General features: G+C 64.8%; 49 protein-coding genes and 2 pseudogenes (2 of these 51 running past the window's edge). 17 read left to right on the plus strand and 34 right to left on the minus strand.

The features are described from left to right. From ptsP to F3H96_RS01935, 12 genes and pseudogenes are all read right to left on the minus strand, one after another. Positions 1-497, minus strand: partial view of a phosphoenolpyruvate--protein phosphotransferase gene (gene ptsP, locus F3H96_RS01880; protein WP_149790227.1) — the 5' portion only. It extends 1,078 nt beyond the left edge of the window; only the first 497 of its 1,575 coding nucleotides appear in the window; its start codon is at positions 495-497; its stop codon lies off the left edge, out of view. Positions 498-640: 143 nt separating this feature from the next. Continuing rightward, a complete protein-coding gene (locus F3H96_RS01885) occupies positions 641-943 on the minus strand; it encodes an HPr family phosphocarrier protein (RefSeq protein WP_149790228.1) in 303 nt (100 codons plus the stop codon). Positions 944-962: 19 nt separating this feature from the next. After that, positions 963-1,352, minus strand: coding sequence for a dihydroxyacetone kinase phosphoryl donor subunit DhaM (dhaM, locus tag F3H96_RS01890; RefSeq protein WP_149790229.1), 390 nt, complete (start codon positions 1,350-1,352; stop codon positions 963-965). Continuing rightward, entirely contained in the window at positions 1,352-1,951 is a 600-nt protein-coding gene (dhaL, locus tag F3H96_RS01895; protein ID WP_149790230.1) for a dihydroxyacetone kinase subunit DhaL, read from the minus strand. Before dhaL ends, dhaM begins: the two co-directional genes overlap by 1 nt. A 10-nt stretch (positions 1,952-1,961) precedes the next feature. After that, positions 1,962-3,599, minus strand: coding sequence for a dihydroxyacetone kinase subunit DhaK (locus tag F3H96_RS01900; protein ID WP_149790231.1), 1,638 nt, complete (start codon positions 3,597-3,599; stop codon positions 1,962-1,964). Positions 3,600-3,677: 78 nt separating this feature from the next. Beyond that, on the minus strand, positions 3,678-4,691 hold the full coding sequence (locus F3H96_RS01905) for an ABC transporter ATP-binding protein (protein ID WP_149790232.1): 1,014 nt from the start codon (positions 4,689-4,691) through the stop codon (positions 3,678-3,680). Next, positions 4,684-5,790: an ABC transporter ATP-binding protein gene (locus F3H96_RS01910; protein WP_149790233.1), complete on the minus strand. Its 1,107-nt coding sequence runs from the start codon at positions 5,788-5,790 to the stop codon at positions 4,684-4,686. The genes F3H96_RS01905 and F3H96_RS01910 overlap by 8 nt, the downstream gene beginning before the upstream one ends. Positions 5,791-5,792: 2 nt before the next feature. Next, positions 5,793-5,999: a hypothetical protein gene (locus F3H96_RS01915; protein WP_149790234.1), complete on the minus strand. Its 207-nt coding sequence runs from the start codon at positions 5,997-5,999 to the stop codon at positions 5,793-5,795. Continuing rightward, positions 5,996-6,946: a carbohydrate ABC transporter permease gene (locus F3H96_RS01920; RefSeq protein ID WP_149790235.1), complete on the minus strand. Its 951-nt coding sequence runs from the start codon at positions 6,944-6,946 to the stop codon at positions 5,996-5,998. The genes F3H96_RS01915 and F3H96_RS01920 overlap by 4 nt, the downstream gene beginning before the upstream one ends. Beyond that, positions 6,943-7,890 carry a sugar ABC transporter permease gene (locus F3H96_RS01925; protein ID WP_149790650.1) on the minus strand — a complete coding sequence of 316 codons (948 nt, stop codon included), beginning with the start codon at positions 7,888-7,890 and terminating at the stop codon, positions 6,943-6,945. Before F3H96_RS01925 ends, F3H96_RS01920 begins: the two co-directional genes overlap by 4 nt. Positions 7,891-8,107: 217 nt before the next feature. Next, a complete protein-coding gene (locus F3H96_RS01930; protein WP_149790236.1) occupies positions 8,108-9,439 on the minus strand; it encodes an ABC transporter substrate-binding protein in 1,332 nt (443 codons plus the stop codon). A gap of 289 nt (positions 9,440-9,728) precedes the next feature. Then, positions 9,729-9,836: pseudogene (locus F3H96_RS01935) on the minus strand (PIG-L family deacetylase); the annotation flags it as partial. A gap of 24 nt (positions 9,837-9,860) precedes the next feature. On the opposite strand from F3H96_RS01935, the gene F3H96_RS01940 reads away from it, so the two are divergent. The 5 genes from F3H96_RS01940 (at position 9,861) to nhaA (ending at position 17,424) form a co-directional block, all read left to right on the plus strand. Beyond that, entirely contained in the window at positions 9,861-10,751 is an 891-nt protein-coding gene (locus F3H96_RS01940) for a DMT family transporter (RefSeq protein ID WP_149790237.1), read from the plus strand. A gap of 56 nt (positions 10,752-10,807) precedes the next feature. Further along, positions 10,808-13,270, plus strand: a complete 2,463-nt coding sequence (gene hrpB, locus F3H96_RS01945) for an ATP-dependent helicase HrpB (protein ID WP_149790238.1) — start codon at positions 10,808-10,810, stop codon at positions 13,268-13,270. 375 nt (positions 13,271-13,645) lie between these two features. After that, positions 13,646-14,968, plus strand: a complete 1,323-nt coding sequence (locus F3H96_RS01950) for an ActS/PrrB/RegB family redox-sensitive histidine kinase (RefSeq protein ID WP_149790239.1) — start codon at positions 13,646-13,648, stop codon at positions 14,966-14,968. Positions 14,969-15,282: 314 nt separating this feature from the next. Beyond that, positions 15,283-15,846 carry an ActR/PrrA/RegA family redox response regulator transcription factor gene (locus F3H96_RS01955; protein ID WP_149790240.1) on the plus strand — a complete coding sequence of 188 codons (564 nt, stop codon included), beginning with the start codon at positions 15,283-15,285 and terminating at the stop codon, positions 15,844-15,846. A 387-nt stretch (positions 15,847-16,233) separates the two neighbouring features. Continuing rightward, the gene (gene nhaA / locus F3H96_RS01965) at positions 16,234-17,424 is read left to right on the plus strand and encodes a Na+/H+ antiporter NhaA (RefSeq protein WP_149790242.1); all 1,191 of its coding nucleotides are present in this window, start codon (positions 16,234-16,236) and stop codon (positions 17,422-17,424) included. Positions 17,425-17,530: 106 nt separating this feature from the next. On the opposite strand, the gene F3H96_RS01970 is transcribed toward nhaA, so the two are convergent. From F3H96_RS01970 to F3H96_RS01980, 3 genes are all read right to left on the minus strand, one after another. Further along, complete coding sequence (locus F3H96_RS01970) at positions 17,531-18,580, minus strand: RNA polymerase subunit sigma-70 (RefSeq protein WP_149790243.1); 1,050 nt, start codon at positions 18,578-18,580, stop codon at positions 17,531-17,533. A 42-nt stretch (positions 18,581-18,622) separates the two neighbouring features. Continuing rightward, positions 18,623-19,369 carry an SDR family oxidoreductase gene (locus F3H96_RS01975; RefSeq protein WP_149790244.1) on the minus strand — a complete coding sequence of 249 codons (747 nt, stop codon included), beginning with the start codon at positions 19,367-19,369 and terminating at the stop codon, positions 18,623-18,625. A gap of 178 nt (positions 19,370-19,547) precedes the next feature. Next, complete coding sequence (locus F3H96_RS01980; protein ID WP_188131256.1) at positions 19,548-20,048, minus strand: MmcB family DNA repair protein; 501 nt, start codon at positions 20,046-20,048, stop codon at positions 19,548-19,550. A 720-nt stretch (positions 20,049-20,768) separates the two neighbouring features. Between F3H96_RS01980 and F3H96_RS01985 the strand changes: the two genes are divergently transcribed. Further along, a complete protein-coding gene (locus F3H96_RS01985; protein WP_149790246.1) occupies positions 20,769-21,239 on the plus strand; it encodes a nucleoside deaminase in 471 nt (156 codons plus the stop codon). A 63-nt stretch (positions 21,240-21,302) separates the two neighbouring features. Here the strand turns inward: F3H96_RS01985 and cueR are convergent, their stop codons facing one another. Further along, positions 21,303-21,713, minus strand: a complete 411-nt coding sequence (gene cueR / locus F3H96_RS01990; RefSeq protein ID WP_149790247.1) for a Cu(I)-responsive transcriptional regulator — start codon at positions 21,711-21,713, stop codon at positions 21,303-21,305. Positions 21,714-21,939: 226 nt separating this feature from the next. Between cueR and F3H96_RS01995 the strand changes: the two genes are divergently transcribed. Continuing rightward, a complete protein-coding gene (locus tag F3H96_RS01995) occupies positions 21,940-22,557 on the plus strand; it encodes a L,D-transpeptidase (RefSeq protein ID WP_149790248.1) in 618 nt (205 codons plus the stop codon). Between the two features lie 147 nt (positions 22,558-22,704). Here the strand turns inward: F3H96_RS01995 and F3H96_RS02000 are convergent, their stop codons facing one another. The 6 genes from F3H96_RS02000 to F3H96_RS02025 form a co-directional block, all read right to left on the minus strand. Then, positions 22,705-23,274 carry a NifU family protein gene (locus F3H96_RS02000; protein WP_149790249.1) on the minus strand — a complete coding sequence of 190 codons (570 nt, stop codon included), beginning with the start codon at positions 23,272-23,274 and terminating at the stop codon, positions 22,705-22,707. 145 nt (positions 23,275-23,419) lie between these two features. Continuing rightward, positions 23,420-25,738 (minus strand): glycogen debranching N-terminal domain-containing protein, encoded by a 2,319-nt coding sequence (locus tag F3H96_RS02005; protein WP_188131257.1) that lies wholly within the window; start codon positions 25,736-25,738, stop codon positions 23,420-23,422. A gap of 181 nt (positions 25,739-25,919) precedes the next feature. Next, complete coding sequence (locus tag F3H96_RS02010) at positions 25,920-26,411, minus strand: universal stress protein (protein WP_149790251.1); 492 nt, start codon at positions 26,409-26,411, stop codon at positions 25,920-25,922. A gap of 105 nt (positions 26,412-26,516) precedes the next feature. Next, a complete protein-coding gene (gene trpS, locus F3H96_RS02015) occupies positions 26,517-27,584 on the minus strand; it encodes a tryptophan--tRNA ligase (protein WP_149790252.1) in 1,068 nt (355 codons plus the stop codon). Between the two features lie 117 nt (positions 27,585-27,701). After that, positions 27,702-29,309, minus strand: coding sequence for a murein biosynthesis integral membrane protein MurJ (gene murJ / locus F3H96_RS02020; protein ID WP_149790253.1), 1,608 nt, complete (start codon positions 29,307-29,309; stop codon positions 27,702-27,704). A gap of 40 nt (positions 29,310-29,349) precedes the next feature. Next, positions 29,350-32,151 carry a [protein-PII] uridylyltransferase gene (locus tag F3H96_RS02025; protein WP_149790254.1) on the minus strand — a complete coding sequence of 934 codons (2,802 nt, stop codon included), beginning with the start codon at positions 32,149-32,151 and terminating at the stop codon, positions 29,350-29,352. 185 nt (positions 32,152-32,336) lie between these two features. On the opposite strand from F3H96_RS02025, the gene F3H96_RS02030 reads away from it, so the two are divergent. The 4 genes from F3H96_RS02030 to F3H96_RS02045 all read left to right on the plus strand — a co-directional run bounded on the left by F3H96_RS02030 (position 32,337) and on the right by F3H96_RS02045 (position 37,137). Further along, positions 32,337-34,841, plus strand: coding sequence for a heavy metal translocating P-type ATPase (locus F3H96_RS02030; protein ID WP_149790255.1), 2,505 nt, complete (start codon positions 32,337-32,339; stop codon positions 34,839-34,841). 44 nt (positions 34,842-34,885) lie between these two features. Continuing rightward, positions 34,886-35,275, plus strand: coding sequence for a DUF305 domain-containing protein (locus F3H96_RS02035; RefSeq protein WP_149790256.1), 390 nt, complete (start codon positions 34,886-34,888; stop codon positions 35,273-35,275). Positions 35,276-35,381: 106 nt separating this feature from the next. Continuing rightward, positions 35,382-36,227 carry an aldo/keto reductase gene (locus tag F3H96_RS02040; protein ID WP_149790257.1) on the plus strand — a complete coding sequence of 282 codons (846 nt, stop codon included), beginning with the start codon at positions 35,382-35,384 and terminating at the stop codon, positions 36,225-36,227. A gap of 100 nt (positions 36,228-36,327) precedes the next feature. Further along, positions 36,328-37,137 (plus strand): MBL fold metallo-hydrolase, encoded by an 810-nt coding sequence (locus F3H96_RS02045; RefSeq protein WP_149790258.1) that lies wholly within the window; start codon positions 36,328-36,330, stop codon positions 37,135-37,137. Here the strand turns inward: F3H96_RS02045 and F3H96_RS02050 are convergent, their stop codons facing one another. From F3H96_RS02050 to mutS, 3 genes are all read right to left on the minus strand, one after another. Further along, positions 37,138-37,707 (minus strand): TetR/AcrR family transcriptional regulator, encoded by a 570-nt coding sequence (locus F3H96_RS02050; RefSeq protein WP_149790259.1) that lies wholly within the window; start codon positions 37,705-37,707, stop codon positions 37,138-37,140. A gap of 4 nt (positions 37,708-37,711) precedes the next feature. After that, entirely contained in the window at positions 37,712-38,176 is a 465-nt protein-coding gene (locus F3H96_RS02055; protein WP_149790260.1) for a nuclear transport factor 2 family protein, read from the minus strand. A gap of 73 nt (positions 38,177-38,249) precedes the next feature. Continuing rightward, positions 38,250-40,988: a DNA mismatch repair protein MutS gene (mutS, locus tag F3H96_RS02060; RefSeq protein ID WP_149790261.1), complete on the minus strand. Its 2,739-nt coding sequence runs from the start codon at positions 40,986-40,988 to the stop codon at positions 38,250-38,252. Between the two features lie 432 nt (positions 40,989-41,420). Here mutS and F3H96_RS02065 point away from each other — a divergent pair, with 432 nt between their 5' ends. Then, the gene (locus F3H96_RS02065) at positions 41,421-43,700 is read left to right on the plus strand and encodes an NADP-dependent malic enzyme (RefSeq protein WP_149790262.1); all 2,280 of its coding nucleotides are present in this window, start codon (positions 41,421-41,423) and stop codon (positions 43,698-43,700) included. A 96-nt stretch (positions 43,701-43,796) separates the two neighbouring features. Here F3H96_RS02065 and F3H96_RS02070 read toward each other — a convergent pair whose 3' ends face one another. From F3H96_RS02070 to F3H96_RS02080, 3 genes are all read right to left on the minus strand, one after another. Further along, positions 43,797-44,960, minus strand: coding sequence for a porin (locus F3H96_RS02070; protein WP_149790263.1), 1,164 nt, complete (start codon positions 44,958-44,960; stop codon positions 43,797-43,799). A gap of 379 nt (positions 44,961-45,339) precedes the next feature. Beyond that, on the minus strand, positions 45,340-45,993 hold the full coding sequence (locus F3H96_RS02075; RefSeq protein WP_348530044.1) for a hypothetical protein: 654 nt from the start codon (positions 45,991-45,993) through the stop codon (positions 45,340-45,342). A 305-nt stretch (positions 45,994-46,298) separates the two neighbouring features. Further along, positions 46,299-47,291: an adenosine kinase gene (locus F3H96_RS02080; RefSeq protein ID WP_149790265.1), complete on the minus strand. Its 993-nt coding sequence runs from the start codon at positions 47,289-47,291 to the stop codon at positions 46,299-46,301. A 271-nt stretch (positions 47,292-47,562) separates the two neighbouring features. Here F3H96_RS02080 and F3H96_RS02085 point away from each other — a divergent pair, with 271 nt between their 5' ends. Together F3H96_RS02085 and F3H96_RS02090 are read left to right on the plus strand one after the other, a co-directional pair. Continuing rightward, positions 47,563-48,465, plus strand: coding sequence for an EamA family transporter (locus F3H96_RS02085; RefSeq protein ID WP_149790266.1), 903 nt, complete (start codon positions 47,563-47,565; stop codon positions 48,463-48,465). A gap of 64 nt (positions 48,466-48,529) precedes the next feature. Then, positions 48,530-49,225 (plus strand): sulfate transporter family protein, encoded by a 696-nt coding sequence (locus F3H96_RS02090; protein ID WP_149790267.1) that lies wholly within the window; start codon positions 48,530-48,532, stop codon positions 49,223-49,225. 1 nt (position 49,226) lies between these two features. On the opposite strand, the gene F3H96_RS02095 is transcribed toward F3H96_RS02090, so the two are convergent. From F3H96_RS02095 to F3H96_RS02115, 5 genes are all read right to left on the minus strand, one after another. Continuing rightward, positions 49,227-50,033 (minus strand): isocitrate lyase/phosphoenolpyruvate mutase family protein, encoded by an 807-nt coding sequence (locus F3H96_RS02095; RefSeq protein WP_149790268.1) that lies wholly within the window; start codon positions 50,031-50,033, stop codon positions 49,227-49,229. Positions 50,034-50,112: 79 nt separating this feature from the next. Continuing rightward, complete coding sequence (locus F3H96_RS02100; RefSeq protein WP_149790269.1) at positions 50,113-50,967, minus strand: hypothetical protein; 855 nt, start codon at positions 50,965-50,967, stop codon at positions 50,113-50,115. Between the two features lie 58 nt (positions 50,968-51,025). Next, the gene (locus F3H96_RS02105) at positions 51,026-51,685 is read right to left on the minus strand and encodes an HAD family phosphatase (protein ID WP_188131258.1); all 660 of its coding nucleotides are present in this window, start codon (positions 51,683-51,685) and stop codon (positions 51,026-51,028) included. Beyond that, positions 51,685-52,170: a dUTP diphosphatase gene (gene dut / locus F3H96_RS02110; RefSeq protein WP_149790271.1), complete on the minus strand. Its 486-nt coding sequence runs from the start codon at positions 52,168-52,170 to the stop codon at positions 51,685-51,687. The genes F3H96_RS02105 and dut overlap by 1 nt, the downstream gene beginning before the upstream one ends. A gap of 370 nt (positions 52,171-52,540) precedes the next feature. Beyond that, positions 52,541-53,011, minus strand: coding sequence for an Lrp/AsnC family transcriptional regulator (locus F3H96_RS02115; RefSeq protein ID WP_149790272.1), 471 nt, complete (start codon positions 53,009-53,011; stop codon positions 52,541-52,543). 115 nt (positions 53,012-53,126) lie between these two features. On the opposite strand from F3H96_RS02115, the gene F3H96_RS02120 reads away from it, so the two are divergent. The 3 genes and pseudogenes from F3H96_RS02120 to F3H96_RS02130 all read left to right on the plus strand — a co-directional run bounded on the left by F3H96_RS02120 (position 53,127) and on the right by F3H96_RS02130 (position 55,795). Beyond that, positions 53,127-53,381 carry a DUF6356 family protein gene (locus F3H96_RS02120; RefSeq protein ID WP_149790273.1) on the plus strand — a complete coding sequence of 85 codons (255 nt, stop codon included), beginning with the start codon at positions 53,127-53,129 and terminating at the stop codon, positions 53,379-53,381. Positions 53,382-53,510: 129 nt separating this feature from the next. After that, positions 53,511-54,307: pseudogene (locus F3H96_RS02125) on the plus strand (class II glutamine amidotransferase). A gap of 114 nt (positions 54,308-54,421) precedes the next feature. After that, positions 54,422-55,795 carry an amidase family protein gene (locus tag F3H96_RS02130; RefSeq protein ID WP_149790274.1) on the plus strand — a complete coding sequence of 458 codons (1,374 nt, stop codon included), beginning with the start codon at positions 54,422-54,424 and terminating at the stop codon, positions 55,793-55,795. Here F3H96_RS02130 and F3H96_RS02135 read toward each other — a convergent pair. After that, on the minus strand, positions 55,789-56,510 hold the 3' portion of the coding sequence (locus F3H96_RS02135; RefSeq protein ID WP_244619877.1) for an FAD-binding oxidoreductase. The gene runs 346 nt beyond the window's last position; only the last 722 of its 1,068 coding nucleotides appear in the window; its start codon lies beyond the right edge, outside the window — the gene reads right to left on this strand; the stop codon is at positions 55,789-55,791. The genes F3H96_RS02130 and F3H96_RS02135 overlap by 7 nt on opposite strands.

Below are 56,510 nucleotides of genomic sequence, written 5' to 3' on the forward strand. Positions count from 1 at the left end.
CCGCCTTCGCTCCAATCGGTTTCGAGAAAGCGCGTCGGCGCAATGTCCTCGCCATAGAGGATCGCGCCCGGGGGTGCCGCGACCTCGCTGTCCTCGCTCAGCGCCCGCAGCACCTGGTCGCGGATGTCGCGCAAGTCGGCGGCGCGGGCGCGGAAATAGTCCTGGTCGGAGGCTTCGTAGCCGGCGATTTCGCTGTCGAGCGCCGCCCGCCAGGCGACATCAGCCGGCTGACCGGAGCCGATCGACGCGAAGGCCGGACCGCTCAGCGCGTCGTCCTCCAGCATGGCGATGTGGAATTCCAGGATGCCGGCGACATCGCCGTCGGCGGCCTCGACCAGTGCGGCCAGCCGGCCGATGGCCTTCCCGATCGCCCCTTCCAGTGCTGCTTTTTCTTCCGCCGCGCCCGCCTTGGCTTTGTAGCGGGCCCGAGGCCGGTCGAGGTCGAACAGCGGGCCTTCGGCATAGCCGGGAGAGGCTGGAATGCCCTCAATCCGCATGGCCCGCAGTCCCCGAGCAATTCCAGGAAGAGTATGTAACGCTTGGGCTCGGGGGCTTCACCGCAGCCTTCCGTCCGGAATTGCGTAAAAGTAAATGGCGGCCCGGCAGTCGCCCTACCGCTCTTGCGGATCGCTGATCGGTCTCAAGCGGACCGGGCATGATCCGCATCCTCATCGAAGTCGCGCTGCACCAGGTCGACCAGCGCCTCGACCGCCGCGCGGGCGCCGTCGCCTTTGGCACGAATATGCAGCATAGTCCCCTTCGGCGCCTTCGCTGCCATCACCTTGACGATGCTCTTGGCGTCGAACCAGGGGCCGTTGGTGGCGACCGCCACTTCCACCTCGGCCGTGAACGACTTGGCGAGCTTGGTGAACTTCACCGAAGGGCGTGCGTGCAGGCCCACGGTGTGGGTGATCAAAACGGTTGCTTCGGCGGATGCGGACATTCAGTCGGTTCCCGTTCGTTCACGACGGCGACAGTTCATGCGCCGTCGCCACCACTTCCTTGAGCGAGGCGCCGCCGGAGGATTCGGTTGCAGCCATCACCGCACCTTCGACGATCGGCGCGTTGCAGACGACGATCTTGTGGGAGCGCGGCTCGCCGATCATCTCGACCGCCATCTCTGAGTTGGTCTCGGCGCCGCCGAGATCGACCAGTATGGCGACGCCCGCTTCCGACCAGGCCTCGTCGATCGCAGCCATGATCGCCTCGACGCTGGTGCCAAGCCCGCCATGGCCGTTTCCGCCGCACCACGCAAGCGGCACTTCGTCGCCCACCATCTGGCGCACCATGTCGGCTGTGCCCTCGGCAACCAAGGGCGAATGCGAGACGATGACGATACCGACATTGCTCATCAAATGCCCTCTATCGCTTCCGCGACTGCGCGCACCAGAAGCGCGGTCGAGCGCGCTCCGGCGTCCATATGCCCGATCGAGCGCTCCCCCAGGAAGGAGGCGCGCCCGCGCAGCGCTTTCATCGGCACCGTGGCCTCCGCCGCCTTGTCGGCCGCATTGGCGATTTCGGCAGCCGTCTTGCCTTGCGCCAGCGCCTCATACACCGGCTGCAGCACATCGAGCATGGTTTTTTGTCCGGGCTGCGATTTGCCGCGCGCCGCGACCGCCTCGATCGCCTTGTCCAGCGCGGTTGCCAGCCCGTCGCGATCCGGTGCTGGCGGCAGCTCCTTGCCGAGCGCCATGAACAAGGTTCCGAACAGAGGTCCGGAGGCGCCGCCTACGGTCATCACCAGCTTGGTCCCGACCGCCTTCAGCGCCTCGGGCAACGGCTTTGCCGCGAAGCTGTCGGCCTCGGCGCGCACGGCCTCGAAGCCGCGCTTCATGTTCAGCCCGTGATCGCCGTCGCCGATCGCCTGGTCGAGCGCTGTCAGTTCCTCGGCATGCGCCGCGATCGTATCGGCCGCCGCCGCGATCAATCGGGAGAAGTCGGATGCGGCCATTTCTTATCCTTCATGCCGGGGCGAACAGCGCCGCGACGGCAGCAAAAACTTCGGCGATCGCGAACGCGCCGGGATCCGCCGTGTCGAGCTGCCTGCCGATATAGGCGGAGCGCCCGGCCTTTGCGTTCCGCATCGCGGCGGTTGCCTCGGCGCCTTGCCGCGCCGCCTCGGCTGCCGCTTCCAGTCCGGCCGCATCAAGGGCTCGCAGCGCCGGCGCCAGCGCATCGACCATGGTGCGGTCGCCGACCTTGGCGCCGCCGTAGAAGGTCATCCGGTCGAGCCCGGCGAGCAAAGCCTTGCCGAGCGATGCGCCGGTGCTGAGCGATTGCGAGGCGGCGGTGAAGAAAATCGACAGCAGCACACCGCTGGAACCGCCCATCGAGGTGCCCAGCGTGTCGCCGATCATGGCGACGGTCGCGGCCCGGTCGGCAAGCGGCAGCGTATCGATGCGCTCGAGAATGCTGCGCGCGCCGGTCGCCACCGTCGAGCCGGTGTCGCCGTCGCCCGCTTTGGCGTCGAGAGCGTTCAAGGCCTCTTCGAGCGAGATCAGCCTTTGACAAACGGCCGTGATCAGCCGCTCTGCGGCGGCATCGCGGCTGGCCCCGTTTGTCGCGCGGCCGGCGGGCTTGGCCATGGCCACCACGACCGGCGCGCGAACCGGCTTCGCCGGCAACCATGCATGCGGGCCGACCGGCGCCAGCAGTGCTGCCTCGCGTTCCGCGTCCAGCCTGATCAGCGACAGCGAAAAGCCATTCATGTTGAGCGCCGTCATCAGATGTCCGGGGCCGACGGTCAACGCCACGGCCTTCGCCAGCGGCGAGGCGAGCACCGCATTGGCGATGAGCGACATTTCGACCGGCGGCACCGATCCGAGATTGTTGATCAACAAGGCATGGCGGCTGCCGGCATCGAGCCGTGCGGCGAGGCGCTCCGCCATGATCGCGACGAGTGTGCCGGCGCTCTGCAACGCGATGCGCTCGACGCCCGGCTCGCCATGGATGCCGAGGCCGAGCTCGCCGTCATCGGCGCCGAAGCGCTCCTCATGCGCCTGCCCGGGGATCGAGCAGGAGGAGAGCGACATGCCGAGCGAAACGATGTCCTTCGCCGCCGCGCGCGCCGCGGCCGCGACCGACGCCAGGTCCCGGCCGCTTTCGGAAAGGTGACCGGCGATCTTGTGCACGAACAGCGTGCCGGCAACGCCGCGCGGCTGCGCGATGTCGGGCAGCGCGATGTCGTCGCCGACGATCACCATTTCGACCGCAAGACCCTCGGCGCGCGCCTTCTCCGCCGCCAGTCCGAAATTCAGCCGGTCCCCGGTGTAGTTCTTGACCACCAGCAGGCAGCCGGCGGGGCCGGTCGTGGCACGGATCGCCGCCAGCACCGCCTCGACGCTGGGCGAAGCAAAGATCTCGCCGGAGACTGCCGCCGTCAGCATGCCGGCGCCGACGAAGCCCGCATGCGAGGGCTCATGCCCCGCGCCGCCGCCGGAGACAACGGCAACCTTCGTCTTGTCCCAGTCGGCGCGCAGCACGACCTTGATCTCGGGATAGCCGTCGAGGCGGGCCAGCGTGCCGGACCCGGCCGTGGCGAGGAAGCCGTCGAGCGCTTCGGTGACGATCGTGTCCTTGCGGTTGAAAAAGTGCTTCATAAATTTCGTCCAGTCCGTATCTGCGGTCGTCAATCGGTTTGCGATAAAGTGCGCGGGTCGGCTACATCAGTCCCCCCGCTACATCAATCTTTGCCCGTCCGAGCCAAAATAGAGCGGCGAGATGTAGCGGATCGTCACCTTGTCCCCCTTTGCGAGCGGCGTGTCGGGATCGGTCAGCGTCACCAGCTTCTTTGCCCCAACCGTCACATGCAGATGGTTCTGGTCGCCCAGATGCTCGACCCAGTCGACGACGCCGTCGGCGTGCCCGTTCGCGGCCTTGTCGATCGACAGATGCTCGGTGCGCGCGCCGATCGTCGTCGTGCCCGCCGGCGCGCCGCCGTCGGGCAGCAGTCCGGCCGGCAAAAGGTTGATCGCCGGCTGGCCGAGGCGCGCCGCGACATGGAGGTTCGCCGGCTGCGAGTAAATCGCGCGCGGCGTACCGATCTGCACCAGCACTCCGTCGGCGAGGATGCCGATGCGGTCGGCCATGGTCATCGCCTCGATCTGGTCGTGCGTGACGTAGAGCATGGTGGCGCCGAGCTCGGACTGGATGCGTTTGAGCTCGAGCCTGAGATCGGCGCGCAGCTTGGCATCGAGCGAGGACAGCGGCTCGTCCATCAGGTAGATCGCCGGCTTGCGCACCAGCGCGCGGCCGATGGCGACGCGCTGCATCTCGCCGCCCGACAGTTTTGTCGAGCGGTTGTTGAGCTTGTGGTCGATGCGCACCATGCGCGCCACTTCCTCGACACGCCGCCGCACAGCCTCTTCCGGAAACCGCCGGGCCGGCGAGCGCAGCGGAAAGGCGAGGTTGTCGAACACCGAAAGATGCGGGTAGAGCGAATATTGCTGGAACACGAAAGCGGTATCGCGCTCGGCCGGCGACAGCGCAGTCGCATCATGGCCGCCGATCCGGATCGCACCGCTGTCCGGCCGCTCCAGCCCGGCAATAAGCCTGAGCGTCGTCGTCTTGCCGGCGCCGGTGGGCCCAAGCAGCACGACGAATTCGCCATCCTTGATCTGCAGGTCGAGATCGTTGATGGCGACGGTGTCGCCGAAACTCTTGGTCACGCCCTGGATATGGACATCAGCCATGGCGCGCCTCCGCTGCCCGATCATACATGGCGGTCCTGACCGCGCGTCCCGTGCCCTTCTCGAACAGCGACAGCCGCGCGCTGCTCAGCGCCAGCCCGACCTGTTCGCCGGGACTGAGATGGATGCCCGCCGGCACCCGCGCCTTGATGATGCCGTCGGCCGTCTCGACCGCGACGATCTGCGTGGTGCCGAGATATTCGGTACCGTAGATCGCGCCGCGCAGCTTCGAGCCGTCGTCGAAGCGGATGTGCTCGGGCCGGATGCCGAGCGCCATGTCGGCCGGCGCGATGTCCTCGCGCACTTCCGGCACCGCCACTTTGGCGCCCTGGACGACGATCTCCTTGGCGCCCTTGGCGAGGCCGCCGCCGAACTTGAGGAAATTCATCGGCGGCGAGCCGATGAAATCGGCGACGAACATCGTCGCCGGCCGGTCGTAGATCTCGCGCGGCGTGCCGAACTGCTCGATGACGCCATGGTTCATCACCGCTATCTTGTCGGCCATCGACATAGCCTCCATCTGGTCATGCGTGACGTAGACCGTGGTGGCGTGGATGCGGTTGTGCAGTTCGCGCAGCTCATGCACCATCAAATCGCGAAATTCGGTGTCGAGCGTGCCGAGCGGCTCGTCCATCAGGAAGCATTTCGGCCGCCGCACGATGGCGCGGCCGAGCGCGACGCGCTGGCGGTCGCCGCCGGCGAGGCCGGAGACCGACTTGTCGAGCAGGTGGTCGATGCGCAGCAGTCTCGCGGTCTCCTCGACGCGGCTGCGGATCTCGGCCGACGGCATGCCTTGGGCCAGCAGCGGGAAGCCGATATTGCGGCGCACATTCATGTGCGGATAGAGCGCGAAAAGCTGGAAGACGAAGGCGATGTCGCGCTCGCGCGCCCGGCGCATGGTGACGTCCTCGCCGCCGAGCAGGATCTTGCCGCCGGTCGGCAGTTCGAGGCCGGCGATCATGCGAAGCGTCGTCGTCTTACCGCAGCCGGAAGGCCCGAGCATGACGAAGAATTCGCCGTCCTCGACGACGAAATTGGAGTCCTGCACGGCGACGAATGCGCCGAAGGCCTTCCTCAGGTTCTGAACACGGATCTCGGCCATGTCTATTCCGGAAATTTCGAGACGATGATGAACATGACCGTGCCGGTGAGCATGGTGATGAAGGAATAGGTGTAGAGCGACAGCGCAATGGGCTGGAACAGCATCAGGAAGCCGATCGCGATGATCGCGGTGGCGATGTTTTCCATCAGGCCGCGCCTTGCCCAGGCGGGCCAGGGCGATTTGCGTCTTACGGGCTGGATCGTGCTCATTTGCGCACCGCTCCGAAGGTGATGCCGCGCAAGAGCTGCTTGCGGAGCAGGATGGTGAAGACGAGGATCGGCACCAGGAAGATCGTCGTGCCGGCGGCAACCGCCGGCCAGTCCTGGCCGCCCTCGCCGATGATGGTCGGAATGAAGGGCGGCGCGGTCTGCGCCGTGCCCGAGGTGAGGAGGGCGGCGAACGCATATTCGTTCCAGGCGAAGATCAGGCAGAAGATGGCGGTCGCGGCAATGCCGGTCGTCGCCTGCGGCAGAACGGTGCGCCAGAAGGCTTGCAGCCGCGTGTAGCCGTCGATCATCGCGGCTTCTTCATACTCGCGCGGGATCTCGTCGATGAAGCCCTTCAAGAGCCAGACGGCTAGAGACACGTTCACCGCCGTGTAGAGCAGGATCATGCCGAGCGCGGTGTCGGAGAGGCCGATCTCGCGGTACATCAGGTAGATCGGGATCGCCACCGCGATCGGCGGCATGAAGCGCGTCGAGAGGATGAAGAACAGCAGGTCGTCGGCCAAAGGCACCTTGAAGCGCGAGAAGCCATAGGCCGAGAGCGTGCCCAAAAACACCGCGCAGAAGGTCGAGCCGAAGGCGATGATCAGCGAGTTGACGAAGCGCGGCAGGAAGTTCGACGGTCCGGCGATCACCATGTTGCGCTTGCGCACCGTCGCGTCGCAGACGCCGGTCGCCGGCCCGAGCGAGTTGATGTATTCAGGCGTCTGCCTCGTGCGGGTGGTGAACAGGTTGCAATAGCCCTCGATGCTCGGCTGGAAGACGATCTTCGGCGGATAGGCGATCGAATCCGGCGGCGTCTTGAAGCTGGTGGCGAAGATCCACAAGAGCGGCACGATCGAGATCAGCGCATAGGCTATGATGATCGTGCCGGCGATCAGCTTCGCGTTCGAAGACGGCGCGACGACGGAATGGGCGGTAGTCAGGCTCATCTCTGCTTCACCTTGTTGAGCGCCTTGACGTAGATGTTGGCCAGCCCGAACACCGCGACGAACAGGATGATGGCGAAGGCCGAGGAATAGCCTGTGCGCCAGCTCTCGAAGGCCTGCCGCTTCAGCGTGATCGAGGCGACCTCGGTGGTCGAGCCCGGTCCGCCGCCGGTCAACAGATTGACCATGTCGAACATCTTGAAGTTCTCGATGCCGCGGAACAGCACCGCCAGCATGATGAACGGCAGCGCCATCGGCAGCGTGATCGACCAGAACTGGCGCCAGTTGGAGGCGCGGTCGACCTCCGCCGCTTCATAGATGTATTCGGGAATGGAACGCAGGCCGGCGAGGCAGATCAGCATCACGTAGGGCGTCCACATCCAGGTGTCGACGATGATGATCGCCCACGGCGCCATCTCGACATTGGACAGCATCTGCACGTTCGTCGGCGGTATCCCGGTGACGAAGGAGACGACATAGGAGAACAGCCCGATCTGCGGCTCGTAAAGGAAGCGCCAGAAATTGCCGACCACGGCCGGCGACAGCATCATCGGCACCAGGATGATTGTCGTCCAGAAGGCGTGGCCGCGGAACTTCCTGTCGATCAGCCAGGCCAGCGTGAAGCCGATGACGGTCTGCAGGAGGATCGTCCAGAACACGAAATGCGCCGTCGTCTGCATGGCGATCCAGATGTCCTGGTCGCCGAGAATGCGCTTGTAATTTGCAAACCCCAGGTTCTTCACCACGTCGTTGGGACGATTGGCGCGGTAGTTGGTGAAGGAGAGGTAGATCGCCCAGAACAGCGGGAAGATATTGATGGCGAGCAACAAGAGGATCGTCGGCGAAATGAACAGCCAGGCGAGGCCCTTGTCGCTGATGCCCCGGATCTTCTTGGCCAACGGCTCCGGGGTCGCCCGGGCAACGTTGTCCGCAGTCCGATTGAGCATGGTGAGTCCTGCATCGGTCACTGGTAAAATCTCAACAATGGAATTTATCTGAACTGCGTCCCGTGCCAAGGGCGGCACGGGACCAGAGCATGAAGCCGAAAAGTGCGAAGCGGTTTTCGGACGACATCATGCTCCCCTCACTTTGGTCCGGAGGCGGATGATTTCAGGTCACTTGACCCGAAAATCATCCGGCTCCGGGGTCCGGCTCGGGAGGAGCTTACATCTTGCCATCGTCCTCGAAGACCTGGGTCCAGTCCTTGACGAGGCCGTCAAGCGCGTCCTTGGGCGAGCCCTGGCCGGCGACGACATAGTCATGGAAGCGCTTCTGCGAGGCCTGCAGCAGCGGCGCGTAGCTGGGTTCGGCCCAGAAATCCTTCACGATCGCCATCGAGTCGAGGAAGGCTTGCGCATAGGGCTGGCTGGACGGGAACTTCGGGTCCTTGACGACGGAGTTCAGGCAGGAGTAGCCGCCGAGCGACCACCATTTGGCCTGCACGTCCTTGTTGGCGAACCATTTGATGTATTTCAGCGCGGATTCCTGCTTGTCGGAATAGGAAACCACCGAGATGCCCTGGCCGCCGAGCTGGGCGAACTGGTCGCCGTCGGGACCCTTCGGATTGACGAAGTAGCCGATCTTGTCACCGCCGACATTCTCGTCCTTCTGCAGGCCGGGCCAGGTGAAGGCGAAGTTCATATGCATCGCCACCTGTCCGGATTTGAAGGCGTCGACGCCTTCGCCCATGTAGCTGTTGGAGGCGCCGGGCGGCGTGCAGCAATCATAGAGCGCCTTGTAGAATTCCAGCCCCTTCACCGATTTATCGGAGTTGACGAAGCCTTCCATCTCATAGGGCTTCTTCGGGTTCTCATACTGGAAGCCATAGCTGTAGAGCACGTCCATGGCGCCCATGGTGATGCCTTCCGAACCGCGCTCGGTATAGATCGATGCGCCATAGACGGTCTTGCCGTCGATCTGCCGCTTCTGGAAGAATTCGGCGATCTGCTTCAACTGGTCGAAAGTGGTCGGCGGGGCGAGGTCCCAGCCATATTTTTCCTTGAATTCCTTCTGCAGCTCGGGCCGCGAGAACCAGTCCTTGCGATAGGTCCAGCCGACAACGTCGCCCATGGCCGGCAGCGCCCAGTAGTTCGGCGTGTTTTTCGGCCATTCCGAATAGCCGACCACGGTCGCCGGCACGAAGTCGTCCATGCTGATATGCTCCTTGTCGAAGAAGTCGTTCAGCTTGACGTAATGGCCGTTCTCAGCGGCGCCGCCGATCCACTGGCTGTCGCCGATGATCAGGTCGCAGAGCTTGCCGTGCGAGTTGAGCTCGTTGAGGAAGCGGTCGGCGTAATTGGTCCACGGCACGAACTCGAACTTCATGCCGATGCCGGTTTCCTTGGTGAAGTCCTTGGACAATTCCACGAGCGCGTTGGCCGGATCCCAGGCCGCCCAGCACAGTGTCAGGTCTTCCGCATGCGCCACGTTCGCGACGGCTGTCGACGCGGTGATCGCCGAGGCCAGTCCCAACGCCAGTTTCAAGGTCGATTTCATGCCTTACCTCCCATTTGCGAAACGCGTCCGGATGACGGTTTCAAGAGCCCGCAACCCTCGCTCCTCCGAGGGCCTAAACATGGTGCGCGATGCGCCGCCGATGTTTAGTAATTTGTTTAGTGATGCTCTTTTTACTAAACAATGCAAGCGAATTCGTTGCTGCGCCGCAGCATGTCGAAATGCGTGATTGAAATCGTTGGGAAAAGGCCGCTGGCCGCTCCGCCTCAGCCGTCAGCTATCCTCGCCTGCGGCGCGCGGGCTCGCCGTCACCGGCCGGATCGGCGGCGCCGGCGGCAGCAAAAGTGAGCTCTGCGCCTTGCGCGGCATAGGCGGCCAGCGTACCGAACATGAATATCTCGATGTCGTCGGGATGCGCCCCCAGCGCCAGTATCTTCATGTCTTCTCTCCCGGAAATGGTATCGTGCCGAACGGAATCCTGCTCGCCCTGCTCGCTTACGCAAACTATTCGTTCAGCGACGCCGTCATCAAGGGTCTGGGCGGGCAGTTCACTGTCTTCGAGATCGGCTTCTTCGTCACCTTGTTTGCCGGCTGTTTCCTCTTCTTCACGCGGCCGAAGCAGGAGCGCTGGCTCGATTTCTGGCGCACCGGACGGCCGTGGGCCGTGCAGGCCCGCGCCTGGGCCGGCATCGCGTCGGGCGTGCTCAGCGTCTATGCCTTCACCACCATTCCGTTGGCGGAGGTCTACGCCCTGCTCTTTCTGGCGCCTTTGCTAGTCACCGTCCTTTCGACCGTCATCCTGAAGGAGAAGGTCGGCCCCTGGCGGTGGCTGGCCGTGGTCGCCGGCTTCGCTGGCGTCATGCTGGTGGTGAGGCCGGGGTTCCGCGAATTGCATCTCGGCCATCTCGCCGCCTTTGCCAATGCCTTCGTCGCCGCAACCATCGTTATCCTGATGCGCTCGCTTGCCCAGCAGGAAAAGCGCACCACCATGTTGGGCACCCTGATCGGCTGCGGCCTGCTTTTCAACGGGGTGGGCGCCTCTGCCACGTCGTTTTCGCTTCCCAATCTGTGGCAACTGGGCTGGTTGGTCCTGGGCGGGCTGTTTACCGCCGGCGGTCAATTGCTGCATCTCCTGGCAGCCAAATACGCGCCGGCCAATCGCATCGCGCCGACGCACTATTCGCAGATCATATGGGCGGTCATCCTCGGCGCGATGTTCTTCCAGGAATACCCCGACGCGATGTCGCTGGTCGGCCTCGTCGTCGTCGGTGCTTCCGGCCTCCTCACCATGGTGCGCGAGGAAGCGCGGCTTGGCACCGTGCGCTGGAACCCGTTCACGCGCGCCCGGCTTTGACCGACAATGGCCTCAACACGTTGCATGGCGACCGCGCGCGCTGATATGCGGGCCAGATGACGACGCAACCCTTGCCGGAGCTTCCGGTCACAGCCGTGTTGCCGGCGCTTGGCGCGGCGCTTGGCCGTGGCGGCAGCGCCGTGCTTGTGGCGCCGCCCGGCGCCGGCAAGACGACGCTGGTGCCGTTGGCGCTGCTCGATGCACCGTGGCTCGGCGCGGGCAGGATCGTGCTGCTCGAGCCGCGCAGGCTCGCCGCTCGCGCCGCCGCCCGCCGCATGGCCGAATTGTTGGGCGAAGAGCCCGGCGGGACGGTCGGCTATGCGATGCGCATGGAGAACCGTACGTCGGCGCGGACAAAAATCCTGGTCGTCACCGAAGGCGTGCTCGCGCGGATGATCCTCGACGATCCGGAGCTGCCCGGCGTGTCGGCGGTGATCTTCGACGAATTCCACGAGCGCTCGCTCGACGGCGATTTCGGCCTGGCGCTGGCGCTCGACGTGCAGGGCGCGCTGAGGCCGGACCTGCGGCTGCTGGTCATGTCGGCGACGCTCGACGGCGCGCGCGTCGCAAGGCTCCTGGCGCAGGCGCCGGTGATCGAAAGCGAGGGCCGCGCCTTCCCGGTCGAGATCCGCTACGACGAACGGCCGGCCGGCGTGGCGATCGAGGACGCCATGGCCAAGGCCGTGCGCGCCGCACTTGCCAGTGAACCAGGCAGCGTGCTCGCCTTCCTGCCCGGGCAGCGCGAGATAGAGCGCAGCGCCGAGCGGCTCGCGGGCAGTGTCGCCGCCGACACCGACATCGTGCCGCTCTACGGCCAACTCGACAACCGGACGCAGGATCAGGCGATCAGGCCGGCGCCGGCGGGTCGTCGCAAGGTGGTGCTGGCAACCTCGATCGCCGAGACCTCGATCACCATCGACGGTGTGCGCGTCGTCATCGATTCCGGACTTTCGCGGCTGCCGCGCTACGAGCCGGCGAGCGGCCTGACCAGGCTTGAGACGGTGCGTGTCAGCAAGGCCTCGGCCGACCAGCGCGCCGGCCGCGCCGGTCGCACACAGCCCGGCGTCGCCGTGCGCCTGTGGCGGGCGGAGCAGACGGCGTCGCTTCCCGCCTTCACGCCGCCGGAAATCCTCGAGGCCGATCTGTCCGGCCTGCTGCTCGACTGCGCCGCGTTCGGTGTCGCCGATCCGTCGAGCCTTTCGTTCCTCGATCCGCCGCCGGCGCCGGCCCTCAACGAGGCGCGGGTTCTCTTGCGCGCGTTGCACGCCATCGATGGGGCAGGGCGGCTGACGGAAGCGGGCGCCGCCATGCGTAAATTGGCGCTGCCGGTGCGGCTGGCGCATATGGTGGCAGAGGCGACGAAGAGCGGCGACGCGCGGGAAGCGGCGATGCTCGCCGTGCTGCTCACCGAGCGCGGGCTCGGCGGCGACAGCGCCGACTTGGAACGACGGCTGATCCGATTCAGGACTGAAAAATCGCCGCGCGCCAATGCCGCCCGACAATTGGCGGAGCGCCTGACCATGCAGGCTGGCGGGAAAGGAAACGACAAGCCAGCCAGCGCCGGCTCACTCCTCATCCATGCCTGGCCGGACCGTGTGGCGAGAGCGCGCGGCGAGCGCAGCCGCTTCGTGCTCGCCAACGGTTCGGGCGCCATGGTCGATGCCGCCGATCCGCTGGCCAATGAAACCTGGCTGGTGGTCGCCGACCTGCAGGGCAAGGCGCAGAACGCCCGCATCACCGCGGCCGCGCCGGTCGACGAAGCAGATCTTCGCGCCGCTCTTGCCGATCGCATCGAGAGCAAGCGCGAGACGAGCTTCGACCGCGAGCGCCGCGCCGTACGGGTGCGCGAGATCGCGCGGTTGGGCGCCATCACGCTGTCCGAGCGCATGCTGCCGGCACCCTCTGGCGCCGAGGCCGACCGCGCCATAGCCGATGCCTTGCGCGAGTACGGACTGTCCCTGCTCGACTGGGGCAAGGAGGCTGAAACGCTGCGCCAGCGGCTCGGCTGGCTGCATCGCGGCCTCGGCGCGCCCTGGCCCGATGTCTCGGACGAAGCGCTTATCAAGCGCCTCGACGATTGGCTCGTGCCGTTTCTCGCCGGCGATGCCTCTTTCGCGGCCATCAAACCGGCGACGCTGTCGTCGGCACTGATGGCGCTGGTGCCGCACGACCTGCAGCGCAAGGTCGACGCATTGGCGCCGACCCATTTCGACGCGCCTTCGGGCAGCCATGTGCCGATCCGTTATGACGGCGAGTGGCCGGTGCTGGCGATCCGCGTGCAGGAACTGTTCGGCCTCGACCGTCATCCGGCGATCGCCAACGGCACCGTGCCGCTGACGCTCGAGCTCCTGTCGCCGGCGCACCGGCCGATCCAGACGACGCGCGATCTCCCCGGCTTCTGGCGGGGCTCCTGGGCGGATGTGCGCGCCGACATGCGCGGCCGCTATCCAAAACATGTCTGGCCGGAAAACCCGCTGTTGGCTGCCGCCACCAGCCGTGCCAAGCCGCGTGGAACGTAGGCTTGCAACGGAAGCTTTGGCGGCCTCGCGTTATCGGACGGCGTACGTTGGCGATTGGCGCAAACGCCCGTCACGTCGTCATCCACGGGCGGAGCAAGGAGCGAAGCGACACGCGTAGACCCGAGGATCCATTCCGTGACTTCCAAACGTTGCGACGATCCAGAATGCTGTTCCGCTGCATTCTACGGTCAAGGTAACGGAATGGATCCTCGGGGCTGCGCTCCGCTTCGCGTCGCTCCGCCCGTGGATGACGAAGTGCGCTCGGCCAATCACCAGGCGCTCATGCTGGTGAACCGAAACGCCAGCTGCCGGCCGGTCAAATCCCCTTAATAGCGCTACTAGCGCTGATCCTCCCGCGGTTATAATCGTAAGTCGATGATCAACATCCTGCGCGCGCCCGATTCCCAGCAAAGCCAGCGGTTGCGGCTCAACACGCTGATCCGCCTGCGCTGGCTGGCCATCGTCGGCCAGAGCCTGACCGTACTGGTGGTCGCCTATGGCCTGAAATTCCCGCTGCCGGTGTCGACGTGCTTTGCATTGATCGCCTGCTCGGCCTGGATGAATCTGTGGCTCACCTTCCGCTATCCGGCGGCGCACCGGTTGACCCCGTTTTCGGCCTTCGCCATCCTGACCTTCGACGGCATCCAGCTCACCGGGCTGCTCTACATGACCGGAGGGCTGACCAACCCGTTTTCCGTGCTGCTCTCGGTGCCGGTCGTCATCTCGGCCGCTTCGCTGCCGCTGCGGCTCACCGCCAGCCTCGGCGCGCTGGTCATCCTGGCCGCAACCCTTCTGGTGTTCTTCCACCTGCCGCTGCCCTGGTATGAGGGGTCGCCCCTGCCGATGCCGTTCATCTATGTCGCCGGCATGTGGATGGCGGTGTTCGCCTCGATCGCCTTCACCGCCATCTATGCCTTCCGCGTCGCGGCGGAAGCGCGCCTGCTCGCCAATGCGCTTGCCGCCACCGAGCTGGTGCTGCAGCGCGAGCAGCACCTCTCGGCGCTGGACGGGCTGGCCGCGGCTGCCGCGCATGAGCTCGGCACGCCCTTGGCCACCATCACCGTGGTTGCCAAGGAGATGGAAAAGGCGCTCGGCAAGGATCCGAAATACGGCGAGGACGTGAAGTTGCTGCGCTCGCAGAGCGAGCGTTGCCGCGAGATCCTGAAGCGGCTGACCAGCCTTTCGTCGGAAGGCGAGGCGCATATGTCGCGCATGCCGCTCACCTCGCTGGTCGAGGAGGTGACGGCGCCGCATCGCGATTTCGGCATCTCGATCCGGCTGCAGCCCGGCGAGTGTGTCGGCCCCGAACCCGTCGGCCAGCGCAGCCCCGGCGTCATCTATGGCCTCGGCAACCTGGTCGAGAACGCCGTCGACTTCGCCCGCAAGTCGGTCACCGTCAGCTGGAGCTGGGACAATGAGGCGGTCATCTTCTCGATCACCGATGACGGACCTGGTTTCCCGGCCGAGATCATCGACCGCATCGGCGAGCCCTATGTGTCGACGCGCCAGGGCACTGAAGCCGGCGGCGGCCTGGGCCTCGGGCTGTTCATCGCCAAGACCTTGCTGGAACGCTCTGGCGCCACAATCGACTTCCGCAATTCCAGCGGGCTCGGCGAAGGCGCCGTGGTGCAGATCGCCTGGCCGCGCGGCGTCTTTCTCAACCAGCAGGCTTCGACCACCATGTTCGACAACGCGTAAGTTAAGTGTTGCAATTACCGCATGGCAGCTCTGTTGCCAGCTGTAAAAATTGGACATTGCCGTTGCAGAACTGTATCTGCGTAAAAGTGAGGCATATCGCCCAAAACCGTGCTGCTTTTTTGGGAAAACGACATGCCGGGAAACAAGGATTTAAGGCGTATTCGCTAGGATTCGTCCGATGCGAAGCGCTTTAGGCGCAATTTCGGGAAAAGCGTGACACGGTTTTCCGTCCGAAATTGCGTCAAACAAAGAGATAGGGCGGTTAACCGTTTCCCTGGAACGGTGGACTGCCCAATCAGTAGGATGCCGACAAGATGAGCGGAGACGAAACGGCTGGCGCAATGGTCGAGGGCGAGGATACCTCGTTGCTCATCGTCGAGGACGACAAGCCGTTTCTCACCCGGCTTGCCCGCGCCATGGAAGCCAGGGGTTTCGTGGTCGAGACGGCGGAGAGCGTCGAAGAGGCGGTGGCCAAGGCGCGTGCCCGTCCGCCGGCCTACGCGGTGGTCGACATGCGGCTCGGCGACGGCAATGGCCTCGACGTCGTTGCCGCCATCCGCGAGAAGCGCGGCGACGCCCGCGCCATCATCCTGACCGGCTACGGCAATATCGCCACCGCGGTGACGGCCGTGAAGCTCGGCGCCATCGACTACCTCTCCAAGCCGGCCGATGCCGACGACGTCTTCGCCGCGCTCACCCGCACATCGGGCGAGCGCGCCGCGCCGCCGGAAAATCCGATGTCGGCCGACCGCGTGCGCTGGGAACACATCCAGCGCGTCTACGAAATGTGCGACCGCAACGTTTCCGAGACCGCGCGCCGCCTCAACATGCACCGCCGCACCCTGCAGCGCATCCTCGCCAAGCGCGCGCCGCGCTGAGATCACCTGACACGCAGGGCAAGCATTTCGGGCCAACGACAGTTCCAACTTGCGGCGCAGATCGGCAATCGCCAAGATCGGCGCTGCCCTCATCGCCCTGCCGGGCACTTCTCACCGTATAGTGACGGGGAGAAGGGGCTGACCGCAACCTCGGCGCCCTTTCTTACGATGTTGATGATTGGCGAAACCATTGGCGAGAGCGTCCCTCTCCCCGTCACTATACGGGGAGAGGATGCCGGCAGGCAGGTGAGGGGCGGCGTCAACCTCGATGGGGCGAATTCGAAAACTGAGGCGATTGCCCAGACTAAGCACGGTCCGATGCTTGCCTCGCCGCCCGGGCTTGCTCATCATCCCGTGAGATGATTCCGGCCATGTGCAGGAGGGTCCATGCGAGACGAACGGCCAAAATCGATCCTTCGCGAATTCCTCGACGGCGAGGCCGCCGGCGGCATCATCCTGATGGTGACCGCCGCGCTCGCTCTGATCGTTGCCAACTCGCCGCTCGCCGAAACCTATTTCGCCGTCCTGCACGCCTATCTCGGGCCGCTCAGCGTCTCGCACTGGATCAATGACGGGTTGATGGCGGTGTTCTTCCTGCTAGTCGGGCTGGAGATCAAGCGCGAGATGCTCGACGGGCAGCTCTCGACCTGGCCGCGCCGCGTGCTGCCAGGCATCGCCGCCGCCGGCGGCATGGTGGTGCCGGCTTTGGTCTATGTAGCCATCAATCGCGACAATCCGGCCGCGATTTCCGGCTGGGCGATCCCGACCGCCACCGACATCGCCTTTGCGCTGGGCGTGCTGTCGCTGCTCGGTAGCCGCGTGCCGGCCTCGCTGAAGGTCTTCCTCACCGCCTTGGCCATCATCGACGACCTCGGCGCGGTCCTCATCATCGCGCTGTTCTACACCAGCGGCCTGTCGCTGGCTTATCTGGCCGGCGCCTTCGTCGTCATCGCCCTGCTCGTCATGCTCAACCGCATGCGGGCGATGAAGCTCTGGCCGTATCTGTTGCTTGGCGTCGTGCTTTGGGTGCTGGTGCTGAAGTCGGGCGTGCACGCCACGCTGGCCGGCGTGGCGCTGGCGCTCACCATCCCGCTCGAGCGCTCGCCCGGCATCGGCCGCGATCTCGAGCATTCACCGCTGCACCGGCTGGAACACGGCTTGCACAGACTGGTGCCGTTCATCGTCATCCCGATCTTCGGCTTCGCCAATGCCGGCGTCTCGCTCGGCGGCCTTAGCTTTGCGGCACTTGTCGAGCCGCTGACGCTGGGCGTCGCCGCCGGGCTGGTGCTGGGCAAGCTGGTCGGTGTCTTCGGCTCCTCGGCTCTAGCCATCCGGTTCGGTTTCGCCGACCTGCCGGCCAACGCCGGCTGGCTGCATATGCTGGGCATTTCGCTGCTGTGCGGCATCGGCTTCACCATGAGCCTGTTCATCGGCCTGCTCGCCTTCGCCGGCGACCCGGCGCTGCAGGATGCGGTGAAGGTCGGCATCCTCGGAGGATCGCTGATTGCGGCATTGGTTGGCGCCGCCATTCTAACTATGGCGCCGGCTGCCGGCGGGGCGGACGAGGAACTGGGCTAGGGCGCTTCACCGTTTCACGGAAACGCCGAAACGCTCTATCCCTTTGTTTTGACGCAATTCCTCGCGGATAACCGTGTCACACTTTTCCTGGAAATGCGCTTAAGCCTCATCGAGGCAGGCCAAGCTCCGGCGGTAGGCCAAAGGCCTTGAACAAAGCGGGGCCGAGCGGCGGGACATAGATGGTCAGCGAGGCGATTTTGCCGTCGGCGGGCTCGATGACATGCAGCGAATGCGGTCGCCAGGTAAAATCGTCACGGCCGAGCGCGTAAACGCCTACGGCCGGCTGGGCGTTGGCGCCGATGGCCACGGCGCGATAGCCGGCAAAATTGCCCCAGATGCTGCCCAGGAAAGCGCCGATAGCCGGGCGTCCGCGGTACCATTCCCGCCATGGCGGCATGTGGTAGACGGCGTCCTCGCGCAGCAGGTCGACGAGCCCGTCCAGGTTGTCGGCCTGCCAGGCCCGCATATAGCGTTCGAGCAGCAGGCCTTCGTCCGGATCGGGCCGTGATCGCTGCGGCGCGCGGTCCTGTTGGTGGTGCCCGCCCAGCGTCGTGCGGGCCCGCTGCAAGGCGCTGTTGATCGAGGCCGTCGATCCACCCAGCAATTGCGCGATCTCGACGGCGGACCATCCGAGCACGTCGCAAAGCAGCAGGGCCGCGCGCTGCCGCGGCGGCAACAGCTGGATCGCCGCGACGAAGGCCAGGCGCACGGCCTCGCGGGCCTCGTAGCGCGCGTCCGGACCCGGCCTGTCGTCGGCCACGTCAGGCAATTCCGCGTCCGGATATGGCTCCAGCCAGGCGAGTTCGGTGGTCGGCCCGCCGGTCGCCCGTCCTTCGGCGGGCGGTCGCTCGGGTTGTTCGAGAATGCGCCGCGCCGATGACCGTGCCTTGATGGCATTGAGGCAGCTGTTGGTGGCGATAGCATAGAGCCAGCCGCGCGCCGAACCTCGTGCGTCGAATTGCGACCGCGCCCGCCAGGCCTTGAGGAACGTCTCCTGGACGAGATCGTCCGCCTCGTTGAGCGAGCCCATCATGCGGTAACAATGGAGCTTGAGCTCGCGGCGGTGGGCGAGGCTCAGTCGCTCGAAGGCCAGCCGGCCGAGGACCGGCCGGCCTGGCCGGCCCGAAGGCTCGATAGGGCCGGGAGCGTCAGTCATGTGGAGCCCGGGGCGCTGAATCCGGCCGACATCCTGCGCGCCTCACGCGGCTGCCGCAAGGCCGCTGCCGCTCACGGTGAAGGAAGTGCCCTGCAGCTTGCCCGTCGCGAGCTGGATCACGGCCCGTCCGACATCGGCCGGCGTCTGCATGTCGCTCATGCTGGCCAGGAAGTCGGCCGGGCGGATGCCCATATAGGCCGCGATGCCATCGATGCCGTGATCGCCGACCCCGGTGCCTGGCATGATGCGCGCCGGCGAGAGCGCCATGAAGCGCAGGCCGAGCCCCAGCCGGTCCGATTCCTTCTGGCAATGGCCGGCCAAGAAAATCTGCATGCGCTTGGCGCCGGCATAGCCGCCCGAATTCGGCGGCCCTCCGCTGATGGCGGCGCCGCTGGCGATCAGCAGCACCCGGCTGCCGGGCTTCAGCCGGCCAGCGATGGCGGCCCGGCAGAACAGGAACGACGCCTTGACATCCATTTCCCAGTTCACCGAGAAGCCTTCCCAGCTCTGCTCCTGTATCGGCGCGGAAGGGGCGAGCGCGCCCGCGCAGACCACCAGCACGTCCGGCGCAAGCGCATCGAAAACCGCCTCCGGCGCGGATTCGGCCGTCGCGTCGGCCGCAAGTGTCTTCAAGCAGGGGCGTTCCCAGGCGAGCTGCTTCAGGTCGGCGGCGCCACGGGCGACGGCAAGCACGGTCGCTCCCTCGCCGAGCGCTGCTTCCACGATCGCACGGCCGACACCGCGGCTGCCTCCGACGACGACGACGTTCTGATTTTGCAACGATTTCATGCTTCACCTCTTTTCAGGCCGCCGGCCATCCGGACACGCCTGTTGGTGAAGACAAACAGCATCGGCGAAAATCATCGGTACGAACGAAAAATTCTCGCTTACCTTAGACAAAGTTTGGCTGGGGCACGGGCCTGACGCCGGACGCAGCGGCGGCGCACCAGTGCTCCGCGACGAGTACCTACTCGCTCTCGCCATCCAGCGCCGGCACAGCAACGCCGGCAAGCTCCGCCGCTAACAGCCGCGCGGCGCCCGCCCGCGCCATCCGCAGCATCAGCGCCTTGCGCGTCGCCGCCGCCATGCGGTGCTCGGGTGCATCGCGCAGGATCTCCGCGCCATAGCCGTCGGAGAGGATGAAGCCGCATTCCTCGGGAAAGATTTCCTGTGGAACGCCGGGATGGGTGGCGAAGAAGAAGCGGTCCGAGTGCAGCCGGTAGTCCGGCCATTTGCGGTCGACGCGGAAGTCTTCGATCGAGGATTTGATCTCGATGATCCAGATATCGCCCTGCCGCGTCAGCGCGACCAGATCGGCGCGCCGCCCGGTGGCCAAAGAAAGCTCCGGCAGCACATGCGCGCCCATTTCGGCCAGCAGCCGCTGCACGCCGCGCCGCACCAGCATGGCGCGCTCCGACTGGCGGCCGTCGATGAGCGGATTGAGGGGAATCGGGGAAACGAGTGGCATGGCTGGCACCATGCCAGATTTTGTTCACGGTTTGAACCCGTTTCTAGGGGGCGATTATATATTTGACAAACCAGCCAGCGAACTTGGCCATGCCCCAGGCTTGCGACTTCAGGCCAATAGATTAGGCATATCTAATATGATATGGCTTGTTTGAGGGGCCTTAATGTATCGGCTAGGAAAACACGCTGCTTGGGTTTGGCTTGCCTTTTCAGGCGGTGCTGACGCCCACGACTGGTATACAGGCAAAACCGATCCCCTCCTGGGATACAACTGCTGTGGAGATAAAGACTGCCACCCAATCGATCCCCGCGACGTTAGGGCGACCAAGGACGGCTATTACGTCAGGGCGCCGCGCCCGAGTTACATGAATGAACCTCAGGAGGCGGAATGGTTCATCCCAATCGGGCGAGCCCAGGCCGCGCCGGATGACCGATACCATATCTGCGAACGCTTGATGACGTTTTACCAGACGATTGTCCCGCACTTGAAGTTCGAGGCCTATCACAGATTCGCATGGACGTGTTTCTTCGTGCCCATGGGCACGGGTTCAATCACGCCAGACCGATAGAGCGTTTCGCCGTTTCACGGAAACGGCGAAACGCTCTATCTCTTTGTTTTGACGCAATTCCTGACGGAAAACCGTGCACACTTTTTTCCTGGAATTGCCCTGGAGTCGTTTTCGCCGGCCCGGCCCCAAAACCGCAGGATGAGGATTTTGCCATGACACGCGACCAGATGCTCGCCCACCTTCGATCCGCCGACGCCGTCGCGCGCGAGGCGGGGGCGCATGGGCATCATCCGTTCGGTTGCGTGCTGGTCGGGCCGGATGATCGCGTGCTGATGCGGCAGGGCAATCTCGACACGGTGCGCCACGCCGAGACCGAGCTCGCCCGCCGCGCCGCGGCCGCCTATGAGCCCGAATTCCTGTGGCAATGCACGCTGGTCTCGACCGGCGAGCCCTGCGCGATGTGCGCCGGCACGATGTATTGGGCGAATATCGGGCGGCTGGTCTACGGCTTCGAGGAGACCGAGCTTCTCGCGCTCACCGGGGATCATCCCGGGAATCCGACGATGAGCCTCGCTTCGCGGACCGTATTCGCCTCCGGCCAGAAAAAGATCGAGGTCTTCGGCCCCTTCCCCGAAATCGCGGACGAGATGCTCGCTCCGCACCGCGATTTCTGGAAGCGCTGACAAGGCTTTCAGAATCGGGCGTCGCCCTTCGTTGAACCGGTAGACGAGCGAGATCCTCTCAAGTCACGCGATCGCGCTCTCGCCGGCCGCCGCTCCCGCCATGTCCTCCAGGATCGGGCAGTCCGGCCGGTGGTCACCATGGCAGGCGTGGATCAGCTTCTGCAGCGTCGAGCGCATCGACTGCAATTCGCGCACCTTCTCCTCGATCGCCCTGACATGGGCGGCGGCGATCTCGCGCACGTCATGGCTGGCGCGGCCACGGTCCTGATAGAGCGCCATCAGCTGCCTGCAATCGTCGATTGAGAAGCCGAGATTGCGCGCGCGGCGCAGGAAGGCCAGGCGATGGATGTCGTCGCCGGAGTAATCGCGATAGCCGTTCTCGGCCCGCGCCGGCCGGATCAGCCCGATCTCCTCATAGTAGCGGATGGTCTTGGCCGGCAGGCCGGAACGTTCGGCGGCATCACCGACATTCATGGCGCTCTCCTTCATCTCTGGCGGCTATTCCAGCTGCCCCATTGATTTTGCTTCACAATCCTGTGAGCCCTGTTGCCGAAATGCCGCAGTTCGGCACTTACCGGCAGGGAAGGCTTTGCATATAGGCAGTGCGCGCTTGGCAAGCAAAAGAAATGCCAGCATGAATGATGGCAAGAAAGCGGCCGACTCGTGCCGCTGACATCGAGGCGGGGCGTCGGACCTATTCATGCGCTTGAAGTCAATTGCAATTGTCGCCGCTCTTGCGCTGTCGACCGCGATCAGCGGGTGCAGCACCATCGGCGGGCAATTGTTCACCAACAACTATGGCGCGATGACCGACGCCGGCTATCAGCTGCCGCGCGTCCCGATCGAAAAGGTCCCCGCTAAGTACCACCGGCAGGAAGTGCGCTACGACTCCTCGGAGAAGCCGGGCACCATCATCGTCGATACCCAGAACAAGTTTCTCTACTTCATCGAGGGCGACGGCATGGCGATGCGCTATGGTATCGGCGTCGGCCGTGAGGGTTTTGAGTGGCACGGCACCGCCCATATCGCGCTGAAGCGCGAATGGCCGACCTGGACGCCGCCCTCGCAGATGATCAAGCGCCAGCCCGATCTTGCCAAGTTCGCCGGCGGCATGGAGCCTGGCCTGAAGAACCCGCTCGGCGCGCGCGCCATGTATCTCTTCAACAAGGGCGGCGACATGGGCTACCGCCTGCATGGCAGCCCGGAATGGTTCTCGATCGGCAAGGCGATGTCGTCGGGCTGCATCCGGCTGATGAACCAGGACATTATCGACCTCTACGACCGCACCTCGGTCGGCGCCAAGGTCATCGTGATGTGATCACGAAGGCCGGGGCCAAAAGCTTTTGCAAGCGGACCGTCTAGGCAACAACAAGACGTCCAAAAACAGAAAACCGGGCTGTTGGGGCCCGGTTTTTTGTTTTTGGACTGTTGCGGGCCGACGCCCTTTTGAGAGTTCGCGTTGCTGTCAGGCGACTTGCTCGACCTGCTGCACCTCGGGAACGAAGTGGCGAAGCAGGTTCTGGATGCCGTGCTTCAGCGTCGCCGTCGACGACGGGCAGCCGGCGCAGGCGCCCTTCATGTGCAGGAACACGGTGCCGTTCTCGAAACCGCGGAAGGTGATGTCGCCGCCATCCTGGGCGACTGCCGGGCGCACGCGCGTGTCGAGCAGTTCCTTGATGGTCAGCACCAGTTCTTCGTCGGCCTTGTCGTAGAACTCGCCGGTCTGGCTGGTTTCGGTGGCGGGGCCAGCCGATGCCATGACCGGGGCGCCGGACATGAAGTGCTCCATGATGGCGCCGAGGATCGCCGGCTTCAGATGCTGCCAGTCCGGGCTGTCCTTGGTCACCGTGATGAAATCATAGCCGAAGAAAACGCCGGTGACGCCCGGGATCTCGAACAGCCTGCCGGCCAGCGGCGAGGCTTCCGCCGCGGCTTCGGCATTGCGGAAATCGGCTGTGCCTTCGCGCAGCACTTCCTTGCCCGGCAGGAATTTCAGCGTCGCCGGGTTCGGCGTCGATTCGGTCTGGATGAACATGGGTATCTCCAGGCCCTTCCCGGGCCGATAGTTTGGAATAATTCTAAATAGGCTCTATCGGCTGGACATTCAAGCGAAACGCGTCGCCTGAGCCGCTGGCTGGCGGAATGTTTTGCCCTGGCGGAGCCCCTCGACCAGGGCAGGCTTATTCTCGGACTTCCACGCTGAGTTGTCCACTCGTCTTCTGGATGTTCACCTCGGCTCCGTCGGCCGTCCGCCTGAATTCGAGATCGGCACATCCGTCGCCTACCCGCAGCTTGCGAAGCTGGATGCGGTTGACGAAATCGGGCAGCCGCGGCCGCACGATGAGAAGCCTGCCGGCGAAGGCGTCGGGTTCCAGGCCAAGGCAGGTCGTCACCAGAAACGGCACCGCGCCCGCCGCCCAGGCCTGTGGGTGGCAGGCCACGGGATAATGCACCGGCACCTGGAAATCCTTGCGCGCAAAGCCTGCCATCGCTTCAGGCAGCCGATGGTGGCGGAAGTGCATGGCTGCCTCGGCCATGCCGGTGAAGATGCGCAGCGCCGCGTCGTCCTCGCGATATCGCCGGCAGCCGGCCGCCAGCAAGGCGTTGTCATGCGGCCAGACGGTTCCGAGATGGTATCCGACAGGGTTGTAGCGCCGCTCCCCGGTCGACAGCGTGCGCACGCCCCAACCGCTGAACATGTCGTCCCGCATCAGCCGCTCGACCGACCGGCGGCCCTTGGCCTGATCCGCGATACCGGCCCACAACGCCTGCCCTGGATTCGAGGAAACGGCCGTGACCTGTCGGCTCCGCGCTTCGAGCGCAAGGGCAAACGTTCCCTGCTCCTCGCACCAGAAGTCACGGTTGAATCGCTTCCGAAGCCGTTCGGCCTCGCCGCGAAGCTGCCTGGCGCGACTGGGGTCTCCAATGCGTTCGTAAAGGTCGGCGACGGCATGCTTGGCGGCAAAGACATAGCCCTGGACCTCGACGAGCGCGATCGGCGGCCTGGCGATGCTGCCGTCGGTCCTGACGATCGCGTCGGCCGAATCCTTCCAGCCCTGATTGACGAGGCTGCTCTGCCAGGTGCTCCGATATTTGACATAGCCTTCGCCACGCCTGTCTCCGGCCCTGGCGATCCAGCCCAAGGCCTTTTCCACGGGCTCCCGCAGCTCGCGGAAGAGCCCGAGATCGCCTGTCCACGCGGCATGGCGGCCCAGCAGCAGCAGAAAGAGCGGGGTTGCGTCCACTGTGCCGTAGAACCTGGCATGCGGGACATCGCCGGCGCGGGCGAGCTCGCCGACGCGCAGCTCATGCAGGATCTTGCCGGGCTGCTCCTCCCGCCATCGATCCGTTCGACGTCCCTGGTAGCTGGCGAGAAGGCGCAGCGTCTGGGCGGTGATCTCCGGCTGAAAGGCGAGCATCTCGAGCGCGACGATCAGGCTGTCGCGTCCGAAAAGGGCGACGAACCACGGCACGCCGGCGGCAAAATATTCCCTGTTGCCCAAATCGGATCTGAGCATCGCGAGATCGCGCAGCGAGCGGTCCATGATGCCGTTGAGCAGCAGGCTGTCGCTGTGGAATGTCGTGTGCCGCTCCAGCCATTCTTCCGAACCGGTCTGAAGGTTTTCCGCGAGAGTGCCGAGCGCGACCGTCGGCTGCCGGTTCAAATGATCGGGTTCGGCCTCTTCGGCCCGTTCATTGAGTTCTATGGTGACCGCGATGGCCCGTCTGTCGCCCGCGGGCACGCGGATCCGGAACTCGGCGGTGGTTTCGTGCATGTGATCGGGTTGCGGCGAGAAGGCGATAGTCACGGTCCTGCGCATCCGGTCGGCGCCGTGATAGACAAAATGCAGCCTGCCGTCCCGCCAGGCGGCCCGCTCGCGCCTGCCGAGGCCCTGCCGCACCAGCCCGCGCACGTTGAAGATGTCCTCGAAGCCGGCGCCGAATTGCAGGGTCAGCGGAAAATCATGCGCCTGGCGGCCGAAATTCTGGATGGTCATGACCTCCCGCACGCATGTTTGCCCCGCATCGAGAATACGCTCCCAGCCGATGCCGAGTTCGTCCTTGGGGATCAATCGTCCCTGCTCGAAGTAGAGGTCTGGATTGGTCAGTTCGAAGAGCGCCGCGTAGCCCTTTTGCGCGGTCGAGGCCAATACGATCGGCGCTAGACCGGCCAGTCTCATCTGATAGCCGCCGAGGAAGCGGCAGTCATGGAAATAGAGTCCGAAGCCGTGCTCGCCCTTCAGGGGGATCTGCGCGTCGGAAGCGACGACGTAATAGAGGTCGAGGCTCTTGACGGTTATCGCGCCGGCGATGCTGCCGACCATGGCCGGATGGCCCTTGGCGAGCACGCGGTGCTTGCGCTCCTTCTGCGCACGAGGCGTCTGCGGCGCCTTTTCCCGGGCTCGTGCCGCCTGTTCGGAACGCGGCGAGCCAGGTTGAGCCTCGCCGCGTTGCCGGTCGGCTTGCCTGCCGCCGGGTTCTCGCTCCGATATGACCATCCAGCCGTCCAGTTGGAAATCACTGTTTATGCGGATTCCAAATGGCGCAGCGGCCGCGCAGGCCAAGGACGTCCCGCGCACAATTGCCCACAATCGGGTGATTGACCGCGTCGAGAAAGGCTGGAATGAGCCTGCACCGCGGTGCTCGACGGCGGGCATCGGCCCCGGACCGTCGGGGCGGTCAGGCCAGGCTGTCGATTTCCTCGTCCGACAGGTTCTGCGGCACCACCGTGACTGGAATGGGGAAAGCAGCGCCACGGCCAGCAACCGAGCTGACCAGCGGCCCCGGGCCTTCCTTGCCGGCACCGGCCGCCAGCACCAGGATGGCAATGTCCTGGTCTTCCTCGATCAGCTTGTGGATCTCTTCGGTGGGCTTTCCCTCGCGCACCACCATCTCCGGTTCGATGCCGAGCTTCTGGCGCACTTTGTTCGCATGGCCGTCCAAGGCTGCGCGCGCCGTCGCGTTCGCTTCCTCGCGCATGATCTTTTCCACGCCGAGCCAGTGCTGGAAATCGTCCGGCACGATGACATAGAGCAACACCAGCACGCCGCTGGTGCTCTGCGCGCGTTTGGAGGCATAGGCGACGGCACGCTCGCATTCCGGCGTGTCGTCTATGATCGCCAGGAATTTGCGGCGATGGCCGGCTTCGCGGCTGAGGCGTTTGGAGACCATGTCTATCTGCTCGGTATGATTTTGGCCGCAATCTGCCACCGTCGCGAACCGGCGGCAAGCCGCCGGCAGGCGCGGCAATGGTCCGACGGGACCGGGGGCTATCGATCAGTCCTGCAGCAGGCCGATAATGTCGCGCACCGTCTTCATCGTGCCCTCGGCGATCGCGCTGGCGCGCTCGCCGCCATCCTTGAGCACGGCGTCGACATAGGCGCGGTCGGCCTCGATGCGGCGCATCTCGGCGGCGATCGGCGCCAGCTTCTCGACGGCAAGATCGGCGAGCGCCGGCTTGAACACCGAAAACTGCTGGCCGCCATAGGCCTTCAGTACATCTTGCTTCGAAATCTCGGCGAGGCCGGCATAGATGCCGACCAGGTTTTCCGCCTCAGGCCGGGTTTCCAGCCCGTCGAGCTCGCTCGGCAACGGCTCCGGGTCGGTCTTGGCCTTGCGGATCTTCTTCGAGATGGTGTCGGCATCGTCCGTCAGGTTGATGCGCGACAGGTCCGACGGGTCCGACTTAGACATCTTCTTCGAGCCGTCGCGCAGGCTCATGATGCGCGCGGCCGGACCGCCGATCACAGGTTCGGTGATCGGGAAGTAGCCGTTCACGGTTTCCTCGCCGATCTGCATCTCGACGCCGACGCCGAGCGCCGCGATCTTGTCGGAGAAGTCGTTGTTGAATTTCTGGGCGATATCGCGGGTCAACTCCAGGTGCTGCTTCTGGTCCTCGCCTACCGGCACATGGGTGGCGCGGTAAAGCAGGATGTCGGCAGCCATCAGGCTCGGATAGGCGAGCAGGCCAAGCGAGGCATTCTCGCGGTCCTTGCCGGCTTTGTCCTTGAACTGCGTCATGCGGTACATCCAGCCGATGCGCGCCACGCAGTTGAAGATCCAGGCAAGCTCGGCGTGCTGCATGACCCGCGACTGGTTGAAAACGATGTGCTTCTTGGGGTCGATGCCGGAGGCGAGGAACGCCGCCGTGATCGAACGGGTCTGATCGCCGAGATCCGGATAGACGAGCTGTGCCGTCAGCGAATGCAGGTCGACGACGCAATAGATGCAGTCGGACTGTTCCTGAAGGGCGACGAATTTCTTGATGGCGCCGAGATAATTGCCGAGATGCAGGTTGCCGGTCGGCTGGACGCCGGAAAAGACGAGTGGCTTGAAGGCGGACATGAGTTCCTCATGGCTTGTGGAGGGCCGTTTCGCGCGCGGCGAAAGTCTTGCGACGGCGCGCTTATGAACGAAGGGGGCGACGGGATCAAGACCGGTGTTGCTGCACGCCAGCTCGGGTTATTCATCCAAGCCAGTATTCGATTCCGGCGGCGCAGATTTCGCCGAGCCGCGCTTGACGTTCCTGCGGATCATGCCGAAATCCGCGCCGCCGATGCCGAAGGCGGCGGTGAAATAAAGCGCGGCGCCCCCCGCGACCAGCGACAGCAGCGTCGTCGCCTTCGCGACCAGCGGTGAGCCCGGACCAAGCCTTGCGGCGAAATAATGTTCGGCGAAATAAAGCGCGGTCGCCATGATCGCCGCCGACAAAACCAGCCGCGGGATACGCTTGAGCAAGGGGACGTCGCGGCCCCAATGGCCGCGCCTAATCAGCATGGCGAGCAGCATCAGCGCGTTGACCCAGCCGGCGACGGCCGAAGCGACCGCGATGCCCGGCGCCCCCATCGACGGGAACAGCGTGAGCGCCGTGGCGACGTTCACGCCGACCGAGATGGCGGCGAAGATCATCGGCGTGCGCGTGTCCTCGCGCGCGAAATAGCCCGGCGTGAAAGCCTTGATCAGCACGAAGGCCGGCAGGCCGAGGCCGAAGATCGCCAGGATTGCCGCCACCGTCGGCGTCGAATGGTTGGCGGCGAAGGCGCCGCGCTCATAGACCAGCCGTACAATCGGCTCCGACATCACCCAGAGGGCCGCAGCCGCCGGCAGCGTCATGAACAAGGTGAACTCGACCGAGCGGTTCTGCAGATTGGCGGCCTCGATCAGATTGCCCGATTTCAGCGCCCGCGACAGCTCCGGCAACAGCACGATGGCGACGGCCACGCCGACGACGCCGAGCGGCAGCTGGTAGATGCGGTCGGCATAGGCGAGCGACGACACGGCGCTGTTCTGCGCCGAGGCGATCGCCGTCCCGATCAACTGGTTGATCTGGGTGATGCCGCCGGTGATCGCCGCCGGCAGCGCCAGGATCAGCAGGCGCTTGACGTTGGGCGTCATCTTCGGCCGGCGGAAGCCAATCGAGATGCCAGCGTTGCGCACCGCTATCCAGACGATCGCAAGCTGCACGATGCCCGCCGCCAGCACGCCCCAGGAGAGGCCGAAGCCGACATCATGGGCGTCCAGCCCATGATACCAGGCGTAGGCGAGCACGCTGATCAGGATGATGTTGAGGAAGGCGGGCGCGATCGCCGCGGCGAAATAGCGGCGCAGCGAGTTCAGCATGCCGGCCATCATCGCGCCGAGCGACATGCAGATCAGGTACGGGAACATGATCGTCGCCAGCCGGACGGTCGTCTCGAACTTGCCCGGGATGTCGGCGAAGCCCGGCGCCACCAGGTAGCGCACGATCAGCGGCATCGCCAGTTCCATCGCGATGGTCAGCGCCAGCAGCGCCGAGAACAGCACGCCGAACACTTCCTCCGAAAAGCGCTTGGCGCCCTCGTTGCCATGCTGCTCGATCTCCTTGGCGAAGAGCGGCACGAAAGCGGCGTTGAAGGCGCCTTCGGCAAACAGCCGCCGGAAGGTGTTGGGGAACTGGAAGGCGGCGTTGAAGGCGTCGGCGACAGGTCCGGTGCCAAGGGCGGCCGCCATCAGCATCTCGCGGCCGAAACCAAGCGCGCGGCTCATCAGCGTGCCGGAAGCGACGGTGGCGAATTTCTTGACTAGGCTCATACCGGAGACGATTGCCTGGGAAATTGCGTCAAATGGATGGTCACTCGGCCGCCGCCTTGGCCTTGCCGTTGCGTTCGGGCGAATTGCCTTCGAGCGTATCGATCAGCCGCTTGTGAATGGTGGCGGTGCGCGTCGGGCTGTCGATCTTCTGTCCCGTCAGGTCGGTGACGTAGAACGTGTCGATGACCTTCTCGCCGAAGGTTGTGATGTGCGCCGAGGCGATGTCGAGCGAAAGATCCGACAGCGTTCCGGTGATCTCGGAGAGCAGGCCCGGCCGGTCGAGCCCCTCGACCTCGACGACGGAAAAACGGTTCGACAGCGTGTTGCGGATCTCGGCGCGCGGCGGGATTTTGAACACCTTGGAACCGCGCCTTGGCTTGGTGCGCTTCTCGATCATCTCGGGCAGCCAGCTCTTGCCGGAAAGCACGTCCTCGATCAGCCGGCCGACCCGCTCGGCGCGGCGGCGCTCGTCCTCGTCGAGATCGAATTCCCGGGAGATCAGGATGCTGTCCAGCGCGCGCCCGTCAGAGGTGGTGAAGATCTGGGCGTCGACGATGTTGCCGCCGGCGGCAGCACACGCCCCGGCAATGATCGAAAGCAGGCGTGGATGGTCCGGCGCCAGCACGGTGATCTCCGTCACCGCCTCGAACCCATGCGTCTTGACCATGGTTGCGAGCTTCTTGCCGGCCGCATCCGCCTCGCGGACGAATTCGGCATGGCGAAGCTGGTCGGACAGGTCCACCGTCAAAAGGTAATTCTCGTAATGCTGCGCGACATAGCGCTTGCGCTCTTTCGCCGGCCAGGCGGAGAGTGCCTCGGCCAGCCGCTCGCGCGCAGCCGCGGTGCGCTCGGCGCGCGACACTTCCGAGAAGCCGCCGGTGAGCAACAGTTCGGTTTCGAAATAGAGGGTGCGCAGCAGCTGCCCCTTCCAGCCGTTCCACACGCCAGGGCCGACGCCCCTGATGTCGCAGACGGTCAGGATCAAGAGCAGCTTCAGCCGCTCGACCGACTGGACGATCGAGGCAAAATCCTCGATCGTCTTGCGGTCGTTGAGGTCGCGCGTCTGCGCCGTCATCGACATCACCAGATGGTTCTCGACCAGCCAGGCGACCGTCTCGGTGTCGGCGGCCGACAGGCCCATATGCGGGCAGATGCGCCGGGCAATGCGGGCGCCTACCTCCGAATGGTCCTCCGGCCGGCCCTTGGCGATGTCGTGCAAAAGCACCGCGACATAGAGCGCCTCGCGGCTCTTCTTCAGCCCCGGCATCAAGATGTGCGACAGCGGATGCACCTTTTCGCCGTCGCCGCGCTCGATCTCGGCCAGGACGCCGATGCAGCGGATGAGATGCTCGTCCACCGTGTAGTGGTGGTACATCGAGAACTGCATCATGGCGACGATCTTGCCGAAATCCGGGATCAGCCTGCCGAGTAGCCCGGCTTCGTTCATGCGCCTGAGATTGAGCTCGGCGTTGCGGTCCGAGGTCAGGATGTCGAGGAACAGCCGGTTGGCTTCCGCGTCACGCCGCAGCGACTTGTTGACGAGGCCGAGCGAACGGGTGAGCAGCTTGAGCGCATCGGGATGGAACTCCAGACCGTGCTTGTCGGCGAACCAGAAGAGGCGCAGCAGATTGACCGGATCGCGCTCGAACACGCTGTCGTCGGCAATGTTGATGCGGTGGTTGTCGACGATGAAGTCGGCGGTGCCGGCAAGCTTGCGCTTGCGCCGCGAGAAGGTCAGGAAGATGCGGTTGAAGCCCGGCACGTGCTTGGCCTGCTCTTCCTCCAGCGCCGCGCAGAAGATGCGGGTGAGGTCGCCGACGTCCTTGGCGACGAGGAAATAGTGCTTCATGAAGCGCTCGACCGCCGACAGGCCGGGATGCGTCGTATAGCCCAGACGCTCAGCGATCTCGCGCTGGATGTCGAAATGCAGCCGCTCCTCCGCCTTGCCGGTGAGGAAATGCATATGGCAGCGCACCGCCCACAGGAAATCCTCGGCCTTCTGGAACTCGCGGTATTCGGCCTCGGTGAAGACGCCTTTCTCGACGAGCTCCTCGCCGGTCCGCACGCGGTAGAAATACTTTCCGATCCAGAACAGCGTCTGCAGGTCGCGCAGGCCACCCTTGCCGTCCTTGACGTTGGGTTCGACCAGATAGCGGCTTTCGCCCGCCTTGGCGTGGCGCTCGTCGCGCTCGGCGAGCTTCGCCTGCACATATTCCGGTCCGGTCGTGCGCACCACCTCATGGTCGAAGCGGGTCAGCAACTCGTCATAGAGCTTGCGTTCGCCCCACAGGAAGCGCGCCTCGAGGATCGAGGTGCGGATGGTGATATCGCTGCGCGAGAGCCTGAGGCACTCATCGATGTTGCGGGTGGCATGGCCGACCTTAAGCCCCATGTCCCACAGCATATAGAGCATGTATTCGACGATCTGCTCGCCCCACGGCGTCTGCTTGTAGGGCAAGAGGAAAAGCAGATCGATGTCCGAGCCCGGCGCCAGCGTGCCGCGCCCGTAGCCGCCGACCGCCACCACCGCCATGCGTTCGGCGGCGGACCGGTTCTTGACGCGGTAGACATGGGTGGCGGCGAAATCATAGAGCGCCCGGATCAGCTCATCCATCAGATGCGACAGCCGCTCGGCGCAGGCATTGCCGCCGCCGTCTTCCTTGAGCATGGCCTCGGCGATCTTTCGCCCTTCCCCCATCCTGCCTTTGAGCAGTTGGAGCACTGCCGTTCGAACGGCCGGTCCCGAGCCGTCGCCGGCGCTCGCCGCCGTCAGCGCGGTCAAGTCGCGGCGCAAGGCGTCGCCGTCGATGATTTCGTCGAGTTTCAGGGAGATCTTTGCCATGCGGCGGCGTCTATAGCGCGTTTTCTCCGCGCTGTGTATGGGGCTGACAGCCGCGGTTCCAATGCTTTGCCATGGATGCGACCTGAGGTGGGCACTGTATGCAAAAATAGAAACCGCCCCTTGACCTTCCAGTTACTGGAAGGACTACCTCCGCCTCGAATTCAAGAATCCCGAGGCACTCGTTCATGACCCATTCCGACCATCACCACCATCATGCGCCTGGCGGCGCCTGCTGTTCCGCCAAGGATGCCGCGCCCGCCACGGAGGTGGTGATTCGCGACCCGGTCTGCGGCATGACGGTCGATCCAGCCACCGGTAAGCCGACGGCCGAGCATGGCGGCCGTACCTTTCATTTCTGCAGCGAACGCTGCCGCACGAAATTCCAGGCCGGGCCGGAAGCCTATCTCTCGGCCACCGATCCCGTCTGCGGCATGAGCGTCGATCGGGCGAGCGCCAGGCACTTTCTTCGCCACGAAGGACAGGGTTTCTATTTCTGCTCGGCCGGTTGCCAGGGCAAGTTCGAAGCGGAGCCGGCAAAATACCTTGCCGGCCGGCCCGAGCGGCAGTCGGTGCCGAAGGGCACCCAGTATACCTGCCCGATGCACCCCGAAATCATCCGCGACAAGCCCGGTTCCTGCCCGATCTGCGGCATGGCGCTGGAACCGATGGGCGTGCCGACAGGCGACGAAGGCCCCAATCCCGAGCTCGTCGATTTCACGCGCCGGTTCTGGATCAGCGCGGCGCTCTCCGTGCCGCTCCTGGTCATCGCCATGGCACCGATGCTGGGCTACAGCTTCGAGAACCTCATCGACGGCCGGACAAAGACGTGGATGGAGCTGGCGCTGGCAAGCCCTGTAGTGCTGTGGGCGGCGTTTCCGTTCTTCCGCCGCGGCTGGGAATCGGTCCTCAACCGCAGCCCCAATATGTGGACGCTGATCTCGCTTGGCGTCGGCGCCGCCTATCTCTTCAGCCTCGTCGCGACACTGTTCCCGGATGTCTTCCCGCATCAGTTTCGAGGTCATGACGGCGCGGTGCCGGTCTATTTCGAGGCCGCCGCCGTCATCGTCGCGCTGGTGTTCCTCGGCCAGGTGCTGGAACTCAGAGCCCGCGAACGCACCGGCTCGGCCATTCGCGCGCTTTTGGACCTTGCGCCGAAGACGGCCCGCCTGATCGGCGCCGACGGCTCCGAAAAGGACGTGCCGCTCGACAGCGTCGAGACGGGCGACCGGTTGCGCGTCCGCCCCGGCGATGCCGTGCCGGTCGACGGCATCGTGCTGGAAGGCCGCTCGGCGATCGATGAATCGATGATCACGGGCGAGCCTTTGCCGGTCGAAAAAACGGAAGGCGACGCGCTTACCGGCGGCACGCTCAACAGACAAGGCTCGCTGGTCATGCGCGCCGAGAGAATCGGCGCCGACACCACGCTGTCGCGCATCGTCGAGCTGGTCGCCAAGGCGCAGCGTTCGCGCGCGCCGATCCAGGGGCTTGCCGACCGCGTGTCCTTCTATTTCGTTCCGGCCGTCGTGCTGGTCGCCGTCCTCGCCTTCATCGCCTGGTCGATCCTCGGTCCCCAGCCGAGCCTGATTTTCGCCATCGTCTCGGCGGTGTCGGTGCTGATCATCGCCTGTCCCTGTGCGCTCGGCCTTGCCACGCCGATGTCGATCATGACGGCGACAGGGCGCGGCGCGCATGCCGGCGTGCTGATCAAGGAAGCCGCGGCGCTCGAGCGCTTTGCCTCCGTCGACACGCTGATCGTCGACAAGACCGGCACGCTGACCGAGGGCAAGCCACGGCTGACCGACGTCGTTGCGGCCGAGGGCATCGATGAGAATGAGTTGCTGGGCCTCGCCGCCGCGCTCGAAAAAGGCTCGGAGCATCCGCTGGCCGAGGCGATCGTCGAGGGCGCTGCCGCGCGCGGCCTGAAGCTGGCCGACGCGGTCGATTTCGAAGCCGTCACCGGCAAGGGCGTTTCGGGCACGGTTTCGGGCAGGAAGGTCGCGCTCGGCAATGCGATGATGATGGCAGATCTCGGCGTCGAAACATCGGCGGCCAATGCCGAGGCAATGCAGGCCGAGGGCAAGACGGCCATGTTCGTGGCCGTCGACGGCAAGCTCGCCGGCCTCGTCGCCGTCGCCGACCCGGTCAAGGCAACGACAGCCGGGGCGATCAAGGCGCTGCACGACAGGGGCCTGCGCATCATCATGGCGACGGGCGACAACGAGCGCACCGCCAGGGCCATCGCCGGCAGGCTCGGCATCGACGACGTGCGCGCTGGTCTGCTGCCCGACGGCAAGAGTGCGCTGGTGGAGGAACTGCGCGGCGGAGGCGCCGCCGTTGCGATGGCCGGCGACGGCGTCAACGACGCGCCGGCGCTTGCCGGCGCCGACGTCGGCATCGCCATGGGCACCGGCGCCGATGTCGCCGTCGAAAGCGCCGGCATCACGCTGGTCAAGGGCGACCTCAACGGCATCGTCAGAGCCCGCACACTCGCCCAGGCGACGCTCCGCAACATCCGCCAGAACCTGTTCTTTGCCTTCCTCTACAATGTGCTCGGCGTGCCGGTCGCAGCCGGTGTGCTCTATCCGCTCACCGGCACGCTGCTGTCGCCGATGCTGGCGGCAGCGGCGATGAGCCTGTCCTCGGTCTCGGTCATCGCCAACGCTTTGCGGCTGAGAACGTTGAAACTCTGAGCGAAGCCCCCAGATACGACATCCAAGCAGAAGGAGATATCTGAATGACCCTGGCCAAGAAGATCGTGCTGCTCTTGATGGCGGCGGGAATGCTGCTGGCGGTATTTCTCGAAAGCGTCCCGGCGCAGTCGGAGGAGATGAAGCACGACATGTCCAAAATGGCGATGGGCGCCCAGAGCCCGGCCACCGTCGGCTACGAGGCGGCGATGAAAAAGATGCACAAGGACATGATGGTCAAATACACCGGCAATGCCGATGTCGATTTCGTCCGCGGCATGATCCCTCATCACCAGGGCGCCATCGACATGGCCAAGGTGGTGATCGCCAACGGCAAGGATCCTGAAATCCGCAAGCTCGCCGAAGGCGTCGTCGCGGCGCAGGAAGCCGAGATCAAAGAGATGCAGGACTGGCTCGCCAAGCATCCGGTGAAGTAGTCGCCCGCCTCCGGGAATTCGGACCAAGAAATCCGGATCAAGGAAGAAAACCGGTCTGGATTTCCGGTCGAGGCTGTGCTGCGATCCGGGTCCTTCGGAGAAGTCCATGCCATCACCAATGAGAACCCTGAAGCTGCCGTCCGGCGAAGCGGTTCCGGTTCTGGGCCAAGGCACCTGGAAGATGGGCGAGGACCGCGGGCGCCGCGCCGATGAGGTCGCGGCGCTGAAGCTCGGCCTCGATCTCGGCATCACGCTCATCGACACGGCCGAGATGTATGCCGGCGGCGGCGCCGAGGAAGTGGTGGCCGAGGCCGTCGCCGGGCGCCGCGACGAAACCTTCCTGGTGTCCAAGGTGCTGCCGTCCAATGCCTCCCGCGCCGGCGTCAAGCGAGCCTGCGAAAACAGCCTGAAACGGCTCGCCACCGACCGCATCGATCTCTATCTGCTGCATTGGCCGGGCAGCGTGCCGCTGTCGCAAACCGTGGAGGCTTTCGAGGCGTTGAAGGCGGAAGGCAAGATCCGCCATTGGGGCGTCAGCAATTTCGACACCGACGAGATGGAGGAGCTGGTCGGCTTGGCCTCCGGCGGCAATGTCCAGACCAACCAGGTGCTCTACAATCTGTCGCGCCGAGGCCCTGAATTCGACCTCGCGCCCTGGTGCGCGAAACGCGACATTCCGCTGATGGCCTATTCGCCGGTCGAGCAGGGTGCGCTGGCCCGCAATGCCAGGCTGGAAGCCGTGGCCGCACGCCACAGCGCTACCGCCGCGCAAATCGCCCTTGCCTGGGTCATGATCCAGAAAGGCGTCATCGCCATCCCGAAGGCTGGCCGGCAGGAGCATGTCCGCCAGAACGCGGCCGCGCTCGACATCGCCCTGACGGCGGAGGACCTTGCCGAACTCGACCGCGCCTTTCCGCCGCCGACGCGCAAGCGCGGCCTGGAGATGATTTAATCGCTCGCCGGCTTTCCGGGCCGCGCGCAGCCTGTCAAGCGAGCGGGAAAACACACGGGCGCGGAGGTCGAGCAGGTGTGGGCGACATAGAAAGAGAATCATGCAACGAATTTCAGCCGGGCGCCATCACACGACATACAGAATTGGAGATCTATCGGTCACGTCTCTGCGCGACGGGTATGTTGACATGCCAATCGAACGACTGCGCCAGCCGGGCAACAGGCGATTCGGCAATGAACTCCCAGCGCAGCTGCAACTCGTGGACGGTGCGCTCAGGCTATCCGTCAACGCCTTTGCCATCGACGATGGCCATGAAATCACGCTGATCGACACCGGGTCCTCCAACGCCTGGCACCCGACGATGGGGTTTCTGCCGCAGGCGCTGATGGAGGCGAGGATCGCCGTCGACCGGATACGCACGGTTGCCTTCACCCACACGCATCTCGACCATATCCAAGGGCTCATCCTTCCGGATGGTCGGGACGGCTTCCCTCAACTCGGCCGCTTGCTTGTCCCCCGGCTTGAACTCGACATGTTCCGATCCGAGGCGAGGTTGAGCCGCTTCCATGATCGGGCGCAGCCCTTGGACCCGGGACAGCACCTCGGCGCGAATATCGAAGCGATCGCCATCCCGGGTCATGAAATCGGCCATACCGGCTTTCGCGTCACGAGGGGCGGCGAAACATTGTTGGTCTGGGGCGATCTCGTGCACGTGCCGTCGCTTCAGTTCGATCGGCCGGAGGTCGCATGGGAGTACGACGCCGACCAGGGGCAGGCGCGGGCGACCCGGCTGCAGATATTGGCCCTTGCTGCCGACAACGCCTATTGCGTTGCAGGAGCACATCTCGATTCACCGGGCATCGGTCGGATTTTTCGAACCGAAACAGCCTTCCGCTTCGAACCCTTGTAGCTAGATGTTAGCCGGCAGCCCAAGCCGCATCCGCAGGCGCCGCAATGTCCTTGAAAATACATCGAGGTCATCGGCGGCACGGGCGAGCGTGAGCGCGCCCTGGATGGCGGCGACGGTTTCCTCGGCTAGCTCGCCGGCCTCGGCGGGCCGGTGTCCGGCTCGGGCCAGCGCGTCGGCGAGATGCGCCACCCAGCGGCCGAAATAATCCCTGATCTGGCTGGCGAAGAGGTCGCGGGATTGATCGAGCGCAAAGGCGCCGATCAGGCAAACCCGCCGCCCCGAACGGAAGTAGCTGTCCGTCGCCGCGACCATGTGCTCGATCCCGGCTTGCGGATCGGGATTATCGTGCAAGGGCGCAAAGACGTTGTCCTCGAACCAGCCATCGATGTTGTCGATGACGGCTCGCGCCATCTCTTCCTTCCCGCTGGGAAAGAAGTGGTAGAGGCTCCCCTTGCCGAGCCCCGTTGCCGCGCCGATCAAGGCCAGGCTGGCGCCTTCGTAGCCATGCTCGCGAAACACTTCGGCGATGATCGCCAGCAATTGGTCGCGATCTGGCGCGATGCGCCGCATCGGCCTACAGTCCGAGCTCCGAAAGGCCGGGATGATCATCCGGCCGGCGGCCGAGCGGCCAATGATATTTCCGTTCGCTCTCGACGATCGGCAGGTCGTTGATACTGGCCACGCGGCGGCGCATCAGCCCGGCTTCGTCGAACTCCCAATTCTCGTTGCCGTAGGAGCGAAACCAGTGGCCGCTGTCGTCGCGCCATTCATAGGCGAAGCGCACCGCGATGCGGTTATCGTTCCAGGTCCACACTTCCTTGATCAGGCGATAGTCCAGCTCGCGCGCCCATTTGCGCTTGAGGAAGTCGACGATCTCGCCGCGACCGGCAATGAACTCGGCCCGGTTCCGCCAGATGCAGTCTTCGGTATAGGCAAGCGAAAGCCGTTCCGGATCGCGGCTGTTCCAGGCATCCTCCGCCAGCCGCCCCTTTTGCGCTGCCGTTTCGGCCGTGAAAGGCGGCAAAGGCGGACGGCTCATTCAACTCTCCTGTCGCTTGGATTATACGCGACATTGTACCGAACGGTACAATAAGTCAATGGCAAGGCTGGCGCTATTGCCTGGTCGCCAGTCCCTTCAGCCGGTAGAGCGCCTCCAGCGCCTCGCGCGGCGTCATCTCGTCAGGGTTGATGGCGCCGAGGGCCTCGCCCAGCGCATCGCTTTTGGCGGACTTCGGCGCTTCGCGCTTCACCGCTACCGAAAACAGCGGCAGGTCGTCGACCAGCCGGTTGGTCTTGCCGGAGACCTCGCCTTCCTCGAGCTGGTGCAGCACCTCCTTGGCGCGGGCGACGACGGCTTCGGGCAGGCCGGCGAGCCGCGCCACCTGCACGCCGTAGGAGCGGTCGGCGGCGCCCTTGCCGACTTCGTGCAGGAAGACGACGTCGCCTTCCCATTCCTTGACCCGCATGGTGACGTTGGAAAGCCGGGGCAATTTGCCGGCCAGCGCCGTCATCTCGTGGAAATGCGTGGCGAAGATCGCCCGGCAGCGGTTCTTCTCATGCAGATATTCGACCGCCGCCCAGGCGATCGACAAGCCATCGAAAGTGGCGGTGCCGCGGCCGATCTCATCGAGGATGACCAGCGCCCGCTCGCCGGCCTGGTTGAGGATCGCCGCCGTCTCGACCATCTCGACCATGAAGGTCGAGCGGCCGCGCGCCAGGTCGTCCGAGGCGCCGACGCGCGAGAACAAGCGGTCGACGACGCCGATATGGGCGCTTTGCGCCGGCACGAAGGAGCCGGTCTGGGCAAGGATGGCGATCAACGCATTCTGCCGCAGGAACGTCGATTTACCGCCCATATTGGGACCGGTGAGCAGCCAGATGGCGCCGGCCTTTGCTCCGTTTTCGGGCGACAGGTCGCAATCATTGGCGACGAACGGCCCCTCGCCGGAGCGCCGCAGTGCCTGTTCGACCACCGGGTGGCGGCCGCCGGCTATCTCGAAGGCGAGGCTGGCATCGACCATCGGCCGGCACCAGCCCTCGCTTTCCGAAAGCAGCGCCAGCGCGGATGAAACATCCAGAACGGCAAGCGCCTCGGCGCCGGCGCGGATGCGGTCGGCCTCGCCCACGACCTCCGCCGTCAGACGGTCGAAGGCCGCTAGCTCGATGCTGAGCGCCCGGTCGGCGGCGTTGGCGATCTTGGATTCCAGCTCCGCCAGTTCCGTCGTGGTGAAGCGCATGGCATTGGCCATGGTCTGGCGATGGATGAAGCGCGCCTTGGCGGCATCGCTGCCGGTCATGATCGAATGGTGGTTGGCGGTTACCTCGATATAGTAGCCGAGCACGTTGTTGTGCCGGATCTTCAGCGAGCGAATGCCGGTCTCCTCGATCAGAGAGCGCTCCAGCCCGGCGATCACTTTTCGCGATTCGTCGCGCAGCGCCCGCATCTCGTCGAGCTCGGCATGATAGCCGGTGCGCACGAAGCCGCCATCGCGCCTGATCAGCGGCAGCTCGTCGTCGAGCGCTTCGCTGAGGTGGCGGGCGAGCGCCTCGGGCAAGGCCCTGATCGCGGCAAGTGCTGCAGCGAGCTCGGCGGGCAGGGCGGCTGTCGCGAACAATTCGGCAATCGCGCCGGCCGCCTCGAAGCCGGCGCGCAGCGCGCCAAGGTCGCGCGGGCCGCCGCGGTTGAGCGCCAGCCTCGACAGCGCCCTTGGCATGTCTGCGACGCTTTTCAGGTTCGCTCGCAATCCCTGGCAGAGCCGCGTCTCGGAGCGGAAGAACGACACCGAATCCAGTCTGGCCGCGATTGCCGCCGGGTCCGTCAGCGGCGCCATCAGCCGGTCGGCGAGCAGCCTCGCCCCACCGCCGGTCACGGTGCGGTCGATCGCCTTGAACAGCGAGCCGTCGCGGCTGCCGGACAAGGTGCGCAGCAGTTCGAGATTGGCGCGCGTCGCCGGGTCGATGAACAGCGTCGAGCCGCTCTCCTCGCGCTCGGGGCGCGACAGCGGCGGGCGTTCGGCTTTTTGCGTCTTTTCGACATAGGCGATCGCGCCGGAAATCGCCGACAGCTCGGCGCGCGAGAACGTGCCGAAACTGTCCGGCGTCGCCACCTCGAAGAAGCGTGCGATGCGGCCTGTGGCCGAAGCCGAATCGAACAGCGAAGGCGGTTGCGGGTTGGCGACCCGGCCAAGCATGTCGAAGACGGGCCGCAATTCCGGATCGTGAAAGACCGGCTCGGCGACGATCACCTCGCGCGGATCGACGCGGAAAATGTCGGCAAGCAGTCGCTCCGCCGTCGTTTCGGCAACCCTGAAGGCGCCGGTTGAAATGTCGATCCACGCCAACGCGAAGCTGGCCTGGCTGGTCGCGGCACTGCCACCCTTCACGCGACCAAGCGCCATCAGGAAACTCGATTCCGACGGCGCAAGCAGCTTGTCCTCGGTGATGGTGCCGGGCGTGACCAGCCGCACGACGTCGCGGCGCACCACCGATTTGGAGCCGCGTTTCTTGGCTTCGGCCGGATCCTCGATCTGCTCGCAGACGGCAACGCGAAAACCTTGCGAGATCAACTTTTGCAGATAGTCGTCCGCGGCATGCACCGGCACGCCGCACATCGGGATGTCCTGGCCCTGATGCTTGCCGCGCTTGGTCAAGACGATGCCGAGCGCCTGGCTGGCCTTCTCCGCGTCGTCGAAGAACAATTCGTAAAAATCGCCCATGCGGTAGAACAGCAGCGAGTCGGGGTTTGCGGCCTTGATCTCGATGAATTGCTCCATCATCGGCGTGACGCCGCCCGTAACGGGCGCCGGGGTGGTCTCCTGGGCGTCGGCATCTGTCGGCATGTGCATGTTCATGCCGGAACGCTAGCAGAAGTGGCGGCCCGGTTTAATGCCGCCGGCGCGAAAAGCAGGGGAAGACTGGCGCTGGACCTGCCGCGATTGAGCCAGGTTGCGCCATACTGGCGTGGCACTCCATGGTTCCCGTGGCGTGAAGGCGGGAACTGCGGTGGATCGGGACAAGCAGGAGACTTTCAATGAGATGGTCGGCCCGGTCGGCTCGACAGTTGAACGCCTCTGGCTTTCGGCGCCCACCGGGCCGCAAACAAGCTGAGGATTTCGGCACGTAAGCGCTGGGCCACCGTGCGGGAAATTGCCGCGCTGGTCGGCGAGCCGGACCGCGCTTGATCGCTTGGCCGTTTACAGCGCCGGCCTGTAGCCTTAATCCGAAAGACACATAAACACGCACCTGCCTCAAGGGTGTGCGAAGGCGAGGAAATCGAAACCATCATGGCCAGGAAAACCGAAAGCAGCGGCCCCTCCGTCAGTCCAGAGGAGGCGTTGGAGTTCCACGCCATGGGACGGCCCGGCAAGCTGGAGATCGTCGCCACCAAGCCGATGGCGACGCAGCGCGATCTGAGCCTGGCCTATTCGCCGGGCGTCGCCGTCCCCGTGCGCGCCATCGCCGAGGATCCGAGCCGCGCCTTCGACTATACGACGCGCGGCAACATGGTCGCCGTCATCTCCAACGGCACCGCCATCCTCGGTCTCGGCAATCTCGGCGCGCTGGCCTCGAAGCCGGTGATGGAAGGCAAGGCGGTGCTTTTCAAGCGCTTCGCCGACGTTGATTCGATCGACCTCGAAGTGGCGACCGAGGATGCCGACGAGTTCATCAACTGCGTGCGCTTCCTCGGGCCTTCCTTCGGCGGCATCAACCTCGAGGACATCAAGGCGCCCGAATGCTTCATCATCGAGCAGCGGCTGCGCGAGCTGATGGACATTCCCGTCTTCCATGACGACCAGCATGGCACCGCCATCATCTCCGCCGCCGGGCTGATCAACGCACTGGAGATCACCGGCCGTGACATGAAGACCACCAAAATGGTCTGCAATGGCGCGGGCGCCGCCGGCATCGCCTGTATCGAATTGATGAAGGCGATGGGCTTTGCGCCGGAAAACGTCATCCTGTGCGACACCAAGGGCGTCGTCTATCAGGGCCGCACCGAAGGCATGAACCAGTGGAAGTCGGCGCACGCGGTCAAGACCGAGGCGCGCAGCCTCGCCGAGGCGCTGGACGGCGCCGACATCTTCCTCGGCTTGTCCGCCAAGGGCGCGCTCACCACCGCCATGGTGCAGTCGATGGCGAAAAACCCGATAATCTTCGCCATGGCCAATCCAGATCCGGAGATCACCCCGGAAGAAGTGGCCGAGTTCCGCACCGACGCCATCATGGCCACCGGCCGCTCGGACTATCCCAACCAGGTCAACAATGTGCTGGGCTTCCCCTATATCTTCCGCGGCGCGCTGGATGTCAGAGCCACCACCATCAATGACGAGATGAAGATCGCCGCCGCCAGGGCGCTGGCCGAACTGGCGCGCCAGGACGTGCCCGACGACGTCGCCGCTGCCTATCAGGGTAACCGGCCGAAATTCGGCCCCAACTACATCATTCCGGTGCCGTTCGATCCGCGCCTGATCTCGGCGATCCCGCTGGCGGTGGCGAAGGCGGCGATGGAAACCGGCGTCGCCCGCAAGCCGATCCTCGACCTCGACCGCTACGCGCAGGAACTGTCCGCTCGCCGCGATCCGATCGCATCGACCTTGCAGCGCATCTACGACCGGGTGCGCCGCCAACCCAAGCGCATCGTCTTCGCCGAGGGCGAGGAGGAGCAGGTGATGCGCGCCGCCGTCTCCTATGTGAACCAGAAGCTCGGCACCGCGATCCTGCTTGGCCGCGACGATGTCATCAAGGACAATGCCCGCAATGCCGGCATCGACCTCAACAAGCCCGGCCTCGAGATCATCAATGCCAGGCTGTCGCGCCGCAACGGCATCTACACCGACTACCTTTACGAGCGCATGCAGCGGAAGGGCTTTCTGTTCCGCGACTGCCAGCGGCTGATCAACAACGACCGCAACCATTTCGCCGCCTGCATGGTGGCGCTGGGCGATGCCGACGGCATCGTCACCGGCGTCACCCGCAACTATTCGACCGCGCTCGACGACGTGCGCCGCATCATCGACGCCAAGCCCGGCCACCGCGTCATCGGCGTGTCGATCGTGCTCGCGCGCGGCAGGACCGTGCTGGTTGCCGACACCGCGGTGCACGACATGCCGAACGCCGAACAGATCGCCGACATCGCCGAGGAGGCGGCCGGCTTTGCCCGCCGCATGGGTTACGAGCCGAGGCTCGCCATGCTTGCCTATTCCACCTTCGGCCACCCGCAGGGCGAGCGCTCGGAACGGGTGCAGGAAGCGGTGCGCATCCTCGACAAGCGTCGCGTCGATTTCGAGTATGACGGCGAGATGGCGGCCGACGTGGCGCTGAACCCGCGCGCCATGGCGCAGTATCCGTTCATCCGGCTGACTGGCCCGGCCAACGTGCTGATCATGCCGGCATTCCACTCGGCCTCGATCTCGACCAAGATGCTGCAGGAGCTCGGCGGCTCGACGGTCATCGGGCCTTTGCTGGTCGGTCTCAACAAGCCGGTTCAGATCGTGTCGTTGAACGCCAAGGACTCAGACATCGTCAACATGGCGGTGATCGCGGCCTACACCGCCGGAAATTGAGGCGCGCAACAGGTCGCTCCGGCTCTCGCCGAACCGAAAAGCAGAAAGGCCCGCGGCAATCGCCGCGGGCCCTTCTTTTATAATTGTCAGGCTCGATCAGAACGAGCGCTGGAAGCGGACGATGCCGCCGACGCTGTCCTTCTTGTCGGCCTTGGTGAAGTTGCCGAACGGGGTGCCGTCGTCGAAGTGGCCGAAGTGATCCCAGTCGACTTCGGTGGTGACCGTGAAACCCGGGACGATGGTGTAGGCGACGTTCGCGGCGAGAGCGTAGTTCTTGTCGTCGTCGGCCGAGGCCTGGAGGTTGAAGGAGGTCTTGTCGTTGAACTTGTAGGTGCCGCCACCCCAGACAGCCCAGTTGCCGCCCCACGGCTTGTAGAAGCCGCGGCCGTGAGCATCGATGGTGTTGCCGGCATCGTCACTCAGGTTGTCGTCGGTTCCGTAGCCGCCCATGACGAACAGCGTCAGTTCCTTGCTGACGTTGACGTCGAGGCGAACCTTGCCGGCCACTTCCTCGTAGTTGCTGTCATAGGCAACAACACCAGTGACCGCGCCCCAGTCGCCCTTGTACTTCAAGCCACCGACGACGTGCGGAACGTAGCTGTCGATCGTGCCTACCGTGCCCGAGCCTTCCTCGAGCGAGATCACGCCCGAGAAGCCGCTGCCGGCGTCGAAATAGTAGCTGACGACATTGGTGTCCTTGAGGCCATACGGAATGATGGTGTCCTGGATGACGTTGCCGGCATAACCGATGAACTGGTCATAGGGCGTCTCGTCCTTACCAACGCGCAGGCCGCCGAGCTGGATCCAGGCGAAATGCAGGTCGACCGCCTTGTTGGCGGCGGGATTGCTGTCGACCAAGCCGCGCGAATCAGTGACGAGGTTTTTGTCACCGAAGTTGAAGCGCGTTTCGGTATAGGTCTTCAACGTGCCGAGCTCGGTTTCCTGGCCGGTCCAGGTCTTCAGCGTGAAGCGGGCATGCTTGTACCAGGTGCCCTGCTCGTCGCCGTCCTCGTGATCGCCGGACTTCGCGCCGTCGAACGAGCCGACGTCGCCGACGCCGATGTCGTAACGGACATAGCCGCCGATGCGCAGGCAGGTTTCGGTGCCGGGGATGTAGAAGTAACCTGCGCCATAGACGTCGCAGATCTTGACGTATTCGGCCGGTTCCGGCTCGGCGACGGTGACCGCGTCGGCGGCGCGGGCGCCCGAAACTGCGATCAGGGCCGCAGCGGAGCCGAGAAGAAGGCTCTTGATATTCATTTCTTGAATCTCCAGTCAAAGGTTCAAGACAGGTCTGCGCACGCCTTGCCGGCTCTGCCACCCCCGTCCCCATCGTTGAAAAAGTCGCGCACCGGCGCCGCTTCTTCGCCATCGACATGGCCCAATCGACAGCGGCGCACAACAGAGATTATGTCAGAAAAACGCCTTTTCGCCTCTTAGAAAAGTCTTGTTGCGTAAATATCACGTCACATATTTGAAAGAATGGCACATATTGGACAAATCACACAATCGATACAGGAGTATACCAAGAAAATGTGCAAAATGTACCATTGTTACTGTTTTATGACAGGTCTCTAGCCGGCTAAGATATGACGGGCGGCGCATCGAAGGCCCGGCGGATCACATTCGAAACTCGTGCTCACGAGAAGGTGCGGGCGACGCGTACGACGTCCTCGATCCTATCCTCCCGGAGCATCTCTATAGGAATGCGCCCATCGAGTTCGGGCGCGGGCCGGGTCAGCCAGAACCATGCCAGCCGTGGATTGGCTATCGCCGACAACACCTCGCTTATGCCCTGAGCCGGTCTGCCGTCGACGAACTGGGCAAGCGGGAAGACATGCTTTCGGCCGCCCTTGCGCAACGCCACGACTTCGCCCCGCCTTTGCCAGCGATGCAGCGTCGAGCGCGGGATGCGGAAATTCTCTTCCAGGTAGGTCGAGCCGGCAACCTCGCCCGCCCAGTCCTCGATCACCATCGACTGGAGCTCCGAGGCTTGCTCGGCAATGTGCTGGAACGCAGGTTGCCCGGGTCCGACCGCCGGCACCGGGTTTTCGGAGGCACTGTCGGCCGCGGCGGAGTCGCCGCGCGCGATCTTGTCCGCCATCGTGCGGAAGAACTCGGAGGCGAGCGCTGTCGAGTCACCCTTGAACGAGCCGATCGCGAGGCGCTGTGCTTGCTGCAGGAAGGGCAGGGCGGCGGCAATGCTGCCGGCGATCGCACTGGCCGAAACGAGCGCCTCGGCGTCCAGCAGGACGCCGTGCCGCATCAATGCCTGCTGCACCGCCTCGGCCACCAAGCCTGCCAGGGCCTCTTGCGAAATCCCTTCATGAGGATTTTGAAATCTGGTCATGCATCTGTCTTGCGGGCCACGCGCTGTCCTCCCTAGCCGCGGCCGGTTGTACGGCTAAAGCGGGAATCGGAACGCGTGACGGCAAAGAATGCAGCGACCCGGCAGGTAGCTGTCTTGCATTTTTACACCCCAACTGGCTGCCCCGAAATGTCAGTCGCAGGACGCCTCAGTCTGCGTGTAGATACGCTCTGTGACAGACGCGCGACAAACCGCTGCGTTTGATGCTCTCTTGGAGTGACGCAACGGGACTATAGCAGCCCGGCCTGCTCGGCTTCGCGACGCAGGTTCTGGCGCGGGCGCGGGCCGATCTGCTGGATCACCAGCCCGGCGGCCAGCGAGCCGAGGTCGCCGCAATCCTTGAGGCTCAGTCCGGCGGTGTAGCCGTAAAGGAAGCCGGCTGCATAGAGATCGCCGGCGCCGGTCGTGTCGACCAGTTCCTTGATCTCCGTCGCCTGGATGGTGACGGTCTCCTCGCCGCGCACGATGACCGAGCCTTTTTCAGAACGGGTGACGGCGGCTATTCTGCAATCCTTGCGGATTGCGGCGAGCGCTTCCTCGAAAGAAGCGGTCTGGTAAAGTGATTTGATCTCGTGGCTGTTGGCAAAGACGATGTCGACGGTGCCCGAACGCATCAGCTCGAGAAACTCGTCGCGGTACCGGTCGACGCAAAAGGAATCCGACAGTGTCATCGACACTTCGCGGCCCGCCGCATGCGCCAGCTTCGCCGTCTGGCGGATAGCCTCCTTGGCGCGCGGCGGATCCCACAGATAGCCCTCGAAATAGGTCACCTTGGCGCCGGCGGCCTTGTCGGCCTCGACATCCTCGGGGCCAAGTTCCACGCAGGCGCCGAGATAGGTGTTCATCGAACGCTCGCCGTCGGGCGTGACGAAGATCATCGAACGCGCCGTCGGCGGCTCGCCCTCGAGTGGCCTGGTATCGAAGGCCACGCCCTGAGCGTGGATGTCGTGCGTGTAGATGTCGCCCAGCGCGTCGTTCGACACCTTGCCGAAGAAGGCGGCCCGCCCGCCGAGGCTGGCTACGCCAGCCGCGGTGTTGCCGGCGCTGCCGCCGGAAGCCTCGATCGCCGGTCCCATGCGGCTGTAGAGCAATTCGGCGCGCCTGGCGTCGATGAGGTTCATCGCGCCCTTGATGATGCCGTTGGTTTCGAGAAAAGCCTCGTCGCACTGCGCGATGATGTCGACAATAGCATTGCCGATGCAAAGCACGTCATATTCCGGCATCAAAATCTCCGCCAACGACCCACCGGCTTCTGCCACGCCGGCCGGGCGCGGGTCTAGCGAGTTGCAATCGCTTTGCCTACCCCGAAAATCGGCGCCCGTCGGATCGAACCGGCCTTGGCCGGGACGGTTCGTCGGCCGCGGCAGCGTTCGCATCGAACTGGCCCATAACAGCCGCCTCGCTCACGACTATGGTTTCGCCGTCATCGAAACATTTCCGCTCCGCCGTGGGCTAGAAGCGGGTCGTCCTGCAACAGGCTGGAAAGCATCGCCAATGCCCGCAAAGACCGATATGACCATCGAACTGGCATTGCAGGCGGTGCTGGCGGTGTTGTGGGGTGCCTCCTACACCTTCATCAAGATCGGCGTCGAGACGATCCCGCCGGTGAGCTTTATCGCCGGACGCACGCTGATCGCGGGCGGCATCCTGCTTGGTCTCATCCGCTGGCGCGGCCTTGCCATGCCCCGGGACGCGATCAACTGGCGCCGCTTCATGTTCCAGGCCTGCCTCAACAGCGTTATCCCGTTCACGCTGATCGCCACGGCCGAACGGTCGATCGACGCCGGCCTTGCCACGATCCTCAATGCGACGTCGCCGATCTTCACCTTCCTGCTGACGGCACTTATCACCCGCCACGAGCCGGTGACCATGCGCAAGCTGGTTGGTGTCGGCGCCGGTATCGCCGGCATTTGCCTTATCGTCGGCACCGAGGCTCTTGGCGGCATCGGTCATCAGTTGTGGGCGCAGCTCGCGGTCGTCGCCGCCACCATCTGCTATGCGGGCGCCGCCATCTTTGGGCGAAACTTCAGGGGTCTGGATCCCATGGTGCCGGCCGCCGGTTCGATGATCTGCGGCGCCGCGATGCTGATTCCCTTGAGTCTCGCCTTCGACCGGCCGTGGACATTGACGCCGTCGACTGCATCGATCCTGGCTCTCTTCGGGCTTTCGGTCTTCTCGACGGCGCTCGCCTTCTCGATCTTCTTCCGGCTCATCCACACGCTGGGCTCGGTCGGCACCACCTCGCAGGCCTATCTGCGCGTGCCGATCGGCGTCGGCATCGGCGCCGTCTTCCTTGGCGAAAGCCTCGGGCCGACCGCATGGCTCGGCATGGCCTTCGTCGTCGTCGGTGTCGCGGCCATGACCATTCCGGCGAGGCAGGCCGGGCTTGCGCGATAGTTGTACCGGGCGGCCACCCGGCCTATGTCGGAAGCGTCTTTCTCGATGAGGGGTTGAAGACGCCGTGATCCTGAACGCCGCCCGCGCCGCCGCCAGCCAGCTGTTCTCGCCTCAATTCCGCACCGTGTTCCTGAAGACGCTGGGGCTGACGCTGCTCTCCCTGGTGGCCCTATGGTTCGGCACCGAGAGCGTGCTCGAATGGTTGGCCTGGCCGTGGCTGCAAACGTTTGTTCCCGGGTTGCCCTCCTGGGCCGGGTGGTTGGGCGGTATCATTGCCGGCGTCGTTCTGGCGATAGGGATGGCTTTGCTGATCGCCCCGGTGACGGCGATCATCGCCGGCCTGTTCCTCGACGACGTCGCCGAGCTGGTCGAACGTACCGACTATCCCAACGATCCGCCGGGCCGCGCCGTGCCGGCACTGCATTCGCTTGTGCTGGCGATCAAATTCTTCGGCGTGGTCGTTCTCGGCAACATCGCCGCTCTGCTGCTGCTTCTGGTGCCGGGCATCAACATTGCCGCCTTTTTCATCGTCAACGGCTATCTGCTGGGGCGAGAATTTTTCGAATTCGCCGCCATGCGGTTTCGCTCCGAGGCCGAGGCCAAGGCGCTGCGCCGCAAATTTGCCGGCACGGTGTTCCTGGCCGGGCTGGTCATTGCCGCCTTCCTTGCCGTGCCGCTGCTCAACCTTCTGACGCCGCTTTTCGCGGCCGCCATGATGGTGCACCTGCATAAGGCGGTTTCGGCGCGCAAACCGGTCTGATCTATTCGGCATCGCCGCCGCGGAACAGCGCCTGCAGCTTGCCGAACGGCATTGCCGCCCGGGTGAAGCCGAATGTGCCGTCCTGCTGGATCTCGCGCGCCGCCGTCTCCAGCATGCCATAGGCGAAATTGGTGAGCCACGGTCCGAGCGAGATGCGCTTGACCCCAGCCACGGCAAGGTCGGTGACGGTGAACCCGGGTCGGGCCATCACATTGACCGGCCGGCTCACCGACGCGCAGATCCGGCGCACCATTTCAACGTCGCTGATGCCCGGCGCATAAAGCACGTCGGCGCCGGCTTTTTCGAAGGCTTGCAGCCGCTTGATGGTGTCGTCGAGATCGTTCTTGCCCCACAGGAAATTCTCGGCCCGCGCGGTGAAGACGAAATCGTGCTTGAGCGCCCGCGCTGCCTCGACGGCGGCGGCGACGCGCTCGGTCGCCAGCGAGAAATCGTAGATCGGATTGGTGGGGTCGCCGGTGTGGTCCTCGATCGAGCAGCCGGCGAGGCCGGCGGCTTCGGCCGCGAAGATGGTTTCAGCCGCCTGTTCGGGGCTGTCGCCCTTGCCGCGTTCGAGATCGGCCGAAACCGGCAGGTCGGTTGCCGCCGTCACCTCGCGGCAATGGTGGATCATCGCCTCGAAGGTCACGGCGCCGTCGGGCAGGCCGCGCGAGAAGGCGAAGCCGGCGCTGGTCGTCGCCAGCGCCTTGAAGCCGAAGGAGGAAAGCAGCTTGGTCGTGCCGACATCCCAGGGGTTGGGCATGACGAAGGTGGAGGCATGCAGGTCGCGAAAGATCTTGCCCTTGTCCATGGTGGGTCCTCAATCAGGATCGGGGTTGTGGGGGGAATCTATCGCGCGGGCCGCGGCCGGGCAAATGAATGCGTTCCGTTCAGAAGCGTTTCTCGTTTTCTGCTGACAGTTTCTCGAACGCGTCGGAATCCTTGATGTAGCGCGACTTGGCCTCGTCCCAACGATAGGTGACCGAAATATCGCGCGAAGCGGTCGCCGGCGCGGGCTCCTCGCAGCTTTCGCCGCTCGGCATCGTGGCGTCGGTCACCGTCACCTTGATCGCCGCATATGGCCTCTCGTCGCCAGGCGCCTGGAAGGACAGGTCCTGCGTGCGCTTGTAGGCGCAGACATTCTCGTCGAACGTGTTGATCTGATCGATCGGCTCGAAACGGTCGCCGAGGACCTGGATCAATATCGTGTCGACATAGCCCTGGTTCGAATTGAAATGCGTGCTCATGGTGATGAGCGCGTCGTCGCCGGGTCCGAGCGCGAGCTTGCCAGGGTCGCGAAAATAAGTGTTCTGGTCGGTTCCGACATTGACGGTGTCGAGCAGTTTCGGCTTGTCCGCGAGATCGTAGAGCGCCAGCACGGCAAACCCCTCGGCGCTGTCTTGCGCCTGGCCGAGGTCGAAGAGCATGGCCAGCCGGTCCTTGCCGCCGGCCTTGATGGCAAGCACGGCGGCGTTCGGCAGGCTGATTGTCTCGGGCGGCGAACCGCCTTCGTCGCCGCCGAGGATGTGGCGCATCTCGATCGGCGTGCTGCCCTTGTAGAAACCGTCATCGCCAGCGGCCAGATCGGGGACGATCATCTTGGCGAGGTCGAAATAGGTGGCGCCCTGATGGCCGGGAATGCTGCTGTTCAGTTCCGGAAGGCTGACGCCCTGGGCTCGCGCGGCCGCCCACGTAAAGGGCAGCAGCAGGCAGGCGAGCATGAGACGGGACAGAATGGAAATCATCGAAAGCCCCCAGGAAACCGCACGCTAGCACGGAGTCCTGAAGCGTGCAGCCAGGCGGTCAGCGGATCGGCACCAGCCTGGCGAGTTCCCGCATGTCGTCGAACAGGATGCCGCCGGCCGCCGCCAGGCCGTCGCGGTCCGAGTACGGATCGGCATAATAGGAAAAAACCCGCATGCCGGCGGCGATGCCGGCCTCGGTTCCCGCGACACTGTCCTCGATGACGATGCAGTCGGCCGGCGCGAAGCCCATCGTCTCTGCCGCGTGCAGGAAGAGGTCGGGGAACGGCTTGCCGCGGCTGACCATGGTGGCGGAGAACATCGCGTGCTCGAACAGCGGCAGGAGCCCGGTCTGGCCAAGCGTGATGTGCATCTTCGACACCCTGGCCGAGGAGGCGACGCAATAGGCGATGCCGGCGGTGCGCACCTTTTCGATGAAGTCGCGCACATAAGGGATCGCCTCGACGCCATGCGCGAACAGGTCCGGCAGGCCGGCGTTCCAGCGTTCGACGAAATCGGCGCCGAGCCTGACGTCCGTCGTTGTCTCGATTTCTTTCTGCACCGAGACCATGCTGCGGCCGGAAAAATGCTTGCGGCAATATTCGAATGTGGTCGCAAAACCGGCGGCGGTGAGCCATTCGGCCAAACGCCGGTTGCCAATATTTTCGGTATCGACCAGGACCCCGTCGCAGTCGAAGATGATCAGTTTTGGAACTTGCATCAGGCCGTGCCGGTCGACCCGAAACCGCCGGCGCCGCGCGTCGTGCCGCCGGCCAGCGCTCTTTCCTCGACCGAAACCTGGGTCACCGCCGCGAAGACGATCTGGGCGATGCGCATGCCGCGCGTCACCGCGAAATCCTCGTCGCCGAGATTGACCAAGAGCACCTTGACCTCGCCGCGATAGTCGCTGTCGACGGTGCCGGGCGAGTTGAGGACCGTGAGGCCATGCTTGAAGGCAAGGCCGGAGCGCGGCCGCACCTGACCTTCCATGCCTTGCGGGATTTCCAGGACGAGCCCGGTCGGGACCAGGGCCCGCTTTCCCGGCAGGATGAGCAGCGGCCGGTCTTCCGGCACCGCTGCGCGCAAATCCATGCCGGCCGCACCGGCGCTCTCATAGGCCGGCAGAGGCAGGCCTTCGCCATGCGGAAGCCTGACGAAACCGACGGCGGGGCCGATGACGGAGGAAGGATAGACAGCAGTGCGCATGAGCTCATTCCTATCGGCGCGAATGCCGATTCGGTCAACTCGACCGTGATGCTATCCAAGGCTTTCTTTGAGGCGTCACGATGACTTCGCTTCCCGCGAAGACGTGTCGACAAGATTGTTGCGCTGGTGGAATGCTCACTTGGCGATTGGCGAGAACGCCCATCACGTCGTCATCCACGGGCGGAGCAAGGAGCGAAGCGACGCGCGCAGACCCGAGGATCCATTCCGTGACTGCGAAGCGTCGCGACGATCCAGAATTCTGCTCCGCAGCATTCCACGGTCGAGGTAACGGAATGGATCCTCGGGTCTGCGCGCGTCGCTTCGCTCCTTGCTCCGCCCGTGGATGACGAAGTTGAGAGGCCTTGGCTACCTACCGCAGTTCCATCGGCACCACGGTCGTCTCCTTGATCTCCTCCATGACGAAGGACGCGGAAACATCGGATAGCGGTACCTTGGCGATCAGCCTCTGGTAGAGCCTGTCATAGGCCTTCACGTCGGCGACACGGGCCCTCAGCACATAGTCGAGGTCGCCCGACATCCGGTAGACGCCGGTGATTTCGGCAAAGCCGGTCACCGCCGCGCGGAACTTCTGCAGCCAGTCCGGGTCATGGTTGGAGGTGCGGATCAGGATGAACACGGACAGGCCGAGGCCGAGCTTGTCGGCATCGACCAGCGCGACGCGGCCGGTGATGACGCCATCTTCCTCCAGCCGCTTGACGCGCCGCCAGCAGGCATTGCGCGACAGCGCCACCCGCTCCGACAGCTGGTCGACCGAAAGCGTGCCGTCGCGCTGCAGCTCGGCCAGCAATCTTCGATCGGTCTCATCGATTTGAGCCACCATGTTGGGATGAATGTCCCATGAAATTGCCAAAAGCAAGGACAAATTGGGACCGATGAACCAAAGCCTTATGGCAGGATACCCACCATCGGGACTTATCCCGGCAGGAGGGATCACCATGACGACCAGGTTTACGGCACTGTTCACCTCTCACCCGGAGAAGGTCGGCGAGACCTATTTCGGCCATATGGCCTTCGCCGCCTGGTTCTGCTCGCGCCTGTCGATGGCCGCGGGCGCCGCGCTCGTTCACGCTTTCTTGCCCTTTCTGTTCGAAACTACGGCGAGCCGAATCGTTCGCGAGCTCTATGAGCGCACGCACAACAGGGGCTCGCATGCGGCCAAGGAGCCGTCGGCTCTGATGGATCGCGCCTAGAGCCGGATGATTTCAGGTCGATTCGACCTGAAATCTGAATCCGTCTCTAAATCAGAGAAGTAGAGCATGATGCCGTCCGAAAACCGCTTCACACTTTTCGGCATCATGCTCTAGAGATGGTGGAATGCGATGTGCCGATGGGCGGCCTATCTTGGTGAAGCGGTCTTCCTCGAAGACATCATCACCGCGCCCTGCCACTCGCTGATCGCCCAGAGCCACTGCGCCCAGGAAGCCAAGTCGCCGACCAATGGCGATGGCTTCGGCCTGGCCTGGTATGGCGACCGGCCCGAGCCCGGCCTTTACCGCGACATCCTGCCGGCCTGGTCCGACCCCAATCTGAAAAGCCTCTGCCGCCAGATCAAGTCAGGCCTGTTTCTCGCCCATGTGCGTGCCTCGACAGGTGGCGCCACCAGCCGCATGAACTGCCATCCTTTCGTTTCCGGGCGTCGTTCATGCACAATGGCCAGATCGGCGGTTTCGAAAGGATCCGCCGCGCGCTGGAAAATTCGCTTTCCGACGAAGTCTTCGACCAGCGCGAGGGCACAACCGATTCCGAGCTATTCTTCCTGCTGATGATCGATCAGGGATTGGCGACAGACCCGCAGGGCGCGGTGTCAAGGGCGACCGGCCGGGTTGTCGAAGTTGCGCGTCGCGCCGGCATCGAACCGTCCTTGAAATTGACAGCGGCTTTTTCGGATGGCAGCGCGCTCTATGCAGTGCGCTACGCCACCGACGATCATGCGCCGACACTCTATACCGGCGCTTTCGCGAAACGCGCCGGCCAATGCATCGTTTCGGAACCGTTCGACCGCGACGGCGGCGAGTGGCAGGCGATCCCGCCGGCGAGCTTCGTCACCATGACCCGGGACGGCACCCGCATCCGACCGTTTGCGCCGGCCGCCGCCCAACTGGCGCTCGTGGGCTGAGCCGGCAGCGCAATTTCGATCAAGCACGGTTGTCCGCCCGATGCTGAACTGGGCTTGAAGCCGCGTCGCGATCCGCCATCTTCGTGGCGGACGGCAACGGCTGGAGCCTTCGCCATGGACCATGCGTTCTCTTCCACGATCGAACTCGCGGCCGCAATTTCGGCGCGCAGGATCTCGGCAGTCGAGGCGCTCGATGCGCATCTTGCCCAGATCGACCGGCACAACGAAGCGGTGAACGCCGTCATCATCCTCGATCGCGAGGGCGCGCACGAACGCGCCGGGCAGGCCGATGCGGCGCTGGCTCGCGGTGACGCGCTCGGACCATTGCATGGCGTGCCTTTCACCCTCAAGGATGCCCATGAGACGGGCGGCATGAGGACGACGGTCGGCTTCCCGCCGTTTGCTGACTATGTTGCGAGACAGGACAGTCCTGTCGTGGCCAAGCTCAAAGCGGCCGGCGCCGTGCTGGTCGGTAAGACCAACGTCGCCACCATGCTGGGCGACTGGCAGTCGGACAATCCGCTGTTCGGCCGCACCAGCAACCCGTGGGATCTGTTGCGCACCGCCGGTGGCTCCAGCGGCGGCGCGGCGGCAGCGGTCGCGACCGGCATGACGCCTTTCGAGGTCGGCACCGACATGCAGGATTCCATCCGCCTGCCTGCCGCCTTCTGCGGCGTCTACGGGCTGAAGCCGACCGAACATCGTGTCGCGCTCGCCGGCGCGTTTCCTGACCCGGGTGGCATGCCGCGCAGCGTGCGGCTGATGTCTTGCGTCGGTCCGTTGGCGCGCAACCTGGAGGATCTGGCGCTGATCCATCGGATCATCGCCGGGGCGGACGGAGCCGACACCGATCTGACGCCGGTGCCGATCGAGCCGACGCCGATGCTCGAGCTGAAATCGCTGCGCATCGCCGTCGCCGGCACCTTCCCCGGCTTTCCGGTCGGGGCGGAGATCGCCGCCGCCGTCGAAAGCCTGGCTTCGCAACTCGCCTCCGCCGGCGCGGGCATCGAGGAAGCAAAACTGCCGAAGCTCGACCTGCACGACGATTTGTCGGAGGGCGGCAAGCTGATCGGCATGATGCTCGAAGCTGCCCAGCCTGAGGCGCCGGCGCAGCCGATGCCGGTTTCGGCGTGGTTCGCGGCGCTCGCCCGGCGCGACCGCTCGATCCTGGCCTGGGAGCGCTTCTTCGAAAGCTGCGACGCCTTGCTCTGCCCGGTCGCCATGACGACGGCGTTTGCGCACTGCAAGCCCGGGAGCCCGCTCGAGGTCGACGGCAAGGACGAAAGCTATTGGCTGCTGCCCGCTCATGGCGCGGTGTTCAACTATTCCGGCCATCCGGCGCTGGCGTTCCCTTGCGGGCAGGACAGCAAAGGTTTGCCGATCGGCCTGCAACTGGTCGGCCGGCGCTGGTCGGAGGCACGGCTGCTCGGCATCGCCGCGGCGATCGCGCCGCTGGCCGGCGGTTTTCGCCGGCCGCCGGGCTACTGAGCGAAGCGCTCCAGTCCGTAGGGCGCGAGCAACGCATTGCGTTCGCCTTCAAGGATTTCGCGGGCGGCAAACAGGCCGATTGCTGGCGCCAGCGTGATGCCGGAATGCATGACGGCAATGTAGAGGCCGCCGACGCCCGCGGCGCGGCTGACGATCGGAAAACCATCGGCCGGGGTAGGGCGGTAGCCGACTGTATGGAAATCGAACTCCAGTCCCTCCGCGCCGCGCAACGCTGCCTTCGTGAGCGCGAACAGGTCGCGCGCCGTGGCTTCGGGATTCTCGCCCGGATCGCCGCCGGCGAAATCCGAGCCGGCGATGATGCGGCCCTCGGCTGACTGGCGCATATGCAGTCTCTCGGCAAGCACCAGCCCATTGAGCAATTTCCTGTAGGGGCGGGAGTGCACGATGAGGCCCGGCGGCGTGTCGAGCGGCAGCTTGACGCCGGCCGTCGCGACGATCGCCGGGGCGCCCGCCCCGGCCGCGACGACCACCTCGTCGGCGCCGATGGTTTCGCCTGAAACGATCACCCCGGTCACTTTGCCATCCGAGAGGATAAGCCTGTCCACCGCGCCAACGATCACCTGCGCGCCGCGCTGTTCGGCATCCGCCAGCAGCGCCTTGGCGGTTGCCACCGGTTCGGCCACGCCTTCCTCGGCGACATGGACGGCGAAATCAGGAGGAACGACGAGATTGGGCTCGATTTGCGCTGCCCGCT

Source organism: Mesorhizobium sp. NFR06, from assembly GCF_900115245.1.
Lineage (GTDB): Bacteria > Pseudomonadota > Alphaproteobacteria > Rhizobiales > Rhizobiaceae > Mesorhizobium.

What these genes read in the sequence shown, in the direction of transcription:
- F3H96_RS02105 (WP_188131258.1), bottom strand. Translation starts at nt 51,685, where the DNA reads ATGCAAGTTCCAAAACTGATCATCTTCGACTGCGACGGGGTCCTGGTC.
- F3H96_RS02030 (WP_149790255.1), top strand. Translation starts at nt 32,337, where the DNA reads ATGACCCATTCCGACCATCACCACCATCATGCGCCTGGCGGCGCCTGC.
- dhaL (WP_149790230.1), bottom strand. Translation starts at nt 1,951, where the DNA reads ATGGCCGCATCCGACTTCTCCCGATTGATCGCGGCGGCGGCCGATACG.
- hrpB (WP_149790238.1), top strand. Translation starts at nt 10,808, where the DNA reads ATGACGACGCAACCCTTGCCGGAGCTTCCGGTCACAGCCGTGTTGCCG.
- F3H96_RS01980 (WP_188131256.1), bottom strand. Translation starts at nt 20,048, where the DNA reads ATGCCACTCGTTTCCCCGATTCCCCTCAATCCGCTCATCGACGGCCGC.
- F3H96_RS02045 (WP_149790258.1), top strand. Translation starts at nt 36,328, where the DNA reads ATGCAACGAATTTCAGCCGGGCGCCATCACACGACATACAGAATTGGA.
- F3H96_RS02115 (WP_149790272.1), bottom strand. Translation starts at nt 53,011, where the DNA reads ATGGTGGCTCAAATCGATGAGACCGATCGAAGATTGCTGGCCGAGCTG.
- F3H96_RS01985 (WP_149790246.1), top strand. Translation starts at nt 20,769, where the DNA reads ATGACACGCGACCAGATGCTCGCCCACCTTCGATCCGCCGACGCCGTC.
- nhaA (WP_149790242.1), top strand. Translation starts at nt 16,234, where the DNA reads ATGCGAGACGAACGGCCAAAATCGATCCTTCGCGAATTCCTCGACGGC.
- F3H96_RS01900 (WP_149790231.1), bottom strand. Translation starts at nt 3,599, where the DNA reads ATGAAGCACTTTTTCAACCGCAAGGACACGATCGTCACCGAAGCGCTC.
- F3H96_RS02070 (WP_149790263.1), bottom strand. Translation starts at nt 44,960, where the DNA reads ATGAATATCAAGAGCCTTCTTCTCGGCTCCGCTGCGGCCCTGATCGCA.
- cueR (WP_149790247.1), bottom strand. Translation starts at nt 21,713, where the DNA reads ATGAATGTCGGTGATGCCGCCGAACGTTCCGGCCTGCCGGCCAAGACC.
- F3H96_RS01905 (WP_149790232.1), bottom strand. Translation starts at nt 4,691, where the DNA reads ATGGCTGATGTCCATATCCAGGGCGTGACCAAGAGTTTCGGCGACACC.
- F3H96_RS01915 (WP_149790234.1), bottom strand. Translation starts at nt 5,999, where the DNA reads ATGAGCACGATCCAGCCCGTAAGACGCAAATCGCCCTGGCCCGCCTGG.
- F3H96_RS02055 (WP_149790260.1), bottom strand. Translation starts at nt 38,176, where the DNA reads ATGAGCCGTCCGCCTTTGCCGCCTTTCACGGCCGAAACGGCAGCGCAA.
- F3H96_RS02050 (WP_149790259.1), bottom strand. Translation starts at nt 37,707, where the DNA reads ATGCGGCGCATCGCGCCAGATCGCGACCAATTGCTGGCGATCATCGCC.
- F3H96_RS01955 (WP_149790240.1), top strand. Translation starts at nt 15,283, where the DNA reads ATGAGCGGAGACGAAACGGCTGGCGCAATGGTCGAGGGCGAGGATACC.
- F3H96_RS02005 (WP_188131257.1), bottom strand. Translation starts at nt 25,738, where the DNA reads ATGGTCATATCGGAGCGAGAACCCGGCGGCAGGCAAGCCGACCGGCAA.
- F3H96_RS02095 (WP_149790268.1), bottom strand. Translation starts at nt 50,033, where the DNA reads ATGGACAAGGGCAAGATCTTTCGCGACCTGCATGCCTCCACCTTCGTC.
- F3H96_RS02035 (WP_149790256.1), top strand. Translation starts at nt 34,886, where the DNA reads ATGACCCTGGCCAAGAAGATCGTGCTGCTCTTGATGGCGGCGGGAATG.
- mutS (WP_149790261.1), bottom strand. Translation starts at nt 40,988, where the DNA reads ATGAACATGCACATGCCGACAGATGCCGACGCCCAGGAGACCACCCCG.
- F3H96_RS01920 (WP_149790235.1), bottom strand. Translation starts at nt 6,946, where the DNA reads ATGAGCCTGACTACCGCCCATTCCGTCGTCGCGCCGTCTTCGAACGCG.
- F3H96_RS02085 (WP_149790266.1), top strand. Translation starts at nt 47,563, where the DNA reads ATGCCCGCAAAGACCGATATGACCATCGAACTGGCATTGCAGGCGGTG.
- F3H96_RS01995 (WP_149790248.1), top strand. Translation starts at nt 21,940, where the DNA reads ATGCGCTTGAAGTCAATTGCAATTGTCGCCGCTCTTGCGCTGTCGACC.
- murJ (WP_149790253.1), bottom strand. Translation starts at nt 29,309, where the DNA reads ATGAGCCTAGTCAAGAAATTCGCCACCGTCGCTTCCGGCACGCTGATG.
- F3H96_RS02025 (WP_149790254.1), bottom strand. Translation starts at nt 32,151, where the DNA reads ATGGCAAAGATCTCCCTGAAACTCGACGAAATCATCGACGGCGACGCC.
- F3H96_RS01910 (WP_149790233.1), bottom strand. Translation starts at nt 5,790, where the DNA reads ATGGCCGAGATCCGTGTTCAGAACCTGAGGAAGGCCTTCGGCGCATTC.
- F3H96_RS02010 (WP_149790251.1), bottom strand. Translation starts at nt 26,411, where the DNA reads ATGGTCTCCAAACGCCTCAGCCGCGAAGCCGGCCATCGCCGCAAATTC.
- F3H96_RS01950 (WP_149790239.1), top strand. Translation starts at nt 13,646, where the DNA reads ATGATCAACATCCTGCGCGCGCCCGATTCCCAGCAAAGCCAGCGGTTG.
- F3H96_RS01975 (WP_149790244.1), bottom strand. Translation starts at nt 19,369, where the DNA reads ATGAAATCGTTGCAAAATCAGAACGTCGTCGTCGTCGGAGGCAGCCGC.
- F3H96_RS02130 (WP_149790274.1), top strand. Translation starts at nt 54,422, where the DNA reads ATGGACCATGCGTTCTCTTCCACGATCGAACTCGCGGCCGCAATTTCG.
- dhaM (WP_149790229.1), bottom strand. Translation starts at nt 1,352, where the DNA reads ATGAGCAATGTCGGTATCGTCATCGTCTCGCATTCGCCCTTGGTTGCC.
- F3H96_RS01885 (WP_149790228.1), bottom strand. Translation starts at nt 943, where the DNA reads ATGTCCGCATCCGCCGAAGCAACCGTTTTGATCACCCACACCGTGGGC.
- trpS (WP_149790252.1), bottom strand. Translation starts at nt 27,584, where the DNA reads ATGTCCGCCTTCAAGCCACTCGTCTTTTCCGGCGTCCAGCCGACCGGC.
- F3H96_RS02065 (WP_149790262.1), top strand. Translation starts at nt 41,421, where the DNA reads ATGGCCAGGAAAACCGAAAGCAGCGGCCCCTCCGTCAGTCCAGAGGAG.
- F3H96_RS02100 (WP_149790269.1), bottom strand. Translation starts at nt 50,967, where the DNA reads ATGATTTCCATTCTGTCCCGTCTCATGCTCGCCTGCCTGCTGCTGCCC.
- F3H96_RS02120 (WP_149790273.1), top strand. Translation starts at nt 53,127, where the DNA reads ATGACGACCAGGTTTACGGCACTGTTCACCTCTCACCCGGAGAAGGTC.
- dut (WP_149790271.1), bottom strand. Translation starts at nt 52,170, where the DNA reads ATGCGCACTGCTGTCTATCCTTCCTCCGTCATCGGCCCCGCCGTCGGT.
- F3H96_RS01930 (WP_149790236.1), bottom strand. Translation starts at nt 9,439, where the DNA reads ATGAAATCGACCTTGAAACTGGCGTTGGGACTGGCCTCGGCGATCACC.
- F3H96_RS02040 (WP_149790257.1), top strand. Translation starts at nt 35,382, where the DNA reads ATGCCATCACCAATGAGAACCCTGAAGCTGCCGTCCGGCGAAGCGGTT.
- F3H96_RS01925 (WP_149790650.1), bottom strand. Translation starts at nt 7,890, where the DNA reads ATGCTCAATCGGACTGCGGACAACGTTGCCCGGGCGACCCCGGAGCCG.
- F3H96_RS02000 (WP_149790249.1), bottom strand. Translation starts at nt 23,274, where the DNA reads ATGTTCATCCAGACCGAATCGACGCCGAACCCGGCGACGCTGAAATTC.
- F3H96_RS02080 (WP_149790265.1), bottom strand. Translation starts at nt 47,291, where the DNA reads ATGCCGGAATATGACGTGCTTTGCATCGGCAATGCTATTGTCGACATC.
- F3H96_RS01970 (WP_149790243.1), bottom strand. Translation starts at nt 18,580, where the DNA reads ATGACTGACGCTCCCGGCCCTATCGAGCCTTCGGGCCGGCCAGGCCGG.